At 61.1% G+C, this 57,671-nt stretch carries 45 protein-coding genes and 1 pseudogene (1 of these 46 only partly in view); 28 read left to right on the forward strand and 18 right to left on the reverse strand.

The genetic code is table 11. The annotated features are described in order from the left end of the window. Window positions 1-63 precede the first annotated feature (63 nt). Window positions 64-1,641 carry a glutamine-hydrolyzing GMP synthase gene (guaA, locus tag OSC50_RS03815; RefSeq protein WP_181078636.1) on the forward strand — a complete coding sequence of 526 codons (1,578 nt, stop codon included), beginning with the start codon at window positions 64-66 and terminating at the stop codon, window positions 1,639-1,641. Window positions 1,642-1,989: 348 nt separating this feature from the next. After that, the gene (locus OSC50_RS03820) at window positions 1,990-3,765 is read left to right on the forward strand and encodes an AAA family ATPase (protein ID WP_266246636.1); all 1,776 of its coding nucleotides are present in this window, start codon (window positions 1,990-1,992) and stop codon (window positions 3,763-3,765) included. A 436-nt stretch (window positions 3,766-4,201) separates the two neighbouring features. Here the strand turns inward: OSC50_RS03820 and treR are convergent, their stop codons facing one another. Further along, the gene (gene treR / locus OSC50_RS03825; protein WP_181078634.1) at window positions 4,202-4,906 is read right to left on the reverse strand and encodes a trehalose operon repressor; all 705 of its coding nucleotides are present in this window, start codon (window positions 4,904-4,906) and stop codon (window positions 4,202-4,204) included. A 252-nt stretch (window positions 4,907-5,158) separates the two neighbouring features. On the opposite strand from treR, the gene treP reads away from it, so the two are divergent. The 6 genes and pseudogenes from treP to OSC50_RS03855 form a co-directional block, all read left to right on the forward strand. Then, on the forward strand, window positions 5,159-6,601 hold the full coding sequence (gene treP, locus OSC50_RS03830; protein WP_266246635.1) for a PTS system trehalose-specific EIIBC component: 1,443 nt from the start codon (window positions 5,159-5,161) through the stop codon (window positions 6,599-6,601). 56 nt (window positions 6,602-6,657) lie between these two features. Continuing rightward, window positions 6,658-8,304: an alpha,alpha-phosphotrehalase gene (gene treC, locus OSC50_RS03835; protein WP_266246633.1), complete on the forward strand. Its 1,647-nt coding sequence runs from the start codon at window positions 6,658-6,660 to the stop codon at window positions 8,302-8,304. Window positions 8,305-8,371: 67 nt separating this feature from the next. Further along, window positions 8,372-9,592, forward strand: a complete 1,221-nt coding sequence (locus OSC50_RS03840) for a maltoporin (RefSeq protein ID WP_181078628.1) — start codon at window positions 8,372-8,374, stop codon at window positions 9,590-9,592. A gap of 62 nt (window positions 9,593-9,654) precedes the next feature. Further along, the gene (gene ptsP / locus OSC50_RS03845) at window positions 9,655-12,180 is read left to right on the forward strand and encodes a phosphoenolpyruvate--protein phosphotransferase (protein WP_266246630.1); all 2,526 of its coding nucleotides are present in this window, start codon (window positions 9,655-9,657) and stop codon (window positions 12,178-12,180) included. Window positions 12,181-12,182: 2 nt separating this feature from the next. After that, the gene (locus tag OSC50_RS03850; RefSeq protein WP_253509254.1) at window positions 12,183-12,461 is read left to right on the forward strand and encodes a PTS sugar transporter subunit IIB; all 279 of its coding nucleotides are present in this window, start codon (window positions 12,183-12,185) and stop codon (window positions 12,459-12,461) included. 169 nt (window positions 12,462-12,630) lie between these two features. After that, window positions 12,631-12,750, forward strand: a pseudogene (locus OSC50_RS03855) (PTS sugar transporter subunit IIB); the annotation flags it as partial. Between the two features lie 443 nt (window positions 12,751-13,193). On the opposite strand, the gene mltF reads toward OSC50_RS03855, so the two are convergent. Then, on the reverse strand, window positions 13,194-14,654 hold the full coding sequence (gene mltF, locus OSC50_RS03865) for a membrane-bound lytic murein transglycosylase MltF (protein WP_181078870.1): 1,461 nt from the start codon (window positions 14,652-14,654) through the stop codon (window positions 13,194-13,196). A 286-nt stretch (window positions 14,655-14,940) separates the two neighbouring features. Between mltF and purL the strand changes: the two genes are divergently transcribed. Both purL and OSC50_RS03875 read left to right on the forward strand, forming a co-directional pair. After that, window positions 14,941-18,837: a phosphoribosylformylglycinamidine synthase gene (purL, locus tag OSC50_RS03870; RefSeq protein WP_181078872.1), complete on the forward strand. Its 3,897-nt coding sequence runs from the start codon at window positions 14,941-14,943 to the stop codon at window positions 18,835-18,837. 4 nt (window positions 18,838-18,841) lie between these two features. After that, window positions 18,842-19,153, forward strand: coding sequence for a YqfO family protein (locus OSC50_RS03875; RefSeq protein WP_181078874.1), 312 nt, complete (start codon window positions 18,842-18,844; stop codon window positions 19,151-19,153). Window positions 19,154-19,220: 67 nt separating this feature from the next. Here the strand turns inward: OSC50_RS03875 and OSC50_RS03880 are convergent, their stop codons facing one another. Both OSC50_RS03880 and OSC50_RS03885 read right to left on the reverse strand, forming a co-directional pair. Continuing rightward, window positions 19,221-22,892 carry a membrane-targeted effector domain-containing toxin gene (locus OSC50_RS03880; RefSeq protein ID WP_266246626.1) on the reverse strand — a complete coding sequence of 1,224 codons (3,672 nt, stop codon included), beginning with the start codon at window positions 22,890-22,892 and terminating at the stop codon, window positions 19,221-19,223. A gap of 66 nt (window positions 22,893-22,958) precedes the next feature. Further along, window positions 22,959-24,968, reverse strand: a complete 2,010-nt coding sequence (locus OSC50_RS03885) for a dermonecrotic toxin domain-containing protein (RefSeq protein ID WP_266246624.1) — start codon at window positions 24,966-24,968, stop codon at window positions 22,959-22,961. A gap of 681 nt (window positions 24,969-25,649) precedes the next feature. On the opposite strand from OSC50_RS03885, the gene OSC50_RS03890 reads away from it, so the two are divergent. Further along, window positions 25,650-25,928, forward strand: a complete 279-nt coding sequence (locus OSC50_RS03890; protein WP_266246622.1) for a DUF6124 family protein — start codon at window positions 25,650-25,652, stop codon at window positions 25,926-25,928. Window positions 25,929-26,029: 101 nt separating this feature from the next. Here OSC50_RS03890 and nagE read toward each other — a convergent pair whose 3' ends face one another. The 7 genes from nagE to OSC50_RS03925 form a co-directional block, all read right to left on the reverse strand. Continuing rightward, on the reverse strand, window positions 26,030-27,736 hold the full coding sequence (nagE, locus tag OSC50_RS03895; protein WP_266246620.1) for an N-acetylglucosamine-specific PTS transporter subunit IIBC: 1,707 nt from the start codon (window positions 27,734-27,736) through the stop codon (window positions 26,030-26,032). Window positions 27,737-27,763: 27 nt separating this feature from the next. After that, window positions 27,764-30,274, reverse strand: coding sequence for a phosphoenolpyruvate--protein phosphotransferase (gene ptsP / locus OSC50_RS03900; RefSeq protein WP_266246619.1), 2,511 nt, complete (start codon window positions 30,272-30,274; stop codon window positions 27,764-27,766). A 36-nt stretch (window positions 30,275-30,310) separates the two neighbouring features. After that, the gene (locus OSC50_RS03905; protein WP_181078884.1) at window positions 30,311-31,333 is read right to left on the reverse strand and encodes an SIS domain-containing protein; all 1,023 of its coding nucleotides are present in this window, start codon (window positions 31,331-31,333) and stop codon (window positions 30,311-30,313) included. Then, window positions 31,314-32,420, reverse strand: coding sequence for an N-acetylglucosamine-6-phosphate deacetylase (nagA, locus tag OSC50_RS03910; RefSeq protein WP_253509239.1), 1,107 nt, complete (start codon window positions 32,418-32,420; stop codon window positions 31,314-31,316). Before nagA ends, OSC50_RS03905 begins: the two co-directional genes overlap by 20 nt. 9 nt (window positions 32,421-32,429) lie before the next feature. Further along, window positions 32,430-33,188, reverse strand: a complete 759-nt coding sequence (locus tag OSC50_RS03915; protein ID WP_253509238.1) for a GntR family transcriptional regulator — start codon at window positions 33,186-33,188, stop codon at window positions 32,430-32,432. 260 nt (window positions 33,189-33,448) lie between these two features. Further along, a complete protein-coding gene (locus OSC50_RS03920; protein ID WP_181078890.1) occupies window positions 33,449-33,952 on the reverse strand; it encodes a L,D-transpeptidase family protein in 504 nt (167 codons plus the stop codon). A gap of 37 nt (window positions 33,953-33,989) precedes the next feature. Then, a complete protein-coding gene (locus OSC50_RS03925; RefSeq protein WP_181078891.1) occupies window positions 33,990-34,538 on the reverse strand; it encodes an NUDIX hydrolase in 549 nt (182 codons plus the stop codon). Between the two features lie 146 nt (window positions 34,539-34,684). On the opposite strand from OSC50_RS03925, the gene OSC50_RS03930 reads away from it, so the two are divergent. The 5 genes from OSC50_RS03930 (at window position 34,685) to purT (ending at window position 37,864) form a co-directional block, all read left to right on the forward strand. Then, window positions 34,685-35,287 carry a CoA pyrophosphatase gene (locus OSC50_RS03930; protein ID WP_181078893.1) on the forward strand — a complete coding sequence of 201 codons (603 nt, stop codon included), beginning with the start codon at window positions 34,685-34,687 and terminating at the stop codon, window positions 35,285-35,287. A gap of 35 nt (window positions 35,288-35,322) precedes the next feature. Further along, on the forward strand, window positions 35,323-35,847 hold the full coding sequence (locus OSC50_RS03935) for a gamma carbonic anhydrase family protein (RefSeq protein WP_266246616.1): 525 nt from the start codon (window positions 35,323-35,325) through the stop codon (window positions 35,845-35,847). Further along, entirely contained in the window at window positions 35,844-36,059 is a 216-nt protein-coding gene (locus tag OSC50_RS03940; RefSeq protein ID WP_181078897.1) for a DUF1289 domain-containing protein, read from the forward strand. The genes OSC50_RS03935 and OSC50_RS03940 overlap by 4 nt, the downstream gene beginning before the upstream one ends. A gap of 86 nt (window positions 36,060-36,145) precedes the next feature. Then, complete coding sequence (locus tag OSC50_RS03945) at window positions 36,146-36,613, forward strand: VUT family protein (RefSeq protein ID WP_266246615.1); 468 nt, start codon at window positions 36,146-36,148, stop codon at window positions 36,611-36,613. A 69-nt stretch (window positions 36,614-36,682) separates the two neighbouring features. Beyond that, window positions 36,683-37,864 carry a formate-dependent phosphoribosylglycinamide formyltransferase gene (gene purT, locus OSC50_RS03950; RefSeq protein ID WP_181078901.1) on the forward strand — a complete coding sequence of 394 codons (1,182 nt, stop codon included), beginning with the start codon at window positions 36,683-36,685 and terminating at the stop codon, window positions 37,862-37,864. 211 nt (window positions 37,865-38,075) lie between these two features. Here the strand turns inward: purT and OSC50_RS03955 are convergent, their stop codons facing one another. From OSC50_RS03955 to OSC50_RS03965, 3 genes are all read right to left on the reverse strand, one after another. Then, entirely contained in the window at window positions 38,076-39,386 is a 1,311-nt protein-coding gene (locus tag OSC50_RS03955; RefSeq protein ID WP_181078903.1) for an MFS transporter, read from the reverse strand. A gap of 214 nt (window positions 39,387-39,600) precedes the next feature. Further along, window positions 39,601-40,839: a transporter associated domain-containing protein gene (locus tag OSC50_RS03960; RefSeq protein ID WP_266246613.1), complete on the reverse strand. Its 1,239-nt coding sequence runs from the start codon at window positions 40,837-40,839 to the stop codon at window positions 39,601-39,603. A 12-nt stretch (window positions 40,840-40,851) separates the two neighbouring features. After that, window positions 40,852-41,664: a cytochrome C assembly family protein gene (locus tag OSC50_RS03965; protein WP_266246612.1), complete on the reverse strand. Its 813-nt coding sequence runs from the start codon at window positions 41,662-41,664 to the stop codon at window positions 40,852-40,854. A 233-nt stretch (window positions 41,665-41,897) separates the two neighbouring features. Here OSC50_RS03965 and ffh point away from each other — a divergent pair, with 233 nt between their 5' ends. From ffh to thrC, 9 genes are all read left to right on the forward strand, one after another. Then, window positions 41,898-43,274 carry a signal recognition particle protein gene (gene ffh, locus OSC50_RS03970; RefSeq protein WP_003175900.1) on the forward strand — a complete coding sequence of 459 codons (1,377 nt, stop codon included), beginning with the start codon at window positions 41,898-41,900 and terminating at the stop codon, window positions 43,272-43,274. Between the two features lie 250 nt (window positions 43,275-43,524). Continuing rightward, complete coding sequence (gene rpsP / locus OSC50_RS03975) at window positions 43,525-43,776, forward strand: 30S ribosomal protein S16 (RefSeq protein WP_003238923.1); 252 nt, start codon at window positions 43,525-43,527, stop codon at window positions 43,774-43,776. A gap of 5 nt (window positions 43,777-43,781) precedes the next feature. Beyond that, the gene (gene rimM / locus OSC50_RS03980) at window positions 43,782-44,318 is read left to right on the forward strand and encodes a ribosome maturation factor RimM (RefSeq protein ID WP_003175898.1); all 537 of its coding nucleotides are present in this window, start codon (window positions 43,782-43,784) and stop codon (window positions 44,316-44,318) included. Continuing rightward, on the forward strand, window positions 44,300-45,073 hold the full coding sequence (trmD, locus tag OSC50_RS03985) for a tRNA (guanosine(37)-N1)-methyltransferase TrmD (RefSeq protein WP_253509226.1): 774 nt from the start codon (window positions 44,300-44,302) through the stop codon (window positions 45,071-45,073). Before rimM ends, trmD begins: the two co-directional genes overlap by 19 nt. Window positions 45,074-45,118: 45 nt before the next feature. Beyond that, the gene (gene rplS / locus OSC50_RS03990) at window positions 45,119-45,469 is read left to right on the forward strand and encodes a 50S ribosomal protein L19 (protein ID WP_003175895.1); all 351 of its coding nucleotides are present in this window, start codon (window positions 45,119-45,121) and stop codon (window positions 45,467-45,469) included. A 109-nt stretch (window positions 45,470-45,578) separates the two neighbouring features. Beyond that, window positions 45,579-46,475: a site-specific tyrosine recombinase XerD gene (gene xerD / locus OSC50_RS03995; protein ID WP_181078911.1), complete on the forward strand. Its 897-nt coding sequence runs from the start codon at window positions 45,579-45,581 to the stop codon at window positions 46,473-46,475. Window positions 46,476-46,615: 140 nt separating this feature from the next. Next, the gene (locus tag OSC50_RS04000) at window positions 46,616-47,347 is read left to right on the forward strand and encodes a thioredoxin fold domain-containing protein (protein ID WP_181078913.1); all 732 of its coding nucleotides are present in this window, start codon (window positions 46,616-46,618) and stop codon (window positions 47,345-47,347) included. A 129-nt stretch (window positions 47,348-47,476) separates the two neighbouring features. Beyond that, on the forward strand, window positions 47,477-48,781 hold the full coding sequence (locus tag OSC50_RS04005) for a homoserine dehydrogenase (RefSeq protein WP_181078915.1): 1,305 nt from the start codon (window positions 47,477-47,479) through the stop codon (window positions 48,779-48,781). 103 nt (window positions 48,782-48,884) lie between these two features. After that, complete coding sequence (gene thrC / locus OSC50_RS04010) at window positions 48,885-50,294, forward strand: threonine synthase (RefSeq protein WP_181078917.1); 1,410 nt, start codon at window positions 48,885-48,887, stop codon at window positions 50,292-50,294. Between the two features lie 80 nt (window positions 50,295-50,374). Here thrC and OSC50_RS04015 read toward each other — a convergent pair whose 3' ends face one another. Next, entirely contained in the window at window positions 50,375-50,617 is a 243-nt protein-coding gene (locus tag OSC50_RS04015) for a hypothetical protein (protein WP_266246608.1), read from the reverse strand. A gap of 312 nt (window positions 50,618-50,929) precedes the next feature. Between OSC50_RS04015 and OSC50_RS04020 the strand changes: the two genes are divergently transcribed. After that, window positions 50,930-51,214, forward strand: a complete 285-nt coding sequence (locus OSC50_RS04020) for a DUF3509 domain-containing protein (protein WP_181078919.1) — start codon at window positions 50,930-50,932, stop codon at window positions 51,212-51,214. A gap of 258 nt (window positions 51,215-51,472) precedes the next feature. Here the strand turns inward: OSC50_RS04020 and OSC50_RS04025 are convergent, their stop codons facing one another. Continuing rightward, window positions 51,473-52,672 (reverse strand): CaiB/BaiF CoA transferase family protein, encoded by a 1,200-nt coding sequence (locus OSC50_RS04025; RefSeq protein WP_253509222.1) that lies wholly within the window; start codon window positions 52,670-52,672, stop codon window positions 51,473-51,475. A 147-nt stretch (window positions 52,673-52,819) separates the two neighbouring features. Between OSC50_RS04025 and OSC50_RS04030 the strand changes: the two genes are divergently transcribed. Together OSC50_RS04030 and recJ are read left to right on the forward strand one after the other, a co-directional pair. Continuing rightward, window positions 52,820-53,362: a YaeQ family protein gene (locus tag OSC50_RS04030; protein WP_253509220.1), complete on the forward strand. Its 543-nt coding sequence runs from the start codon at window positions 52,820-52,822 to the stop codon at window positions 53,360-53,362. 62 nt (window positions 53,363-53,424) lie between these two features. Continuing rightward, entirely contained in the window at window positions 53,425-55,134 is a 1,710-nt protein-coding gene (recJ, locus tag OSC50_RS04035) for a single-stranded-DNA-specific exonuclease RecJ (protein WP_253509218.1), read from the forward strand. Window positions 55,135-55,194: 60 nt separating this feature from the next. On the opposite strand, the gene OSC50_RS04040 is transcribed toward recJ, so the two are convergent. Both OSC50_RS04040 and mprF read right to left on the reverse strand, forming a co-directional pair. Further along, window positions 55,195-56,475, reverse strand: a complete 1,281-nt coding sequence (locus OSC50_RS04040) for a virulence factor family protein (protein WP_181078927.1) — start codon at window positions 56,473-56,475, stop codon at window positions 55,195-55,197. Then, on the reverse strand, window positions 56,475-57,671 hold the 3' portion of the coding sequence (mprF, locus tag OSC50_RS04045; RefSeq protein ID WP_181078929.1) for a bifunctional lysylphosphatidylglycerol flippase/synthetase MprF. Its footprint extends 1,446 nt past the window's final position; only the last 1,197 of its 2,643 coding nucleotides appear in the window; the start codon falls outside the window, past its right edge; it ends in the stop codon at window positions 56,475-56,477. Before mprF ends, OSC50_RS04040 begins: the two co-directional genes overlap by 1 nt.

Raw genomic sequence — 57,671 nt, forward strand, 5'->3', positions numbered from 1 at the left:
GCGGCTTCCGATTACTTGCAGCTTGCAGCTTGAAGCTTGCAACTGCTCTTCAGAGTTTCTCTCATGGCCCTCGACATTCACGCCCACCGCATCCTGATCCTCGACTTCGGTTCCCAGTACACCCAACTGATCGCCCGCCGCGTGCGTGAAATCGGTGTGTATTGCGAACTGCACCCGTTCGACATGGACGACGAAGCGATCCGCGAATTCGCCCCTAAAGGCGTCATCCTCGCCGGCGGCCCCGAGTCCGTGCACGAAGCCAACAGCCCGCGTTGCCCGCAGGCGGTATTCGACCTGGGCGTGCCGGTCTTTGGTATCTGCTACGGCATGCAGACCATGGCCGAGCAACTGGGCGGCAAGGTTGAAGGTTCCGAGCTGCGTGAATTCGGTTATGCCCGTGTCGACGTGGTCGGCAAGAGCCGCCTGCTGGACGGCATCGAAGACCACATCGACGCCGACGGCCTGTTCGGCCTCGACGTGTGGATGAGCCACGGTGACAAAGTCACCAAGATGCCGGAAGACTTCCACATCCTGGCCAGCACCCCGAGCTGCCCTATCGCCGGCATGTTCAGCGACGAGCGTCGTTACTACGGCGTGCAGTTCCACCCGGAAGTGACCCACACCAAGCAAGGCGGGCGCATCCTGTCGCGCTTCATCCTCGACATCTGCGAGTGTGAAGCCCTGTGGACCCCGTCGAAGATCGCTGAAGACGCCATCGCCCAAGTACGCGCCCAGGTCGGCACCGACAACGTGCTGCTCGGCCTGTCCGGCGGCGTTGACTCCTCCGTGGTTGCTGCGTTGCTGCACAAGGCCATCGGCGACCAACTGACCTGCGTGTTCGTCGACAACGGTCTGCTGCGCCTGCACGAAGGCGAGCAAGTGATGGCCATGTTCGCCGAGAACATGGGTGTCAAAGTGATCCGCGCCAACGCCGAGGAGCAGTTCCTCAACAACCTGGCCGGCGAGTCCGACCCGGAGAAGAAGCGCAAGATCATCGGTCGCACCTTCATCGACGTGTTTGATGCCCAGTCGAGCAAACTGGACAACATCAAGTACCTCGCCCAGGGCACCATTTATCCCGACGTGATCGAGTCGGCCGGCGCCAAGAGCGGCAAGGCCCACGTGATCAAATCCCACCACAACGTGGGTGGCCTGCCGGAGGAAATGAACCTTAAGCTGGTCGAGCCGTTGCGCGAACTGTTCAAGGACGAAGTCCGTCGTCTGGGCCTGGAATTGGGCCTGCCATACGACATGGTCTACCGCCACCCCTTCCCAGGCCCGGGCCTGGGCGTGCGCATCCTCGGTGAAGTGAAGAAGGAATACGCCGACCTGCTGCGTCGCGCCGATCACATCTTCATCGAGGAACTGCGCAAGGCCGACTGGTACCACAAAGTCAGCCAGGCCTTCGTGGTGTTCCAACCGGTGAAATCGGTTGGCGTGGTCGGCGATGGCCGTCGTTACGCCTGGGTTGTGGCCCTGCGTGCGGTGGAAACCATCGACTTCATGACTGCTCGTTGGGCGCATCTGCCGTACGAACTGCTGGAGACTGTCAGCGGCCGTATCATCAATGAGATCGAAGGTATTTCGCGCGTTACTTATGACGTGTCGAGCAAGCCGCCGGCGACGATTGAGTGGGAATGATCGGGCGTTTGTTAGATTGCTTCCCTGAGTCAAAAAGTAAAAAAGCCCGTGTAATTGCGGGCTTTTTTACTTTCAGGTATGCCAATATCACTGCTTTAAGAACCACTAGGTCACCCTCGGAGTGGCATGGTCGGCTGTGTAGCTATACGAGAGTTGTCACAGTTTAAGCGACATATTTTTTCAGTCTGGCTGCGATGAGCTTTTTGTTAATTGAAACTTAAGCAGTTATTTGGTTGTGTACTGTATGAAAGGATTCGGAAAATGTTGATAGAGAGGATTCATATTCCAGCAGTAGAGTTTCAATCGCTTGGTCTTAAAGATATTCATATGCGGCGCCTTGGATGATTAGTGGCGTTAGCAGGAAAAAATGGTTCAGGTAAGTCTCGTTTATTGGCTGCAGTCGATGCTGTAATCAATATGCGTTGGCGAGCTCGATCAGGTGTGGATAAGTTAATTTCTGAAAAAAATAATTACGATAGGAGTATTGAAGGTAATCCTGATGGTAGTTCTACGAAAGTGTGGCGTGAGCATTCTGATACTCTAAGATTAGCAATTTTAGCTACCAATGAATGGATCAGTACTGCGGGAAATGATTTTTTTAATAGCTTGTACTTTGTTCCAAAACAATTAAATTTGACAGGTCCACGTAAAGAAATGCGAGGAGAAGTAGAGAATCGAGCGGATGCCGCTATGTCTTGGGGGGCATCTGATTACCATGATCTCAGTCTATTCTACTTGCATCATGTTTTAGAAAAGTGGTTCGCCGTGACGCATTCCAGTCATTCTTTTGATCTTGAGGCAAGAGCAGAAGTCGAGGCGAGTTATTGTCGGCTTCAGGCTCTAATTCAGAGGATGTTGGGAGAGAGGCTGGAGAGGAACTTCTCAGGAGACCCAATGCTTTTCGGAAAGCCAATTGCTGATGCTCGGCTTTCGGATGGCCAGAAGGTTTTGCTCCAGCTATGTGTTGCGTTACACGCTCAGGGTAAAAATCTAGATAATACGGTATTGCTTCTTGATGAGCCGGAAAATCACTTGCATCCCTCGGCGGTGATAGAAATTGTCAAAGCTTTACATGATGCTACAACAACTTCCCAGATCTTTATCGCCACGCATTCTGTCCCGCTGCTAGCCTATATGACCAGCATTGATCCTATGTGTCTATGGTATGTGAGCAATGGCGGTGTGGAGCATGCGGGGAGGCGCCCTGAGATTGTGCTCGACAGCCTGTTGGGTGGAGAGGAAGGGGTTGCTCAATTGAACGCGTTCTCTGGCTTGCCCGCCGTGCTGGCCGCCGTTAACTATGCGACTGAAAGCCTATATCCCCCGACCGTAATTGCGGCGAGCGGTCCTGATCCGCAGGTCTCGCAAATCCAGTCGATTCTCCTTCGTGCGCGCAACGAAAAATCCCTGCTGAGAGTTTTAGATTTCGGGGCAGGTAAGGGGCGACTTCTTGAAGGTCTTGCGACATCTATGCACGAGGATGGAGTGAAGGTTTCCGATGTTATCGATTACCACGCTTATGAACCGTTTCCGGATGACCGAGCTATTTGTGAGGGGGTGTTGGCAACGTACTACCCTGATAGTCAGAACCGCTATTTCAGCACACCTGATCAGCTGTTCGAGAAAAAAGACGAAGGCTCTTTCGCGTTAGTTGTATTGCGTAATGTTTTCCACGAAATTCCACCGGAGCTATGGATTGAAACAATCGGTAGGTATGGAGTAGTTTCTAGAGCATTAAGCGATAACGGTTTCGTTTTAATAGTTGAGGATCAACGAATTCCAGTGGGCGAAAAAGCACACAAAAATGGATTTCTGGTTCTGGATAGTGCTCACCTCAAGGCTTTATTCGATATTAGAGAGGTGGATGTTGCCAATGCACTATTTGTGTCGCACGATGCGCGAGCGGATGGTCGGCTTAAGGCGCATCTGGTTGGAAAGTCTTTGTTGAGTAGGATAACTGGAAAATCCGTCAATAAGGCAATAGGCCTTTTGCGTGAAACCTCTCGTCGAGAAATTCGTTCTCTAAGAGAAAAAGTACCCAGTTATGCGAATGGTCAGCTAAATGGTTTTTGGACTCAACAGTTTGCCAATGCTTCACTTTACCTTTCGTCTGAACAGGAGTGAACCAGGAGATTTTTATTCGGATAACAGCGCTATTTCATTAGGTTGTTGACAAGAACCTAGAGGTGGCTTCTTTTAGCTGCTGTCTCATCAGTGGTGGGAGCTTCGAAGGTCTCCATACCTCAGGAGGCTCTACACTTCTTTCCATCTCTGCCGGAGCAAATGTTTACTTAGTAAATTTTCAGCTCCGGTGATGGTTTGTCAGTTATCACTGCCGCCCTTGATACCTACGGCAGGGCTATGCTCGTGACTCGCTCAGTCCTTTGTCGCCACACACGACTTTCGATCAACTAAAGCTGAACGGAAAAGTTGATCTATGTGTCTGCGCTGAGTGAAAGACCAAGACGCCTGACAAGGACATCTTGGGTGCTTATTTATGCGATTTTATCGCGTTGCGGCTTGCCCTGAGTGCCCGGAAGCCACTGTCCCTAGGCTCATATCACCGCCGCGCAATATCCGAAAAGTAAAACTTATCCAGCGTATGCCGCGACTCGGTGTACTCGAACTGCCGCCCATCCTGCAAAAACGTCTGGTTGCTCACCACGATCACATGGCTTTGTCCGTCGAGGTCAAGGTGCGTCTGGTCGTCCTTGCTGCGCGGCAGCGCTTCGATGGTGCGTTGGGCGTAGCTTATCTGCAGCTGCAGAGTCTGTTCGATGAACGCGTAGATCGACTGCTCGGCGATTGTCGGGTCCAGGCCCGGGATCAGGTCGGCGACGAAGTGGTTGATGTCGAGAATCACCCGTTTGCCGCCGATGCGTCGCACGCGTTTGATGCGGGTGATCAGGGTGCCGGGCTCGGCCTCGATGTGTTGCAGCAGCGCACCTTCGAGTGGGAGTTGGGTGAACTCGACCACTTCGGTATGTACGTCATCGCCCAGGTCGGCGTGGGTTTCATGGAAGCTGACGATGCCGCCCAGTTGGAACTCGATCGGGTTGGGCGATAGCACGAAGGTGCCCTTGCCATGGATCTTTTGCGCAAACCCGCGCTCCTGAAGCTGCTCGATCGCCCGGCGCACGGTGCCGCGGCTGGCCTGGTAGCTGTCCATCAATTCGGTTTCGGAAGGGAGGCGCGTGCCGCGTTGCAGGCGTTCGGTGGTGATGCTGGCAAGCAGATCGGTATAGATCTGGTTGTATTTGCTCATGGAGAGGGCTCTGTGCGCGGCTTGAGTAAGGTGAACGGCGCGTTCAAGGCAGGAACCTTAGTGGCAGAGGTGGGGTTTGTCCATTGAGCGCGCGCGTAAGAAGCGAAATGTCTGACCTCTGAATCAGAAAAGAAAACAATTTGTAACTCGTACAGACGAGTTGTTGCTTTAACTCGTCTGTACGAGTACTTTTGCTTTCGGCGTGCTGCCAATGACTGCCCTCCAATAAAAAAATCAAAGTGGAAACCAAGCATGAGCCACGACTATTCGACGATTGCCCGCGAGATTCTCGAGCACCTCGGGGGCAGCGATAACCTCGAGCAAGCTGCCCACTGCGTAACCCGCCTGCGCCTGGCGCTCAAGGACCCGAGCCTGGTCAATAACAGCGCGTTGAACCAGGTCGACCTGGTCAAGGGCTCGTTCTTTACCGGCGGCCTGTTTCAGGTGGTGATCGGCCCCGGTGAAGTCGAGAAGGTCTACGCCGCCCTGCGCGAAATCACCGGCCTGGCCGCCGCCACCATCGCCGACGTGAAGAAGAAGGGCGCCGACAAGACCAACGCCCTGCAGCGTCTGGTGCGGGTGTTCTCCGATGTGTTCATGCCGATCCTGCCCGCACTGATCATTGCCGGCCTGCTCATGGGCATCAACAACCTGATGGGCGCCAAGGGCATGTTCATCGAGGGCAAGACGCTGCTGGAGGCCTACCCGAATCTGGATGGCCTGTGGAGCCTGATCAACCTGATGGCCAACACCTCGTTCGTATTCCTGCCGGCGCTGGTGGGCTGGTCGGCGGCCAAGCGTTTTGGCGGCAGCGAAATCCTTGGCATTGTGCTTGGCCTGATGCTGGTGCACCCGGACCTGCTGAATGCCTGGAACTACGGCAAGGCAGTCGCCGGCCTCGATGGCCAGAGCCTGCCGTACTTCGATATTTTCGGTTGGTTCCAGATCGAAAAAGTCGGCTATCAGGGGCAGATCCTGCCGATCCTGATGGCCGCGTACGTGATGAGCGTGATCGAGAAGTGGCTGCGCGCGCGCGTGCCCAATGCAATTCAACTGCTGGTCGTACCGATCACCACCATCGTCGTCACCGGCGTGCTTGCCCTGGCGATCATCGGCCCGGTCACGCGCCACATCGGCATCCTGATCACTGAGGGCATGGTCACCCTGTTTGACCTGGCGCCCATGCTCGGTGGCGCGATTTTCGGTCTTCTGTATGCCCCGCTGGTGATCACCGGCATGCACCACATGTTCCTGGCCGTGGACCTGCAACTGATCTCCACACAGGGCGGCACCTTTATCTGGCCGATGATCGTGATGTCCAACCTGGCCCAGGGCAGCGCGGCGCTGGCGGTGTTCTACACCACCCGCAATGCGCGGGATAAAAGCATGGCTTCGACTTCAGCGATTTCCGCCTACTTCGGCATCACGGAACCGGCGATGTTCGGGGTGAACCTGCGCTTCAAGTTTCCGTTTTACGCGGCCCTGGTGGGCTCGGCGCTGGGCAGCATTTTCCTGTCGCTGAACAAGGTGCAGGCCTCGGCCATCGGCGTCGGTGGTTTACCTGGATTTATCTCCATCGTGCCGCAATCCATTGCGATGTTTGTGATCGGGATGGTCATCGCGATGGTCGTGCCGTTTGTACTGACCTATGCGTTGAGCATGAAGATCGTTCGGCCCGGATTCAGGGTTGCCTGATCTACCGCCCGAGGCGGCCCCAAAGCCAGCACACCATTAATTGAAGGAACCCCACCATGCAAACCTGGCAGCACTCGGTGATCTACCAGATCTACCCCAAAAGCTTCCATAGCCACGCGGGTAACGCCACCGGTGACCTGCTGGGCATCGTGGACAAACTCGACTACCTGCAATGGCTGGGCGTGGACTGCCTGTGGATCACGCCGTTCCTGCGCTCGCCGCAGCGCGACAATGGCTACGACATCAGCGACTACTACGCCATCGACCCCAGCTACGGGACCATGGCCGACTGTGAGCGGTTGATCAGCGAAGCGGCCAGGCGCGGCATCAAGCTGATGCTCGACATCGTGGTCAACCACACCTCCATCGAGCATGAATGGTTCCAACAGGCACGCAGCAGCCTCGACAACCCCTACCGCGACTTCTACATCTGGCGTGACCAGCCGAACAACTGGGAGTCCAAGTTCGGCGGCTCGGCCTGGGAATACGAGGCGCAAACCGGGCAGTACTTCCTGCACCTGTTCGACCACACCCAGGCCGACCTCAATTGGGACAATCCTCAGGTCCGCGCCGAGGTGTTCAAGATGATGCGCTTCTGGCGCGACAAAGGCGTCGGCGGGTTTCGCCTGGACGTGATCAACCTGATCTCCAAGCCCGCCGATTTCCCCGAAGACAACAGTGACGGTCGACGCTTCTACACCGACGGTCCGAATGTGCATGCATACCTGCAGGAAATGCACCGCGAGGTCTTCGAAGGGTATGACCTGATCAACGTCGGCGAAATGTCGTCCACCAGCCTTGAGCACTGCATCCGCTATTCCAATCCGGCCTCGAAAGAGCTGTCGATGACCTTCAATTTCCATCACCTGAAAGTCGATTACCCCAATCTGCAAAAGTGGGTGAAGGCCGACTTCGATTTTCTGCAGCTCAAACGGATTTTTTCCGACTGGCAACAAGGCATGCAGGCCGGTGGCGGCTGGAACGCGCTGTTCTGGTGTAACCACGACCAGCCGCGGGTGGTCTCCCGGTTTGGCAACGACGGTGAGTACCGCGAGGTTTCGGCCAAGATGCTCGCCACGGCGCTGCATTTTTTGCAGGGCACGCCGTTTGTGTACCAGGGCGAAGAATTGGGCATGACCAATCCGGACTTCGATCGAATCGAGCAGTACCGCGATGTAGAGACACTCAACATCTTCCGCCTCAAGCGGGATGCGGGAGAGCCCGAAGCGTCGAGCATGGCGGCGATCATGCAGAAATCCCGCGATAACGGGCGCACTCCGATGCAGTGGAATTCACAACCCAATGCCGGTTTCAGCACTGGCGAACCGTGGATCGGGCTGCCGGCCAATGCCGCGCAGATCAACGTCGAATGCCAGCGGCAAGATCCGGATTCCGTGCTGCATCACTATCGAGCACTGATCGCCTTGCGTCGTAGCGAACCGCTGATCCAGCACGGCGTTTATCGCCAGCTGCTGGCGGACCACCGTCAGGTCTGGGCGTATCTGCGTGAGGGCCAGGGCGAGCGCCTGCTGGTGCTGAACAACTTCTATGGCTGGCCCTGCGAAATCCAATTGCCCGACGACGTGCTCCACGCGGCGGGCAAGCAACGCCTGCTGATCAGTAACTACCCCGACTGCCCGCCACGTACCGCAACGGTTGCGTTGCGCCCCTACGAATCGTTTGTGCTGCACCTGATCGACTGAAACTCCCCGCCAGCGAACCGCGTTGTGCAACAGAAGCAATACAACAATAAAAATAGAAGGAGCGTTCATGAAAACCACAATAAAGCTGGGCGTCGTCGCGTCTTGCCTGAGCCTGCCGTTGGGTGCCCAGGCTCTGGAATTTGCCGGTTACCTGCGCAGTGGTGCCGGCACATCCACCGGCAGCGGTCCCCAGCAGTGTTTCCAATTGCCGGGGGCGCAGACCAAATACCGGCTGGGTAACGAATGCGAGCAATACGCCGAGCTGGAATTGCGCCAGGACCTGCTGACCTTCGATGACGGCTCGGTGCTCAGCGTCGATGCCATGGCCTCGCTCTATAACAAGTACGACCGTGAGCTGAAATTCCAGGGCGAAAACAACGGCACCGCGCGCATGCCGCAGATGTATGCGCAGTGGTCCAACCTGCCCAGCCTCAACGGTGGTTCGCTGTGGGCCGGTCGCCGTTACTACAAGCGTAATGACATCCATATCTCCGACTTCTACTACTGGAACCAGAGTGCCACCGGCGGCGGCATCGAGGACGTGCGGATCGGCGACCTCAAGTACAGCTACGCCATTTCGCGCAAAGACAATCTCTACCAGAAGGAATATGCCACCCGTCACGACTTCAACGTTGCGGGCTTCAAGACCAACCCTGGTGGCGAGCTGGAGCTGGGCTTGAGCTACATCGAGAAGGCCGGCGGGCGTGACACCCACAGCGGCTGGGCACTCACCGCGCAGCATGTGCAAACGCCTTTTCTCGGTGGCAAGAACAAATTCGCCTTGCAGTACGGCGAAGGCCCCGGCACCGGCCTGGGCTACACCGGCAACACTTTCCTGGATGACAGCAGCAAAAGTTATCGCGCCGTGGAGTTCTTCGATTGGCAGGTAACGCCGCGCTTTGGTGGGCAGATCGAAGCGGTGTACCAGAAGGACATTCGCCCCGGCAGCCAGGACCAGACCTGGATGTCCCTTGGCGTGCGCCCGGCGTATGCCATCAGTGAACAATTCAAACTGGTTACCGAGCTTGGTCATGATCAGGTCGACGCCAGCGGCGGTACGCGCAAGCTGAGCAAATTTACCTTCGCGCCCACGTGGTCGCCCAAAGGCCCGGATTTCTGGGCGCGGCCGGAAGTGCGTGTGTACTACACCTATGCGACCTGGAACGAAGCGGCCAAACGCGCCGCGAATGAACTGGCGGCGGGCTCGGCGTTGTCCGACACCGGTTCCTACGGCACCGCGCGGCATGGGTCGAATGTGGGCGTGCAAGTCGAATACTGGTGGAAATAACCGCCATCCGTGGGATGTGCATCCACCCAATGATTTTTACAGAACAAAAAGCAGGTGAAGTCATGACCGCAATTGAACCCCTGGAACTGCTGGCGCCCTTAGCGGGTGTCCTGCTGTCACTGGACGAGGTGCCGGACCCGGTGTTCGCCAGCCGCATGATCGGCGACGGCCTGTGCATTGATCCCACCTCGCAGACTCTGTGCGCGCCGCTGGCCGGCGTAATCAGCACTATCCAGGACAGCGGGCATGCGGTCAGCATCACCGCCGACAGCGGCGTGCAGGTGCTGATGCATATTGGCCTGGACACCGTGAACCTGGCAGGCAAAGGCTTCACCCGCCTGGTTGAGGAGGGTCAGCGGGTGGAGGCGGGGCAGCCGTTGATCGAGTTCGATGCCGACTACGTGGCGCTCCACGCCCGCAGTTTGCTGACCCTGATGCTGGTGGTCAGTGGCGAGCCGTTCAGCCTGCTGGCGAGCGGGCTGGTGGAGGCGGGCCAGCCGCTGATGGAGGTATCGCCTGTCGACACAGCTGAGGCCGCAATCGACGCGCAGGGCGATGCGTTGTTTTCGAAGCCATTGACGCTGCCCAACGCCAACGGCCTGCATGCGCGCCCGGCGGCGGTGTTGGCCCAGGCGGCTAAAGGCTTCAATGCGAGTATTTATCTGCACAAGCAGACCCAGAGCGCGAATGCCAAGTCGCTGGTGGCGATCATGGCATTGCAGACGGTGCAGGGCGATACGCTGCAGGTGAGCGCGGCAGGTGAAGAGGCCGCGGCGGCGATCCAGGCGTTGGTGGCGCTGTTGGCTGAAGGCTGTGGAGAACAGGTTGCCACTGTGGCCGCTGGGATTGAGCCGGTCGCATCCTTACCGTCAGCCGGCGTGCTGCAGGGCGTCTGCGCGTCGCCTGGCTCGGCGTTCGGCCAAGTGGTGCAAGTGGCCGAGCCGGAGCTGGACATTGTTGAACACGGCACCGGTCAAGTGGCCGAACGCGCGATGTTGGAACAAGGCCTGCGGGCGGCCACCGAGGCCTTGCAAACGCTGCAAGCCAAGGCCGCCAACGCTGCGGAGGCGGAAATTTTCCGGGCCCATCAGGAACTGCTTGAAGACCCGACCCTGCTGGAGCAAGCCTACGGGCTACTGGCCGAAGGCAAGAGTGCCGCATTCGCCTGGAAGCGCGCCACGCTCGCCACCGCCGAGTTGTTCCTGGGCCTGGGCAATGCCCTGCTGGCCGAGCGTGCAGCCGACCTGGCCGATGTCGGCCAGCGGGTGCTCAAACTGATCCTCGGTATCCAGGATCGCGCCTGGGAGCTGCCGGAACGCGCGATTCTGATCGCCGAACAACTGACCCCCTCGCAGACCGCCAGCCTCGACACCCACAAGGTGCTCGGCTTCGTCACCGTCGGCGGTGGCGCCACCAGCCACGTTGCGATCCTGGCGCGTGCCCTTGGCCTGCCGGCGATCTGCGGCGTGCCTGCGCAGGTGCTGGCGCTGCCCGATGGCCAACAGGTTTTGCTCGACGCAGACAAAGGCGAGTTGCATCTGCAGCCGAACCTGGCCGACATCGAACAACTGGAAGCGGCGCGCCAACGGCAGATTCAACGGCGCGAGCGTGAAATGGCACAGGCTGCGCTACCCAGCATTACCCGAGACGGCCATCACTTTGAAGTCACGGCCAACGTCGCCTCGTTGCAGGAAGTCGAGCAGGCCCTGACCTTGGGCGGCGACGGCGTGGGGTTGCTGCGCTCGGAATTTCTCTACCTGGACCGTAACCGTGCGCCCAGCCCGCAGGAGCAAGCCGGCACCTACACGGCCATCGCGCGCGCTCTGGGCAGCGAGCGCAACCTGGTCGTGCGAACTCTGGATGTCGGTGGCGACAAACCGTTGGCCTACGTGCCAATGGCGGCCGAGACCAACCCCTTTCTGGGTTTGCGCGGCATTCGCCTGTGCCTGGAACGTCCGCAGCTGCTGCGCGAACAGATGCGCGCGATCCTCGCCTGCGCCGGTTTCGCACGCCTGCACATCATGTTGCCGATGGTCAGCCTGCTGTCGGAGTTGCACCTGGCCCGTCAAATCCTTGAGGAGGAAGCGCTGGCCCTCGGGCTTGAAGAACTGCCGAAACTGGGAATCATGGTCGAGGTGCCGTCTGCCGCCCTGATGGCCGATGTGTTCGCGCCCTACGTGGACTTTTTCTCCATCGGCACCAATGACTTGACCCAATACACCCTGGCCATGGACCGCGATCATCCGCGCCTGGCCGGCCAGGCCGACAGTTTTCACCCGGCGGTGCTGCGCCTGATCGCTACCACGGTGAAGGCCGCCCACGCCCATGGCAAGTGGGTCGGCGTGTGCGGCGCCCTGGCCTCCGAAGCGTTGGCGGTGCCGGTGCTGGTCGGGCTGGGGGTGGATGAGCTGTCGGTCAGTGTGCCGCTGATTCCCACCATCAAGGCCGCGGTGCGCGACCTTGATCTGCATGGCTGCCAAACCCTTGCAACCCACGTGCTGGGCCTGGAGGGTGCCAGTCAGGTGCGCGAGGCGCTGCGCCTGTATCAGGCAACCGCCGTTGAAACCTCACCTGTCATGGAGCACTGAACATGTTCGAGAAATTGCAGCGGGCGTTCTGGAAAGCCCTGACCCCGGATCTGGTCGCCGAAACGGTGGCGACACCGACGCAGGGGCTCTTGTCGGCCGATGTGCTGAGTGCGTTGGGCGGTGCCAATAACCTCAAATCGCAACAGCGTGTGGCGCTGACGCGGGTGAGGGTGCACTTGCAGGATGCGGGACGGTTGGATGAGGCGGCATTGAAAGCGTCGGGTGTGCAGGGTGTGATGGTGTTGGCGGGAGGAGTGGTCCACCTGATCACCGGCCTCTGATCCAAGGAGAGATCACAATGTGGGAGAGGGCTTGCCCTGGATGATCGTTCCCACGCTCCGCGTGGGAACGCCGCCCTGGACGCTCTGCGTCGGCTCTTAAAGTCGTGACGCAGAGCGTCACCGGATGCATTCCCACGCGGAGCGTGGGGAACGATCAGAATCGCAACAGCGGGTGAGGGTGCACTTGCAGGATGCGGGCCGGTTGGATGAGGCGGCATTGAAAGCGACGGGTGTGCAGGGTGTGATGGTGTTGGCGGGAGGAGTGGTCCACCTGATCACCGGCCTCTGATCCAAGGAGAGATCACAATGTGGGAGAGGGCTTGCCCTCGATGATCGTTCCCACGCTTCGCGTGCGAACGCCGCTCTGGACGCTATGCGTCCGCTCTTAAAGTCGTGACGCAGAGCGTCACCGGATGCATTCCCACGCGGAGCGTGGGGAACGATCAGAATCGCAACAGCGGGTGAGGGGGCACTTGCAGGATGCGGGACGGTTGGATGAGGCGGCATTGAAAGCGTCGGGTGTGCAGGGTGTGATGGTGTTGGCGGGAGGAGTGGTAAACCTGCTCACCGGCCTCTGATCCAAGGAGAGATCACAATGTGGGAGAGGGCTTGCCCTCGATGATCGTTCCCACGCTCCGCGTGGGAACGCCGCCCTGGACGCTCTGCGTCCGCTCTTAAAGTCGTGACGCAGAGCGTCACCGGATGCATTCCCACGCGGAGCGTGGGGAACGATCATAACGGCGGGGTTTCTTCCGGCGGCTTGGTCTTGTCCACACCCGGCACATGCAAATTGCCTTCGACCACCTGGTTGCCTTCCAGCTGCGGCTGGGTCACCCAGGTGAGGATGTCGTAGTAACGCCGGATGTTCGCCACGAAGTGCACCGGTTCACCGCCGCGTGCGTAGCCGTAGCGGGTTTTGCTGTACCACTGCTTCTGCGACAGGCGCGGCAGCATTTTTTTCACGTCCAGCCACTTGTTCGGGTTCAAGCCTTCTTTTTTTGCCAGCAGCCGCGCGTCGTCCAGGTGGCCGGTGCCCACGTTGTAGGCCGCGAGGGCGAACCAGGTGCGATCCGGCTCAGCGATGCTGTCGTCCAGTTCGTTTTTGATCCTGGCCAGGTACTTGGCGCCGCCCATGATGCTTTGCTTGGCGTCCAGCCGGTTGGACACGCCCATTGCCTGGGCGGTGTTCTGGGTCAGCATCATCAGGCCGCGCACGCCGGTCTTGGAGGTGACCGCCGGCTGCCAGAGTGACTCCTGGTAGCCGATGGCGGCCAATAGGCGCCAGTCGACCTTTTCTTCCTTGGCGTAGGCCCGGAAGTGCTTTTCGTACTTGGGCAGGCGCTGCTGCAAATGCTGGGCAAAGGTGTAGGCGCCGACGTAGCCGAGCACATCGACATGCCCGTAGTAGCGGTCTTTGAGCCGTTGCAGGGTGCCATTCTTTTGCACCTTGTCGAGGTAACCGTTGATTTCGTTGAGCAGGCTGTTGTCGTCACCGGCGGCCACGGCCCAGCTCTGGTTGCTGGCATCGCCCAGGTCGAACGCGACGCGCACATTGGGAAAGTACACCTGGTTCATCGCCACTTCGTTGGAGTCCACCAGGGTCAGGTCGATTTGCCCTTCGTCGACCATGCGCAGCAGGTCGACCACCTCGACGGCGTCGGATTCTTCGTATTCGATGGCGGGATTCTGCTTTTTAAGCTCGGCCAGTTGTTCGGCGTGGGTGCTGCCCTTGAGCACCATGATCTTCTTGCCCACCAAGTCCGCCGCATTGGTCGGGCGCGACTGGCCGTTACGGTAGATAACCTGCGGGGTCACTTCCAGGTACGGGTGGGAGAAACGTACCTGCTGCTGGCGCTCCTGGCTGCTGACCAGGCCGGCGGCGGCGAGCACCGGGCCGTTGGGTTTGCCCAACTGGCCGAACAGGTCGTCAAGGTTGTCGGCGGTCTCGATTTCCAGCTTCACCCCCAGGTCATCGGCAAAACGCTTGACCAGTTCGTATTCGAAACCGGTTTCACCGTTGCGGTCCTGGAAATAAGTCGCCGGGCTGTTTCGGGTAATCACCCGCAATACGCCATCCTCCTTGATTCGCTCGAGCGTGCTGGGCTTATCAACACAGGCGCTGAGCATCAGGAAGAGTCCGGTTGCGATGAGCCATCTGGCGCATCGCGGGCGCAAAGCAGTTGGGGAGAACATCTGCGCAGTATACGCAAACGGCCCACGGCGCCATATCTCGACAGCGGCGGACTTGTCTGCTAGCGCCGCTGAAACTGTGCTGCAGCCCGCAGAAATGGGCATTGGCGGGCGATTGTGACGGTTAAAATAACTGCGCCCAATAGCGGCGATAACGCGTCGGCGGCCTGCAATGTTGGCCAACTGACGTTCGGCAGCGGCCAGCGGTGCCGTTTCGGGTGCCGTTGGCGGCGGTTTACGCTAGAATGCACGGCCTCAAAGCACACCCCTTCCCGAGGCTGTCCCGAAGATGTTGATCCTGCGCGGCGCTCCTGCCCTTTCTGCCTTTCGCCACAGCAAACTCCTTGAGCAACTGAGCCAGAAGGTTCCAGCTGTTACAGGCCTGTATGCTGAATTTGCTCACTTCGCCGACGTAACCGGCGTCTTGACCGCCGACGAACAGCAAGTGCTGGCACGCCTTCTGAAGTACGGTCCCAGCGTTCCCGTTCAAGAGCCCACCGGCCGCTTGTTCCTGGTTCTGCCACGGTTCGGCACCATCTCGCCCTGGTCGAGCAAGGCCAGCGATATCGCCCGTAACTGTGGCCTGTCGAGCATCCAGCGCCTGGAACGCGGTATCGCCTTCTACGTCGCCGGGCAGTTCAGCGACGCCGAAGCCGAGCTGATCGCCAGCAGCCTGCACGACCGCATGACCCAGATCATCGTCGGCCAGCTGGAACAGGCCGCCGGCCTGTTCAGCCACGCCGAGCCCAAGCCGCTGACCGCGATCGACGTGCTCGGCGGTGGCCGCGCCGCCCTCGAGAAGGCCAACACCGAACTGGGCCTGGCCCTGGCCGAAGACGAGATCGACTACCTGGTCAACGCCTTCAACGGCCTCAAGCGCAACCCGCACGACATCGAACTGATGATGTTCGCCCAGGCCAACTCCGAGCATTGCCGTCACAAGATCTTCAACGCCAGTTGGGACATCGACGGCGAAAGCCAGGAAAAAAGCCTGTTCGGCATGATCAAGAACACCTACGTGATGCACAGCGAAGGCGTTCTGTCGGCTTATAAGGACAACGCCTCGGTGATCGTCGGCAGCGTCGCCGGCCGTTTCTTCCCGGACCCGGAAACCCGCCAGTACGGCGCGGTGCAGGAGCCGGTGCACATCCTGATGAAGGTCGAGACCCACAACCACCCGACCGCGATTGCCCCGTTCCCGGGTGCTGCCACCGGTTCCGGCGGCGAGATCCGCGACGAAGGTGCCACCGGCCGTGGCGCCAAGCCAAAGGCCGGCCTCACCGGTTTCACCGTGTCCAACCTGCAGATCCCGGGTTTCGAACAGCCTTGGGAAGTGCCGTACGGCAAGCCTGAGCGCATCGTCACCGCGCTGGACATCATGATCGAAGGCCCGCTCGGCGGCGCGGCGTTCAACAACGAGTTCGGGCGTCCGGCGCTCACCGGTTACTTCCGTACCTTCGAACAGTCCATCACCACCCCGCGTGGCGACGAGGTGCGCGGCTACCACAAGCCGATCATGTTGGCCGGCGGCATGGGCAACATCCGTGAAGAACACGTCAAGAAAGGCGAGATTCTGGTCGGCTCCAAGCTGATCGTGCTCGGCGGCCCGGCAATGCTGATCGGCCTGGGCGGCGGCGCGGCTTCCTCCATGGCCACCGGCACCAGCTCGGCGGACCTGGACTTCGCTTCGGTACAGCGCGAAAACCCTGAGATGGAGCGCCGCTGCCAGGAAGTCATCGACCGTTGCTGGCAGTTGGGTGACAAGAACCCGATCAGCTTCATCCACGACGTCGGCGCGGGCGGTCTGTCCAACGCCTTCCCGGAACTGGTCAACGACGGCGACCGCGGTGGCCGCTTCGAACTGCGCAACATTCCAAACGACGAGCCGGGCATGGCCCCGCACGAAATCTGGAGCAACGAATCCCAGGAACGCTACGTACTGGCGGTCGGCCCTGACGACTTTGCGCGCTTCCAGGCCATCTGCGAGCGCGAGCGCTGCCCGTTTGCCGTGGTCGGCGAAGCCACTGCCGAGCCGCAACTGACCGTCACCGACAGCCACTTCGGCAACAGCCCGGTGGACATGCCGCTCGAAGTGCTGCTGGGCAAAGCCCCGCGCATGCACCGTTCGGCGGTACGTGAAACCGAGTTGGGCGATGATTTCGACCCAAGCGCCCTGGACCTGGCCGACAGTATCGAACGCGTGCTGCATCACCCGGCCGTGGCGAGCAAAAGCTTTCTGATCACCATCGGCGACCGCACCATCACCGGCCTGGTGGCCCGTGACCAAATGGTCGGCCCGTGGCAGGTGCCAGTGGCCGACGTGGCCGTCACCGCCACCAGTTTCGACGTCTACACCGGTGAAGCCATGGCCATGGGCGAACGTACCCCGCTGGCCCTGCTGGACGCTCCGGCGTCGGGCCGCATGGCCATCGGTGAAACCCTCACCAACATCGCCGCGTCGCGCATCGGCAAGCTGTCCGACATCAAATTGTCGGCCAACTGGATGTCCGCCGCCGGTCACCCCGGTGAAGACGCGCGCCTGTACGACACCGTAAAAGCGGTCGGCATGGAGCTGTGCCCGGAGCTGGGCATCACCATTCCGGTGGGCAAGGACTCGATGTCCATGGCCACCCGCTGGAACGAAGACGGCACCGACAAGAGCGTCACCTCGCCGCTGTCGCTGATCGTCACCGGTTTCGCGCCGGTCACCGATATCCGCCAGACCCTGACCCCGCAACTGCGCATGGACAAGGGCACCACCGACCTGGTGCTGATCGACCTGGGCCGTGGCCAGAACCGCATGGGCGCCTCGATCCTGGCGCAGACCCACGGCAAACTCGGCAAGCAGGCTCCGGACGTCGACGACGCCGAAGACCTGAAAGCCTTCTTCGCCGTGATCCAGGGCCTCAACGCCGACGGCCACCTGTTGGCCTACCATGACCGTTCCGACGGCGGCCTGCTGACCAGTGTGGTCGAGATGGCCTTCGCCGGTCACTGCGGCCTGAACATCGTGCTCGACAGCGTTGCCGAGGATGCGTCCGAGATCAACGGCATCCTGTTCAACGAAGAGTTGGGTGCGGTGATCCAGGTACGCCAGGACGCGACCCCGGATGTGCTGGCTCAGTTCAGCGCCGCCGGCCTGGCCGATTGCGTGGCGGTGATCGGTCAGCCGATCAACAACGGCGAAATCAACATCTCGTTCAACGGCGACACCGTGTTCACCGGCCAGCGCCGTCTGCTGCAACGCCAGTGGGCCGAGACCAGCTACCAGATCCAACGCCTGCGCGACAACGCCGACTGCGCCGAGCAGGAATTCGACGTGATCCTGGAAGAAGACAATCCGGGCCTGAGCACCAAGCTCAGCTTCGACGTCAACCAGGACATCGCCGCGCCGTACATCAAGAAGGGAATTCGCCCACAGGTGGCCGTGCTGCGTGAGCAGGGCGTCAACGGTCAGGTGGAAATGGCGGCTGCGTTCGACCGCGCCGGTTTCAATGCGATCGACGTGCACATGAGCGATATCCTCGCCGGTCGCGTCGACCTCAACGAGTTCAAGGGACTGGTGGCCTGCGGTGGTTTCTCCTACGGCGACGTGCTGGGTGCCGGCGAAGGCTGGGCCAAGTCGGCGCTGTTCAACAGCCGTGCCCGCGATGCGTTCCAGGGGTTCTTCGAGCGCAACGACAGCTTCACCCTGGGTGTGTGCAACGGTTGCCAGATGATGTCCAACCTCAGCGAACTGATCCCGGGCAGCGAGTTCTGGCCGCACTTTGTGCGCAACCGCTCCGAGCAGTTCGAAGCCCGCGTGGCCATGGTGCAGGTGCAGGAGTCCAACTCGATCTTCCTGCAAGGCATGGCCGGTTCGCGCATGCCGATCGCCATCGCCCACGGCGAAGGCCATGCCGAGTTCGCCAGCGAAGAAGCGTTGCTCGAAGCCGACCTGTCCGGCACCGTGGCTCTGCGATTCGTCGACAACCACGGTAAAGTCACCGAGACCTACCCGGCCAACCCTAACGGCTCGCCGCGCGGGATCACCGGCCTCACCAGCCGCGACGGTCGCGTGACCATCATGATGCCGCACCCGGAGCGTGTGTTCCGTGCCGTGCAGAACTCGTGGCGCCCGGAAGAGTGGGACGAAGACGGCGCCTGGATGCGCATGTTCCGCAACGCGCGCGTGTGGGTGAACTAAGGCGGTGTACAAGCTCAGCTTCTTCGTGCCCGACAGCCATGTGGAGACGGTGAAAGCCGCCGTCTTCGAAGCCGGCGGCGGGCGCATCGGCGACTACGACAGCTGCGCCTGGCAAGTGCTGGGCCAGGGCCAGTTTCGCGCGTTGGACGGCAGCCAGCCGTTTATCGGGCAAGTGGGCCGGGTTGAAGTGGTCGAGGAATGGAAAGTTGAGCTGGTGGTGGCGGATGAACTGATCGGAGCGGTGGTGGCCGCGCTCAAACTCAGCCACCCGTACGAAACGCCGGCGTATGAGGTATGGCAGCTGGCGGACTTTTGAGCCGCCCGCTGAAACCACGGGAAACCCGCTGGGCCGTCTGGCCAGCGGGTTTTTTGTTGACTGCGTTTCAGGGCGCGGGTGTCAGGTGCACCTCGGCCTTGAGCGTTTCGATCAGAATCTCTTGGTCTTCAAAGCGCCGTGCATCGAAGCCCCAGCGGTTGATGAAAAACAGCCCGTTATCGTCCACCTGGATGGGTGTGGAAATAATCTCTCCCGTGTTGGAGTGATGCAGCAAATGGGTCTCGGCGGCCGAAGGGCGCTCGATCAGGAAGTGACCGGGTTGGTTCAGGCGTGACCGGTCAACCGGGACAAAAGGCGCAGGCGCCTCCCTGGTGGCGACCTCGACCTCCAGCTTGAAGTCGCTGCGCACCGCCTTCCAGCGTCCGGGCATGCCTTCTTGCTTGGCCTCCCAGAAACCAGGATGAATGCGTTTGCCCAAGCCAGATGCGGTGTCTTGCACATGCAGGCTGACTGCATCCTGCAGTTGCACCAGGCCGGGAACGCTCTGGTAAGTATTGGTATGCGAGCTGCCGACGAAGGCCACCCACTTATGAGGACCGTGGCGGGCCTGGTCGTCTTGAATAACTCGCGAGGCGAAGTAGTTGAACATCTGTGTCCGGGATTTGCCATTGCCGCGCAAGCCGCGCAGGTGATAGCTGGCGGTGCAGTCCAGTGCCCGTACGCGAATACCGTGCTTGGCCGCAGCCTGGATGGTGTTCGAGTAGGTATCAAGGCCCCTATACCTAGGCATATGGCCGCCGTCTTGAGCTTTCAAATAAGACTTGAGACGTTCCGGAAAGCGTTGAGTGCGATGGAATATGTCCAGCTCGGCCTGGTGCAAATCCGTCAGCAGGTGTTCGACGTAGAGTGTCTGGAAGCCTGCTTCCTTGATGCTTTTCATATGGGTCCTGAGCAGCGCTTTGCTTGACTGTGCATTGTGCGCTTCACCGATCACCAACCCGGAGAAAGGCCCGTCCGCCACTTGCTTGAGAAACGATTCCAGCGTTACCTCGGCCGGTACCGTCGGCAATATGGGGCGCGGTGCGGGCGCATAGTCGGTGAAGAAGTGCTCGGCGGCTTCCTTCAGGCGTGAGCGGGTTTTCTGGAAGGCATTGAACGCCTCGACGTGAAGTGGGCTGGAGGGCCCGTAGCGGGTGTCCAGGCCGCGGGGGTGCATCGACAACTCGGCCAGGGTTGCATGATGCTCGGCTACTGAATCGAACTCACTGAAATGCTGCGTCGCCGCACGAGGGCTAGCAGCGGAGGCGGGCGGCGCTTCGGCGGCCTTGTAGGCGGTCTGCAGCGTGAGCTTATAGTCGCCCTTGGCCAAGGCATCCCCCGGTATGGCTCCGGCGGCGTCCGCCCAGATACCCACCGGTTGGCCGGCGGAGACGTCTTGAATGCGCAACGCGATGGTTTTATGCAGGTCCGCAAGCCCGGGCACCTGTTCGAACGTGCTCATGCGGGTCTGATCCACCAGGGCCACCCAGCGTTCATCGGGCGCGGCGGCGACGTCGGCTTCGAGCAGGCGATGCGAGTAGAAATTGCGCAAGTTGTTGCTGCGCGGGGTGGTGGGCGCGGTCTCACCCAATTGCAGGGCGTCTTCCAATTGGTATGACGTCGAGGCATCCAGCGGCAATAGCTTCACCCCTTTTTCACGCGCCTTGCGCGCCAGGGCCAGGTACGAGTATTGAGCGCCCTGGCTGAAACCCAAGGCCTTGTCGACGGCCGCCAAGTGTTTTTCGATATGTCGCCAGGATTTACCGGCGTTGAACTTATCCAGCTTGAGGCGGAACACATCGGCCGGCAGGTATTCCACGTACAGGCGCTTGAGGCCTTGTCGGACCAGCGCATCCATGTTGTCGATCAGGAACTGCTTACTGGCGATGGACGCGGCAACCTGGCCGATGATCCAGCCTGAACGTTCTTTGAACAACTGCTGGATGATGTGTTCGGCGCTGGCACTGGCCTCGAACAGGAGCACGTCGACACGCGGGACAATCGGCTCCAGCGCATCGAAAAAAGCCTTGGCATCGCGGGTCAGCCGTTCAACCTGCTGCAGGTAGAGCGTGCGGATCGGGCGCAGTTCGTCGATGACTGTCGGCAGAGCGTGCAACGGGCTATTGGTCGCCCACTCGCTTTGTGCCATCAGGTCGGCCTTGAGCTGCGGGTCCATTACCCGTTCAAGATCACGCCAGTGTTTGGCAGGCATTTCATAAGGCTTGAGTGTCTCGGGCGAGTTCGGGAGTTTTTCAAACTTGGGCGCGCCGCCCGACACGCCACTGCGCACCCATCCACCGTCGGCGGTCGGCGTTGCCAGGCGGGTGGTCGACCGCAGTTGCCCGCTGGTCGGGTCCAGTCGGTACAACAGGTAACGCCCCAATACATCCGGTGTTTTGGGCGCCCAATGTGGCTGGCCGTAGAAGAGCACCGGCTGCATGTTCGAGAGCGCCGGCCGGGCGCGTTCCAGGGTCTGCAGGCGGTTCATGGCCCGGGCATGTTCGGGGCTGGCGGCCGGTAGGCGCGACGGACGGCTAAATCGTGGCAGTGCGCGCAACGCCGGGCGCAGGTCGGTCAGCAGGCCGCCGGCGCTGTTGAACAAGTAGCCCATGAAGTGCTCAAAGGCGCCAGCGTTGTCGCCCTGGTGATAAGCGTGCAGGGCGAGCATGGCGTCCTTGAAGGCCAGCAACAGGCCGGTAGCCAGACTCACGAGCGGGAAGGGGGCGGTGGCAACGGCCGCTATCCACTCCACACAGCTCCAGACGATCGCGCCGATCATCTGCGTGCGGTCCGATGTCGAACCTCGGACGTCATCGATCCGGCGCTGCAATTTCATGTTGTACAAGGCTTGGCGCAGGTCGAGCAGTGGGGTTACGCGACGGGTGGAGTCGTAGCGCGCAGGGCTGATATCGGTTTTATTCAGGTGTTCAGGCAGCGCTTTGCGTGCGTTTTCCAGGAAGCTTCGCATACGAACCTGGGACTGTCGGGCCATGCGACTGCAAAGGTACTCGATCATGCCTGGCTGCTTTTTCAACAGGTAATTGAACTGCCGCGCTTCGCGAAACTGAATGCCATCCGGAGCCTGGGGCGTGTAAAGCAGGACGGGGTTGTCGGCATGGCTGAACAACAGGGTATCGATTACCCATTCACCGTCCACCATCAGGCGGTGGATGGCGTAGTTGCCACGGGTGCGGGCCGATGTATCGCCCAGGCTGGCGATGCTTTTTTCCAACCAGTCCAAGTCCACTGCGGCGATGTGCCCTTGCAATCGCGATTCCAGCGCGGCGCTGTGCATGTGCAGCTGGGTGATCGCCAGGGTTGCGTTGCGCCGGTAGGCATAACCCTGGCTGTCTGGGCTCAGTAGTTCAGCGCGGACTTTGTCGATATACCGTTGGCCGATCCATACCCCCGTGACCGAGCGCGCTACTGTTTGCGCGGTCAAGGTGCTCAAGTCGATGCCTTCGGGTCCCTTGAACGTCGCCGAGCGCGAGAATTTTTCATCGAGAAAACCGATGCCATCGGCATAGCCATCGCGGAACAACTGGGTGTATGTCAAGGGTGGCGGCGTCCAGGTGCCCACCAGCGAAGGTGGCGAGTAGGCCCATACCGTATCCGGATCGACATCGTTACCGGAACGCCCCAGCAACTGGTTCAGTTGCCGCTTGGCCTGTTCGTGCAGGTACGTGGTGAAGCTGGGAAACGTCGACAGGGACAACGGTTCGTCGGTGTAGGCGCGCAAGGCGCCCTCGGCATCCTCGGCCAGCGTCAGGAGTTTTCGCCTGATAGCCTCGGTGGTTGAGCGATATCAGGCCGGTGTGCCGAAGTCGTAGTCATCCGTGCGCGTGGTGAGCACGTGTTCGGCCATGGATGTCAGGCACTGGCGCTGGCTGTCGGCCGGGCTGAAGGTGATTTCGGCGTATTCCTGTGCATGGGGCTTGAAGCTCAGGCCGGTGAGCACTTGCTTCATGGCTTTTTGAAAGCGCAAGGGCACTCGGCTGATCAGGTAGTCGGTCAGCGTACCGGGCGCGGCCTTCACGCCATTGTCCATGGCCCACCCCAGGATGTGCTGCTGGCAGGCCCTGTCGGAATCAAACACCTGGAACTGTTGCTCGCGAGGCGCGCCTGGCGTGCACAACAGCACGCGGGTGACGTGGCCCTGCGGATTTTTCTGGCGCAGTGCCCACATGTCTTGAAGCTGGGCGCCGTGGAGTGAGAGCGTGTTGGCGCTGAGCACCGTGGTGCTCTCCGGGGTGTCGGGACCTTGGCGCAGGCGCTGGATCAGTTGGAAATCATCTTCACCGAGGTGGCCTTGCAGCACGGCGATGTAGGCAAGGGCGTTGATCCGCTGTTCGAGCAGACGTTCGATAGCGTGCCGCACTTCTTCCCGGTGATGCAGCTCGTGCTGTACAGGGGCGAAGGCGACACGCGGGTGCAGGGTTTTCAACTGGTCGACGAGCCATGTCGGGGTCAGGTCAGCGTAGCGCTCGGGCAATGGCGCGTCATTGCAGGTGAGCGTGGTCTGGCTGAGGAAGTCCGAGCCGAACTGTTCGTCGCCGTTATGCAGGCCGCGCAATGCCAGCTCAGTCAACGTATGGGTCTGCTCGTAATGCCCCACGCCTGTAACGAAACGGCGCGTGCTGACTTGCAGGTGTTCCGGCTCCAGGTCGTGGATAGCCAAATCATCGCTCAAACGCTCAAGCCACTCATGGCGTGCCAGGGTGTGCGGGGTGGCGGCGGGGCCGAGCAGGCTCAACAGGGTGTGGCGCGCCTGGTCGTACTCGGCCAGGTGCTGCGCCAACGTCGCACGACGTGCCTCGCTGGCGCTGCGGTACCAGGCCGGGGCGCTGTAGCGCAGGCAGCGTTCGAGCAAGGCCTGGGCGCGCAGCTCCAGGCGCGCATCGAGGTCGGGCAGGGCGGCGGCGATGGCGCGGTCCAAGTCGTCGATCAGTTGCGCAGCGTCCTGCGTGGGGTTGTCGGCCAGGCTCAGGGCTCGCTCGACATCCGCGCTGCGCTTGTCGACCAGCGCCTGGAACGTGTGTTCGAACAGCGGTTTATCGACGATGGGCGACAGCATCAACGGCCAGATGCCGGCGGCCGTCAGCGCCTGGTAACGGGCCGGCAGCAGGTTCATGAACTCCTCGCGGCCGCTGCGGTGGTCGAGACTCTTGAGTAAATGCTTATTCAGGTCGGCCAGCGAGTCGAATGACTCGATCCCGCGCAGCGGTGTGAACAGCATCACCTGGCCCACGCCTTGCGTCGTGGTCAGCGCAGTCACTACGGGGCTGTTGAGCTGCGTGACGACGAACGCGCCGGCCAGCTCCACCGTTGCCTGCTGGTAGGTGAACTGCAACGCGTACAGCCCGGGGCGCAGGGTCGGGCCCAGCGGCACTTTGCCGAGGATTTCACCTTCCTGCGGGTGCAGCAGACGATCCTGCACGCCGAGCCTGGCTTCATTACCCAGTGCAGTAAAACCCGCCTCAAAGACCATGAAAGACTTGCGTGGCTTGCCATCGACCTGCTCCCGCAGGTCCATTTCCAGCAGTTGCTTATTCAACGTGGCCTTGAGCTCGGCAAGCAGGGTTTGCCCGCCGGCGCTTTGCAGGTCGAGGTTGTGCAAGGCTTGGTAGTGGCTGCGACCCTTGGCGATGAACTCCTGGTGATAGGGCTTGAGGATACTGTTCAGGCGCTCCAGGTAACGCAGCTCCTGCGACGGCTCGGTCTGCGGCAGCAACGGTGCCTGACCCTTGAGCAAATGATGGCCGATCTGGTTGAGGTAGCCTTTGATGTCGTCAAAGGACGGGCTGGTCGTGCTCACGGGTACGCGCTCCATGCGAGGGGTAGAGCCCTCAGCATGGAGAACCGTGGTGGGCGGCAGGCCGTAAATAAGTAGCGGGATCAGGCGCAGGGGCGCATGGGAACTGTCAGGTCGGCGGGCTTGCCGGTGACGGCCATGGGGTATCTACACAGCTTCGGTGAACATAAGCTGAGAAATGAGGTTCTTGTGGTAAGCAGGCTTGCCCTGCGCTGGGCTGCGAAGCGGCCCCACTCCAGACAATGTGGTTTTATCTGGTACACCGAGGCGCTTGATTTGGGGGCTGCTTCGCAGCCCAGCGCAGGGCAAGCCTGCTCACCACAGAGTTATGTGTCAGCCTTCAAAATTTGCGGATACCTATGCTGTGACTGCGTTGGAATAGTCGCTTCGGATATTTCCGACAAGTCTTTCAGGTTGTCCCTCGGAACTCGCATAACTAACCTCCCCCAGTCGCTGCCAATTCAGCGACCGGGACTGCAAGCCCGCCGAAACCTCACCAGTCAGTCATAAGCGCCTTTATAATCGCGGCGCTTTTTCATGGTCGCCATTTATGGCGGCTGTGTGCGGGAGACCTTCGGGTCTACCGAGGTTTTCTGGTGACTCGGTCTTGCAGGCCCGCACACGGCTGCCACCCATCATCTGCAAGTGATGCTGGTAGCTCTTACTTCACACCAGAGGTTTACCATGATCAAAGACAGTCCAAATCCCCCAACTGACTCTCTACCCACCGACCAGCTTTTCAGCGTACGGCTCAGTCTCGATAGCGAAACTTTACTCGCCAATGCCGCCCAGGATATTGCTTCGGTACAGGCGCTGACGGGGCACTTGGCTTTTGAAGTCGACGGCACGCAGCGAAATGTCGTGCTGTGCATTCACCGGATGTTGGAAGGAATCCAGTTAATGGTGGACCGCATGCTGGATTTGAATGAGGTGCCCGAACTCAAATCATCAGGCGCCCGTTAAGCCCATTCGCGAGCAAGCCCGCTCCCACATTTTGAGCTGTTAATACAGTCGAAATGTAGGAGTGGGCTTGCTCGCGAAGAGGCCTTTTCAACGATGAAGCTTTAAGCCCCCGTCCTGATCTGCTGAGCACCGACCAACCGCTCCAACGCCTCGCCCAATCCCGGTGCCTTGTCACCCATCAACAGGTGCCAAACCCCGTTTTCCAGTCGGCTGACACCCTGGCAACCCAGGGCAGTGAGATCAGCTTCGGACAACACCGAATCATCCCTCAGCGCCACCCGCAATCGCGTCATCGCCACGGCTTCCAACTGCTGCACATTCTCTCGGCCACCCAGGGCGCTCAGCCATTTTTCGGCTTCCTGCACATCCACCGTCAGCGGTTTATCCACAGGCGCTGCCGCTGCCGGCGTGCTGCCGCCAAAGGACGGCATAGCGAGGCGTATTTCATCGGCGATGCTGTCGGCCATCGGCCCGACCACGACCTGCAAACTCCCACCATTGCCCGGCCGCACCACGGCCATGGCGCCCAGCGCTTTGAGGTCGGCGTCCACCGCCTTGTTACGGTCGACCATGTCCAGACGCAGGCGCGTGGTGCAGGCGCCGACGCTCAGCAGGTTGTCCGCGCCGCCCAATGCGCGGATGTACGCCGTGGCGCGTTGGTTGTCGCTCATTGTTTCAGCCTGCGCCACCTGGATATCTTCACGGCCCGGCGTCTTCAGGTTGAAGCGGCGGATGCAATAGCTGAACACCGAGTAGTAGATCGCCGCATAGGCCAGCCCCACCGGCACCACCAGCCAGCCGTTGGTGGACTTGCCCCAGCCCAGCACCATGTCGATAAAGCCACCGGAGAAGGTAAAGCCCAGGTGGATGTTCAGCATGTTGGTGATCGCCATCGACAGGCCGGTCAGCACGGCATGGATCAGGTACAAAAACGGCGCCAGAAACATAAAGGCGAATTCGATCGGCTCGGTCACGCCGGTCAAAAATGAGGTCAGCGCCATCGACAGGAAAATCCCGCCCATCACCTTGCGCCGCTCCGGCAAGGCGTTGCGGTACATCGCCAGGCACGCGGCGGGCAGGCCGAACAGCATCACCGGGAACATGCCGGTCATGAACTGGCCGCCCTTGGGGTCGCCGGCAAAATAGCGGGTCAGGTCGCCCGTCACCACCGCGCCGGTGGCCGGGTCGGTAAAGCTGCCGAACACGAACCAGGCCATATTGTTGAGGATGTGGTGCAGGCCGGTGACGATCAGCAGGCGGTTGAACACACCGAACACAAATGCGCCGAGGCTGCCGCTTTCCATCAGCAGCACCCCGAAGCTGTTGATGCCGTGCTGGATCGGCGGCCAGATCAGGCCGAACACCACGCCCAGGCCCACGGCCGAAAACCCGGTGACTATAGGTACAAACCGTCGCCCGCCGAAGAACGCCAGGTATTCCGGCAACTTGATGTCCTTGAAGCGGTTGTACAACGCGCCGGCCATCAAGCCGCTGGCGATACCCGCAAGCATGCCCATATTGATGGTGCTGTCCATCACCTTGAGGGTGGAGATCATCACCAGATAACCGATGGCCCCGGCCAATCCGGCGGTGCCGTTGTTGTCGCGGGCAAAGCCCACGGCGATGCCGATGGCGAAGATCAGCGCCAGGTTGGCGAAGATCGCCTGGCCGGCGTCGTGCATCACCGCGATGTTCAGCAGGTCGGTGTCGCCCAGGCGCAGCAAGAGGCCGGCGATCGGCAGGATTGCGATCGGCAGCATCAGTGCCCGGCCCAGGCGTTGCAGGCCTTCAATGAAGTATTGATACATGGCGTGTCTCCTTTTTTCTTGTTGTTGTCAGCTCAGCGGCCAGTGGTGTTGACAGGCGTGGCGAACGGCCCTGGCGCTGCTCAGGTCGAGCAGCCCTTGGCTCAATTGCCGGCATTGCGCCGCGTCCAGGTGGCGGACGCGGTCCTTGATTTCGCCGATCTGCAGCGGGCTCACCGACAGCTCGCGTACGCCCAGGCCAACCAGTACCGGCGTGGCCAGCGGATCGGAGGCGAGGGCACCGCACACACCGACCCAACGCCCATGCTGGGCGGCGCCGGCGCAGGTCTGGGCGATCAGCCGCAGCAGTGCCGGGTGCAAGGCATCGACCCGCGCGGCGAGGCCGGCGTGGTCGCGGTCCATGGCCAGGGTGTACTGGGACAGGTCATTGGTGCCGATCGAGAGGAAATCCGCATGCTCGGCCAGTTGCTCGGCCATCAGCGCGGCGGCGGGCACTTCGATCATCACCCCGAGTTCAGGGCGCTGGGTCAGTTCCAGCTCCGCGCACAGCTCATCCAGGCGCTGGCGGACCTGCAGCAGCTCGTCCACCTCACTGACCATCGGCAACAGGATCCGACAACGCGCCAACGGGCGTACTTGCAGCAGCGCACGCAGTTGCTGGTCGAGCAGTTCCGGCCGTACCTGGGCCATGCGAATGCCGCGCAGGCCCAGCACCGGGTTGGCCTCGACGGGCAGCGGCAGGTAGTCGAGCTGCTTGTCGCCACCCACGTCGATGGTGCGGATGATCACCGACTTGTCGCCCATGGCATCCAGTACCGCTTGATAGGCTTGGCGCTGCTCCTGTTCATCCGGCGCGGTGCGGCGGTCGACGAACAGGAACTCGGTGCGCAGCAGGCCGACGCCATCGGCACCGTTTTCAAACGCCACCTGGGTTTCGGCACTGGAGGCCACATTGGCGGCCACCTCAATGCTCACATCGTCGAGGGTGCGCGCGGGCTGTCGAGCCTGGGCCTGTTGCTGTTGACGCCGCAGTTGCTGCGCGTCGCGAATCTGGTGCACTTGGGCGTGGCGCGCCTCGCTGGGCGCCAGCTCCAGGCGGCCGTTGGCGGCGTCGAGCACCACGCGCTGGCCCTGGGGCACGTCGAGCACGTCGGCGCCCAGCGCGACCACACAGGGAAGGCCTTTAGCGCGCGCCAGGATCGCGACATGGGACGTGGCCCCGCCTGCTGCCATGCAGATGCCGACCGCTTGCTGCGCGCTCAGCTGCAGCAGGTCCGAAGGCGTCAACTCGTGCGCGCTGACAATCGAACCGGCCGGCAATTCGACGTGCCAGGCCTCGCCCAGCAATGCGCGCAGCACGCGTTGCTGCAGGTCGCGCAGGTCGTTGGCACGTTCGGCAAACAAGGGTTTACCCAATGCGAGCAACACCGTGCATTGGGCCTGGATGGCATCGCGCCAGGCATGGGTGGCGGCGCTGCCGTGTTCGATGGCGGCGGTGGCGGCTTCGACCAGGGCAGGGTCTTCCAGCAGGGCGAGGTGGGCGGCGAAGATCTCTTCTTCCTCGACATGCTGGCGCTGGCGAGCGTGGGCCAGGGTGGTGCGGATTTCACTGCGCACTTGCTCCAGGGCGGTGTCCAGGCATTGCCGTTGGTCGTCGACCGCGTGTGTGCCGATATCCGCCGGCAGTTCGATGCCGGCGAGGCGGAACAACGGTCCGCACACCAGGCCGGGCGCCGCGCACACGCCCTGCAGCACGTTGGCTTCGTTGCTGGCCCGGCGTGGTGTCGCCGCTACAGGTGCGACGTGTTGTGCTGTGACCGGAACTGACAAGGCGGCAATCAATGCCTGCAACGCCGCTTCGCCGTCCGTACCACGGCAGCTGACCCGCACTTCATCACCCTCGCCGATCCCCAATGCCATCAAGCCGACCAGGCTGTCGCACGGCGCCGATTTATCGCCGTAATGCAAGCGTGCCTGGCTGCTGAAACCCAGTGCGGTTTTGCGGATCAGCGCCGCAGGGCGCGCATGCAGACCGCCCCGATGGGTGATACGCACGCTGGCGCTGGCTTCAGCGCTCACGTTATCCACAGCGGTTTCATCACCGACGGTCGAGCGAGCGAGTACCCGCATCAGCGGCTCGCCGACCTTGACCGTTTTACGCGCCAGAGGCTGCAGCTCGAACTGTTCGCCATTGGTCAGGATGATCAGGCTGACCAAACTTTTGCACCGGCGCGCAAGGCGATCCAGATCAAACTGCACCAGCGCCTGGCCGTTTGTCACTCGCGCGCCGTCCTTGACCAGCAACGCAAAGCCTTCGCCGTTCAGTTCCACGGTATCGATGCCCACATGCATGAGCAGTTCGGCACCGTTGTCGGCGCGGATCGTCAGCGCGTGGCCGGTGCGCGCGACATGAATGATCACCCCGTCACAGGGGGCATGCAGGCAGTCGTTCAACGGGTCGATGGCAATGCCGTCGCCCATGGCGTGGCTCGCGAACACCTCGTCGGGGACCTGGCCCAGGGTCAGCACGGGGCCGCTCAGGGGCGCGCTGAGTGTGAGTTCTTTATTGTTGTTGGACATGGGCACGGTACTCATCAGGAAAACACGGCAATCGACTCAGTGAGTGCGAGTGACTTTGCTCAGGTGGCGCGGCTGGTCCGGGTCCATGCCGCGCGCCACGGCCAGGCCGGCGGCCATCACGTAGAAGCTCTGGATCGCCAGGATCGGGTCCAGGCTCGGGTGTTCGGCGCGGCTCAGGGTCAGGTCGCGTTCGGCGATATCGTCCGGCGCGGCCAGCAATACACGGGCGCCGCGTTGGCGCATGTCGGCGGCCAGCGTCAGCAGGCCGGCCTGTTCGGCGCCGCGCGGGGCGAACACCAGCAATGGGTAATTTTCGTCGATCAACGCCATCGGCCCGTGGCGCACTTCGGCGCTGCTGAAGGCTTCGGCCTGGATTGCCGAGGTTTCCTTGAGCTTGAGCGCGGCTTCCTGGGCGACGGCAAAACCGGCGCCACGGCCGATCACCATCAAGCGCTGACTGTCGCGCAGGGCCTCGACGGCTTGGTGCCAATCCTGTCCGGCGGCGTCGCGCAGGCCCTCAGGCAGCGCCTGGCAGGCTTGCAACAAGTCTGCTTCCTGGTTCCAGTGCCCCACCAATAGGGCGCTGGCACTGAGGGTGGCGATAAAGCTTTTGGTGGCGGCCACGCTCAGCTCCGGCCCGGCGCACAGCGGTACGTGGCATTCGCACGCGGCTTGCAGCGGTGACGCTTCAGCGTTGACCAACGAGATGCTCAACGCACCGCGCTTGCGCAGCAGGCGCAGGCTGTCCACCAGGTCCGGACTTTGGCCGGACTGCGAGAACCCGAACGCTACCTGGCCGCTGACCTTCAACGGCGCTTGCAGCAACGTGACCACCGACATCGGTAACGACGCCACCGGAATCCCCACATGCTGCATGGCCAGGTAGGCGAAGTAGCTGGCGGCGTGGTCCGAACTGCCACGGGCGATGGTCATCGCCACCTGCGGCGGCTGGCGGCGCAAGCGGCCGGCGATTTCTTCCAGCGGCGGGCCCAGGCGTTGCAGTTGCGCGGCGACCGCGTCAGCGGAGGCGAGGGCCTCTTCAAGCATTTTTGAAGTCAACGGTGTCTCCTTCGACCATTACGTCAGTGAGGTGCAGGGAGCGGTCCAGGCGCACGCAGTCGGCATAGCTGCCGGGTTGCAGGCGGCCGCGTTCTTCCAGGCCCAGGTAGTCCGCCGGAAATTGCGACAGGCGTTGAGAGGCTTCGCTGATGGGCAGGCCGATCTTCACCAGGTTGCGCAGCGCCTGGTCCATGGTCAGCGTGCTGCCCGCCAGGGTGCCGTCGGCCAGGCGCACGCCGCCCAGGCATTTGGTCACGGTGTGGCTGCCCAGCTTGTATTCGCCGTCGGGCATGCCGGCGGCGGCGGTGGAGTCGGTGACGCAGTACAGGCATGGGATCGAGCGCAACGCCACGCGGATGGCGCCTGGGTGCACATGAAGCAGGTCCGGGATCAGCTCGGCGTACTTGGCATGGGCCAGTGCGGCGCCGACGATCCCGGGCTCGCGGTGATGCAGCGGGCTCATGGCGTTGTACAAGTGGGTGAAACTGGTGGCACCGGCGGCGAGGGCGGCGACGCCTTCTTCATAGCTGCCCAGGGTATGACCGATCTGCATGCGTACGCCGCGTTCGCTGAGGACGCGGATCAACGCATCGTGGCCGGCGATTTCCGGTGCGATGGTGATCACTCGGATCGGCGCCAGGCGCAGATAGGCCTCGACTTCCTCCATCAAGGCGGTGTGGGCGAAATTAGGTTGGGCGCCGAGTTTTCCCGGATTGATGTAGGGCCCTTCCAGGTGCACGCCGAGTACACGGGCGCAGCCGGCGGGGCGCTGCTCGCAGAAAGTGCCGAGCTGGCCCAGTACGCGGGAGATCTCGTCCACCGGCGCGGTCATGGTGGTGGCCAGCAGCGACGTGGTGCCGAAGCGCACATGGGTGCGGGTGATCGTCTGGAAGGCGGAGGTGCCTTGCATGATGTCCTTGCCGCCACCGCCGTGCACATGCAGGTCGATAAAGCCCGGTAGCAGGTAGGGCAAATCGTTGTCGGCCGGGTCGCAGGGCGTGCCTTCAATGGCGGTCACCTTGCCATGTGCATGCGCCAGGCGGCCACGAATCCAACCGTCGGGCGTGAGGATATTGTCTTCGGACATGGCAGTTCTCTAAGGCCGCAGCTCGGCGGCAAAGTCGTATCTGCGCAGCTCCGCTACGAAGTCGTAGTAGTCGTTGCGGCAGTAGGTGTCGGTGATTTCTATCGGTGTGTTGTCGGCGGTGTAGCCCACGCGGGTCATCAACAACATGGCGGTGCCTGGAGCGATGCCCACCAGCGCGGCGAATTCGTCCGAGGCGTTGATCGCCTGAATGTGCTGCAGCGCGCGCATGATGGGTTTGCCGATGCTTTCCAGGTACTCGTAGAGCGAGTTGCCGATGGCTTGCGGCTGTGGAAGAACCGAGGCAGGCATTGTGGTCATTTCAATTGCCATCACCGTGTCGTCAGCCTTGCGCAGCCGCTTGAGGCGCGCCACTTTGTCGGTGGGCGACAAGGCCAGGCGGATCAGCTCTTCGTGGGTTGGCTGGGTGATGTCGCGCTCCAGCCATTGGGAGCTGGGCACAAAGCCCTTGAGACGCAACATCTCGCTGAACCCCGAGAGGCGCGACAGCGGCTGTTCCAGGCGTGGCGTGATAAAGGTCCCGGAGCCTTGGCTGCGGCGGATCAGGCCTTGGGCAAACAGCACCTCGAGTGCCTTGCGGGCCGTGACCCGCGAGATGTTCAACTGCTCACTGAGTGCCCGTTCCGAGGGCAACGCCTGTTCGGATTTCCACTCGCCGGCATGGATCGCGGCTTCCAGCTTACGCGCCAATTGCAGATACAGCGGCGTGGATTGTTTGTCGTCGGGGCGCAGGGCCAGGATGGGATTCATCTGTCAGGTTTCCGATGCGTTATTGGAGTGTTGTCGCCCGGTAATGGCCGAAAACTAATACCACTTAAATACCATGTCAATGCCACCAGAACAGTGCGTACAGGGCTGTCAGGGCTCTGTTCAGGTGCCTGGTTTCAAGTGGTATTAGAGAGGTCTTCCGCGCGTGCATAACGGCGTAGCCGGCGCGGTGAACTGGTATTCACCGGCGGGCATTGTCGGGGGAGGTTTTTTTTTCGAATTATTTTACGAGTGGTCGACGATTACGGCCGGATCTCGATCAGCGTGCCATCCTTGACCAGGTTCCAGACTTCGCGCATGTCCACATTGCGCATACCGATGCAGCCGTCGGTCCAGTCCAGGGTGTGGAACCACTGTTCCGGGTAGTCCTCGGTGTCGGGGGTGCCGTGGATCATGATCATGCTGCCGGGCTTGACGCCTTCGCGGCGTGCGCGTGCGGCATCGCTGATATTAGGGTAGGAGATGTGCATGGCCAGGTTGAAGCGCTCACTGGTCTTGCGCCAGTCGATCCAATACAGGCCTTCGGGTGTGCGGCGATCGCCTTCGATCAGCTTGGGGCCTTTGGGGTTCTTGCCCAGGGAGATGCGATAGGTCTTGAGCGGCTTGCCGTCGTTGATCAGTTGCAACTGATGGGCGGACTTGAGTACCAGGACTTTCTCGACCGGCTTGCCGCCCAGGGTTTCCAGGGTGGAGGCTGACGACAACGCGGCGAACGACAGGCAGAGCAAAGCAAGCAACCAACGCATTGAAACGATTTCCCTTTGAAGGCCGTCTGCCGGTTTGTTATTGGGCGGGCTTGGCGAGTGGCGGCACCGATTCGCTGCGTACCGGGTAGGCCTGTTGCCTGCGGTCAGCGAAGAAGCATTCTAAGGTACGCCCGACCGTGCGGAAAGCCAGCTCGGACCAAGGGATGTCGGCTTCGGCGAACAGCTTCACTTCCAGGCTCTCGGCACCTGCGGCGAAGTCGAGGTCGATCAGCTCGGCGCGGTAGAAAATATGCACCTGGCTGATGTGGGGCACGTTGATCAACGTGTAGAGGCTCAAGTTGCGCACGCGGGCACAGGCTTCTTCCAGGGTTTCGCGCATGGCGGCCTGTTCCACCGTTTCGCCGTTTTCCATGAAGCCGGCCGGCAGGGTCCAGTAACCCAGGCGCGGCTCGATGGCGCGGCGGCACAACAGCACGTGGTCGCCCCACACCGGCACGGTGCCGGCGACGATATTGGGGTTCTGATAATGAATGGTCGAGCAGTGATCGCACACATAGCGAAGGCGCGCGTCGCCATCGGGAATGCGTTGGGTCACCGGTTTACCGCACTGGCTGCAGAATTTCATGCTGGGGTTCCTGGAGAGTGCGTCCATCTTGGCTTGGGGCCAGGCGTTCCTGCAAGTTGTCGTTTAGCGACACCGCTCCGGTTTGGGCTTGGGCGCCCGCGCGCTTTGGTGCATGATGCCAGGTAGCCAACAGATCGAGATGACTCATGCTGGACGAGCTACTTCGCCGGGTAAGCAATCACACGCCGCATACGCTGGAGACTGACGGGCGTTTCCCTGAAGCGGCGGTGCTGGTGCCGATCACCCGCAGTGACGAACCTGAGCTGATCCTGACCCTGCGCGCCAGCGGCCTGTCGACCCACGGTGGCGAAGTGGCCTTTCCCGGTGGGCGCCGTGACCCCGAAGACCCGGACCTGATCTTCACCGCCCTGCGCGAAGCTGAGGAAGAAATCGGCCTGGCACCGGGCCTGGTGGAAATTATCGGCCCCCTGAGTCCACTGATCTCACTGCATGGCATTCGTGTCACGCCTTATGTCGGTGTCATCCCCGACTACGTCGAGTACCTGGCCAACGATGCCGAGATTGCCGCTGTCTTCAGCGTACCCTTGGATTTTTTCCGACAGGACCCGCGCGAACATACCCACAGGATCGACTACCAAGGCCGTAGTTGGTATGTGCCCAGCTATCGTTATGGCGAGTACAAAATCTGGGGGTTGACGGCAATCATGATCGTCGAGCTGATCAACGTGCTCTATGACGACGCGCAGATCAGCCTGCACAATCCACCCAAGAGCTTTATTAATCGCTAAGCCATCGAACGAATGGCCCGCCGTGAGGAATAACCATGAAATACCGCCTGGGCGACGCCCACGTCGAGACGCATCCCAGCAGTTGGGTCGCGCCCAATGCCACGCTGGTGGGCAAGGTCAAGCTGGAGGAGGGCGCCAACGTCTGGTTCAACGCGGTATTGCGCGGCGACAACGAACTGATCCTGATCGGCAGGAACAGCAACGTGCAGGACGGCAGCGTGATGCACACCGACATGGGCTACCCGCTGACCCTGGGTACCGGCGTGACCATTGGCCATAACGCGATGTTGCATGGCTGCACCGTAGGCGATTACAGCCTGATCGGCATCAATGCCGTGGTGCTCAACGGCGCGAAGATCGGCAAGCATTGCATTATCGGCGCCAATTCGCTGATTGGCGAAGGCAAGGAGATCCCCGATGGTTCACTGGTGATGGGCTCGCCGGGCAAAGTGGTGCGTGAATTGACCGAGGCGCAGAAGAGGATGCTCGAGGCCAGTGCCGCGCACTATGTACACAATTCGCAGCGTTATGCCCGTGATCTGGCTGAGCAGGAAGAATGAGTGCAGTTGAACGACCTGTTGCATCGCCCTGCGTGAGCATTTGCGCGCTGGATGATGATGACATCTGTACCGGCTGCCAGCGCACCGTGGATGAAATCACACGCTGGAGTCGCATGGATAATGCCGAGCGTCGGGTAGTGTTGGGGTTGTGCCATGAGCGGGCCTTGGCGAGTGGGTGGGTGTTTATGGCTTCTGGTAAATCCGGCGCCTGAACCATTGCCCCCGATAAGGCCCCCCAGACGACATATGTCTTAATGTGAAGTACCCTGTGCCCCTTATACACAGGGCCCATCCCGCCATGCTCTTCCTGATCGCCTACATCAGCAGCGTCGTGCTGATCAACTTCGCCTTCTCCACCGCCCCGCACCTGGATGTGATCTGGTCCGCCTGGGGTGGCCTGGTGTTTATCCTGCGCGACATGGTGCAAACCCGCTTCGGCCACGGTGCGATCATTGCCATGCTGGCGGCGCTGGTGCTGTCGTATATCACCTCCGACCCGTCCATCGCCCTGGCCAGCGCCACGGCGTTCGCGGTGTCCGAGTGCATCGACTGGCTGGTGTTCAGCATCACCAAGCGCCCGTTGCACGACCGCCTGTGGATAAGTTCGGCGCTGAGCATTCCCCTCGATACGTTTATCTTCTTCGGCCTGATCGGCGCGCTGACCCCGATGGTGGCAGGCACCGCGCTCGTGTCGAAATTCGCCGGGGTCACGGCGGTGTGGCTGATCATGGCCTGGCGCCTGCGCAAACGGGTGGTCGCCAACTGAGGCCAATTTTTACAGTTCATGTAAAATGCCGGCCTTTCTCCCCATGATCCGCTCCCCTGAGGACCTGAGATGACCCGAATCGGAACTCCATTGTCGCCGACCGCGACCCGCGTTTTGCTGTGTGGCTGCGGTGAACTGGGCAAGGAAGTGGTAATCGAACTGCAACGCCTGGGCGTTGAAGTGATTGCCGTGGATCGTTACGCCAATGCGCCGGCCATGCAGGTGGCCCATCGCAGCCATGTGATCAACATGCTCGACGGCGCCGCCCTGCGTGCGGTGATCGAAGCGGAAAAACCGCACTTCATCGTGCCGGAAATCGAAGCCATCGCCACCGCCACCCTGGTGGAACTGGAGGCCGAAGGCTTCACCGTGATCCCGACCGCGCGCGCCACATCGCTGACCATGAACCGTGAAGGCATCCGTCGCCTGGCCGCGGAAGAACTGGACCTGCCGACCTCGCCGTACCACTTCGCCGACACCTTCGAAGACTACAGCAAGGCCGTCCATGACCTGGGCTTCCCGTGCGTGGTCAAGCCGGTGATGAGTTCGTCGGGCAAGGGCCAGAGCCTGCTGCGCAGCGCCGACGACGTGCAGAAGGCCTGGGACTACGCTCAGGAGGGCGGGCGTGCCGGCAAGGGCCGGGTGATCATTGAGGGCTTTATCGATTTCGACTATGAAATCACCCTGCTGACCGTGCGCCACATCGGCGGCACCACGTTCTGCGCGCCGGTCGGCCATCGCCAGGAAAAGGGCGACTATCAGGAATCCTGGCAGCCACAGGCCATGAGCCCGATTGCCCTGGCCGAATCCGAGCGCGTGGCCAAGGCCGTGACCGAGGCCTTGGGCGGGCGTGGCCTGTTCGGCGTGGAGCTGTTCATCAAAGGCGATCAGGTGTGGTTCAGCGAAGTGTCGCCGCGCCCGCATGACACCGGCCTGGTGACCCTGATTTCCCAGGACCTGTCGCAGTTCGCCCTGCATGCACGCGCGATTCTCGGGCTGCCGATCCCGCTGATCCGCCAGTTCGGGCCTTCGGCGTCGGCGGTGATCCTGGTGGAAGGGCAGTCGACCCAGACCGCGTTCGCCAACCTCGGCGCCGCGTTGAGCGAGCCGGACACGGCGTTGCGTCTGTTTGGTAAGCCTGAAGTGAACGGCCAGCGCCGCATGGGCGTGGCGTTGGCGCGGGATGAGTCGATTGAAGCGGCTCGGGCCAAGGCTACCCGTGCTTCTAAAGCGGTTGTCGTAGAGCTCTAAAAGCATCGGGGGCAAGCCCCCTCCCACATTTGACTGTATTCACAAATTAAAGTGGGAGGGGGCTTGCCCCCGATAGCGGCCCATCACGCCACCTTGACGCACATCGTTCCCACGCTCTGCGTGGGAATGCCTCTTGTGACGCTCTGCGTCACGCTGGGACGCGGAGCGTCCTGGGCTGCATTCCCACGCGGAGCGCGGGAGCGATCAGGTTTCAGGCAACCCTGTTCAAATCGTTATCCCGCGTCTCCTTCAGGCACAGCACGGCGATCAAGCTGAGCAACGCTGCCGCCGACACATACCCACCCACATAACTCAGACCGCCCATCGCCACCAGCTTGGTCGCGAAGAATGGCGCGGCCGATGCGCCAACGATGCCGCCCAGGTTATACGCCGCCGAAGCTCCGGTATAACGCACGCGGGTCGGGAACAGCTCCGGCAACAGCGCACCCATCGGGGCGAAGGTCACGCCCATCAGGAACAGTTCCAGCGCCAGGAACAGCGCCACGGCCCAGGTGGAACCATGGGTCAGCAGCGGCTCCATGGTGAAACCGGACAGAATCGCCAGGATCGCACCGACGATCAGCACGGGTTTACGCCCGTAACGGTCGCTGGCCAATGCGGCGATGGGCGTGGCCAATCCCATGAACAGCACCGCAAAGCACAGCAGGCCAAGGAAGGTTTCGCGGCTGTAGCCCAAGGTTGAAACGCCGTAGCTCAGGGAAAACGCCGTGGTAATATAGAACAGTGCATAACACACCACCATCGACGCGGCGCCCAGCAACACCGGCAGCCAATGCTGGCTGAACAGTTCTACCAGCGGCACCTTCACCGGTGCTTCCTTGGCCACCGCCTTGGCGAACACCGGGGTTTCATGCAGCTTCAGACGCGCATACAGGCCGATCATCACCAGCGCGGCGCTGAGGATGAACGGAATGCGCCAGCCCCAACTGCGGAACTGTTCGTCGTTCAGGCTCATGGCCAGGATCAGGAACAAGCCATTGGCCGCCAGAAAACCGATCGAAGGCCCCAGTTGCGGGAACATGCCGAACCAGGCCCGTTTGCCCTTGGGCGCATTCTCGGTCGCCAGCAGCGCCGCGCCACCCCATTCCCCGCCAAGGCCCAGGCCCTGGCCGAAACGCAGCACACACAACAGGATCGGCGCCCAGGCGCCAATGCTGTCGTAGCCGGGCAGCAAACCAATCAGCGTGGTACAGACGCCCATCAGCAACAACGACGCCACCAGTGTCGACTTGCGGCCGATGCGGTCGCCGAAATGGCCAAACAGCGCAGAGCCCAGCGGGCGGGCGATAAAGGCGATACCGAAGGTCAGGAACGACGCCAGCATCTGCGCGGTGCCGGAGCTCTGCGGGAAGAACACCGGGCCGATCACCAATGCCGCGGCGGTGGCGTAGATATAGAAATCGTAGAACTCGATGGCGGTGCCGACGATGCTCGCGGTCGCAACCCGCGCGGTCGAGTTGCTCGGGGCGGCGGTTGCGGCCTCGTTATAGGTGGTGCTCATGGTGGTATCCCTGACGGTCGTTGCGCGTTTTGGACGCGGATTATTATTGGTCGAACACCCATGGATCAGGGTTGCACGCGGTCGGGCGAAGCTTGGATAAACCGCAGGGATTATAGGAAGGGGTCTGGAATTACAACAAGAGCCGACACACCGCAAATCTAAATGTGGGAGGTGGCAAGGTCCTCCCACATCGCAGCTGTTTGCTGTCAGGTGCTTACGCGGCGACCGGTACCCGGCTGGTATGCCAGATCAGCACCTTGGCCACCCGGTTATCCTCGGTCTCGAGGATTTCCAGACGATAGCGGCCGATTTTCAGGCATACCGCGCAGTCAGGAATGGTTTCCAGCGCCTCGGTCACCAGACCGTTGAGGGTCTTGGGGCCGTCGCTGGGCAAGTGCCAGCTCAGGCTCTTGTTCAGTTCACGAATAGAAGCGGCGCCGTCGATGATATAGCGACCGTCCGGCTGGGCCTGGATGTGCGGGTTGTCCATGCCTTGCTCGCTTTCGAATTCGCCGACGATTTCTTCGAGAATATCTTCCAGCGTGACAATCCCCAGCACTTCACCGTATTCGTCCACCACCATGCCCAGGCGGCGCTGTTGCTTGTGGAAGTTCAGCAGCTGCAATTGCAGCGGCGTGCTTTCCGGCACGAAGTAGGGTTCGTGGCAGGCCGCGAGCAAGGCTTCCTTGGTCAGGCTGGCGTCGGGCAGCAGGTGCTGGATCTGGCGCGTGTTCAATACAGCCTGCACTTGGTTGATATCGCTGTGGAACACCGGCAGGCGCGTGCGCTTGGATGTACGCAGTTGTTCGATGATCTCTTCGACGGTGTCATCCAGGTTAATGCCGTCGACCTCGCTGCGCGGCACGAGGATGTCATTGACCGTGATGTTGTCCAGCGCGTGTATGCCGGGCATGCCGTGGGAGCGGCCTTCGTCCGCCTCAGGCGCGGGTTCGTCGTCGTGATCGGGCAACGGCTCATCGCTGTTTTTCACCGTGCCGGTCTTGCGCGCGAAAGGGCGCAGCAGCAGCAGGCTGATGCCATTGAGCAGCCAGGCCAACGGATAAACGATTTTCAGGGGCACGCCCAACAGCGTATTGCCAAAGCCGAGTACAGCCTGGGGATAGCGGGTGGCCAGGGCGCGGGGCAGGTAGTCGGCCAGCACCAGCAGGGTCGCGCAGGACACCAGCCAGCCCAGCCAGGGGCCGTTTTCCGCCCAGGCATGGATCGCCGGCAAGGTGCACAGGATCACCACCACGCCACGGCTCAGCGTATTGCAGAGGATCAGACTGTTGCGCGGGAAATTCAGTCGGGCAGCGGCCTTGTCGCCCTGGCGCGTGCCGGGGCGCAGCGCCAGCAAGTGCTGCTGGGCGGCTTCAATGGCGGTAAACAGCCCGGCCCATAACACCAGCAGGGCGATTACCGCGAGCATCGGCCCCAGGGGCAAATTGTCCATGATCGCTGCCCGTCAGATATGCAGGATGTATTCGCGAACCAGCTTGCTGCCGAAATAGGCCAGCATCAGCAGGCAGAAGCCGGCCAGGGTCCAGCGGATCGCCTTGTGTCCGCGCCAGCCGAGGCGGTTACGGCCCCACAGCAGTACGCTGAACACCACCCACGCCAAGCATGCCAGCAGGGTTTTGTGCACCAGATGCTGGGCGAACAGGTTCTCGACGAATACCCAGCCGGATATCAACGACAGCGACAGCAGGGTCCAGCCGGCCCACAGGAAGCCGAACAGCAGGCTCTCCATGGTCTGCAGCGGCGGGAAGTTCTTGATCAGGCCCAGCGGGTGTTTGTGCTTGAGCTGGTGGTCCTGCAGCAGCAGGAGCAGGGACTGGAATACCGCGATGGTAAACATGCCGTACGCGAGGATCGACAGCAGGATGTGGGCGAGCATGCCCGGCTCTTCGTCGATGACCTGCACGGTGCCGGTAGGGGCGAACTGTGCCAGCAGTACGGTGAGCATGCCCAGCGGGAATAACAGGACCAGCAGGTTTTCCACCGGGATGCGGGAGCAGGCGAGCAGCGTCAGGGCAATCACCGCGGCGGCGATCAGGCTGGCGGCGCTGAAAAAATCCAGGGCCAGGCCGACCGGCGTCATCAGGTGGGTGAACAGGCTCGCGGCGTGTGCCAGCAGGGCGAGGACGCCCAGGCCGACCAGCAGGCGCTTGTTGGCCTTGGCGCATTGAGCCAGGCGAGTGCCCTGGTAGAGGGTCGCAGCGGCGTACAGCAGGGCGGCGGCGAGACTGGGTAGCAAACTGGGTGGCAAAGGGAGCATAAATCCTGATAGGCAAGCCCGAAAGGCGCTGAGTTTGGCACACACCTGCGCTCCACGAAAGACTCCCGGGCCAGACAGCGGGTGTGCATGGACGCAGTCTTCGCTATAATCCGCGACCTGCCCACGCCGCAGGCTCGCCGAGCGCTGTTTTTAACAGCGATTTACCACAGCCTGGGCCGCCATTACCTCGGTCTACAACGCACTTCGTTGAATAGGGCCTGAAAGGATCGCGCATGTTTGAAAACTTGACTGACCGTCTCTCGCAGACGCTGCGCCACGTTACCGGCAAGGCCAAGCTGACCGAGGACAATATTAAAGACACCCTGCGCGAAGTGCGCATGGCGCTGCTGGAAGCCGACGTTGCTTTGCCTGTGGTCAAGGACTTCGTCAACTCGGTCAAGGAGCGAGCGGTCGGCACTGAAGTGTCCCGCAGCCTGACGCCGGGCCAGGCATTCGTGAAGATCGTCCAGGCCGAACTCGAAAGCCTGATGGGCGCGGCAAACGAAGACCTGAACCTCAGCGCCGTGCCACCGGCCGTCGTGCTGATGGCCGGTCTGCAGGGTGCGGGCAAGACCACCACCGCCGGCAAGCTGGCGCGCTTCCTCAAAGAGCGCAAGAAGAAATCGGTAATGGTCGTGTCGGCCGACGTCTACCGTCCGGCGGCCATCAAGCAGTTGGAAATGCTTGCCGGCGAAGTGGGGGTGACCTTTTTTCCGTCGGACCTGAGCCAGAAGCCGGTCGACATCGCCAACGCGGCTATTAAAGAAGCACGCCTGAAATTCATCGACGTGGTCATCGTCGATACCGCCGGTCGCCTGCACATCGATGAAGAGATGATGGGCGAGATCAAGGCGCTGCATGCCGCGATCAATCCGGTTGAGACCCTGTTCGTGGTCGATGCCATGACCGGCCAGGATGCGGCCAACACCGCCAAGGCCTTCGGCGACGCGCTGCCGCTGACCGGTGTGATCCTGACCAAGGTCGACGGTGACGCCCGTGGCGGTGCCGCGCTGTCCGTGCGCGCCATCACCGGCAAGCCGATCAAGTTCATCGGTATGGGCGAAAAGAGCGAAGCGCTCGAACCGTTCCACCCTGAGCGTATCGCCTCGCGCATCCTCGGCATGGGCGACGTACTCAGCTTGATCGAGCAGGCCGAAGCCACTCTCGACAAGGACAAGGCCGACAAGCTCGCCAAGAAGCTGAAGAAGGGCAAGGGCTTCGATCTCGAAGACTTCCGCGACCAGCTGCAGCAAATGAAGAACATGGGCGGCCTCGGCGGCCTGATGGACAAGCTGCCGAACATCGGCGGTGTGAACCTGGCCCAAATGGGCAACGCCCAGGGCGCGGCCGAAAAGCAATTCAAGCAGATGGAAGCCATCATCAATTCCATGACCCCGGCCGAGCGCCGTGACCCTGAGCTGATCAGCGGTTCGCGCAAACGTCGGATCGCCATGGGTTCCGGCACCCAGGTGCAGGACATCGGCCGCTTGATCAAGCAACACAAGCAGATGCAGAAAATGATGAAGAAATTCTCCGCCAAGGGTGGAATGGCCAAGATGATGCGCGGCATGGGCGGTATGTTGCCCGGCGGCGGCATGCCCAAGATGTAAAGAATTCGAGCAAGGGCTTGCTCTTGCTCCGACCCACAGGGATGTGGGATCTCCAGCAAACCCGCCGTTGGCGGGCGCTGACCTGCCGTTTTAAGCGACGGCTCTCCAGCAGATCTGAGTGTCACGGCCATAGGCGCCGGAAAAAGACATTTGCAAAAGTCGGGATATTCCTTAGAATATGCGGCCTTTCGGGCACCTATGCCCGCTGTGCATTTAGATTTGCAGCACCGACTACAGGAACGATGTTCACATGCTAACAATCCGTCTTGCCCTTGGCGGCTCCAAAAAGCGCCCGTTTTACCACTTGACCGTAACTGACAGCCGCAACCCACGTGACGGCTCTCACAAGGAACAAGTTGGCTTCTTCAACCCGATCGCTCGTGGTCAAGAAGTCCGCCTGTCCGTGAACCAAGAGCGCGTAGCCTACTGGCTGAGCGTTGGTGCACAGCCTTCTGAGCGTGTTGCCAAGTTGTTGAAGGACTCGGCTAAGGCCGCAGCCTGAGCAATATGAACGCGACGCCAGCGGTTGCTGATGATTTGATCGTTATCGGCAAGATCTACTCTGTTCATGGCGTTCGCGGCGAAGTGAAGGTGTATTCCTTTACTGATCCGACTGAAAACCTGTTGCAGTACAAAACCTGGACGCTCAAGCGCGAAGGCAGCGTGAAACAGGTCGAGCTGGTCAGTGGACGCGGGAGCGATAAGTTCCTGGTCGCAAAGCTCAAGGGTCTTGATGATCGTGAAGAAGCTCGTCTTCTGGCCGGTTATGAGATCTGCGTGCCGCGCAACCTGTTCCCTGAATTGACCGACGGCGAGTACTACTGGTACCAGCTGGAAGGTCTGAAGGTTATTGATCAACTGGGGCAACTGCTCGGGAAAATCGATCATCTTCTGGAAACCGGCGCCAATGATGTAATGGTGGTCAAGCCTTGCGCTGGCAGCCTGGATGATCGCGAACGCCTGTTGCCCTATACCGAGCAATGCGTGTTGGCCGTCGACCTGGCAGCGGGCGAGATGAAGGTGGAATGGGACGCGGACTTCTAAGCGTGGCTAATTTGCGCATTGAAGTGATCAGTTTGTTTCCCGAGATGTTTTCTGCCATCAGCGAGTACGGCATCACCAGTCGGGCGGTGAAACAGGGGCTGCTGCAGCTCACCTGTTGGAACCCGCGAGACTACACGACGGATCGACATCACACTGTGGACGATCGCCCATTTGGCGGTGGCCCGGGCATGGTGATGAAGATCAAGCCCCTGGAAGATGCGTTGGTTCAGGCCAAGGCAGCCGCCGGGGAGAAGGCGAAGGTGATTTACCTGTCCCCTCAAGGCCGTCAGCTGAAACAGGCGGCGGTACGCGAACTGGCGAATGAGGACGCACTGATCCTGATTGCCGGTCGCTATGAAGGCATTGACGAGCGTTTTATTGAAGCTCATGTCGATGAAGAGTGGTCGATTGGGGACTATGTCCTGTCTGGCGGCGAGCTGCCGGCGATGGTCCTGATAGATGCGGTTACACGACTGCTGCCTGGAGCTTTAGGGCATGCGGACTCTGCGGAGGAAGATTCCTTCACGGATGGTTTGCTGGATTGCCCGCACTACACCCGTCCGGAGGTGTATGCGGATCAGCGTGTTCCCGACGTATTGCTAAGTGGCAATCACGCACACATCCGGCGTTGGCGTTTACAGCAGTCCCTTGGTCGGACCTATGAACGACGCGCCGATCTTCTGGAAAGCCGCTCGCTTTCTGGAGAAGAGAAGAAGCTGCTCGAGGAATACATCCTCGCGCGGGACGATAGTTAACAACGTATCGATGGTAGGTCCAATGACTTACCTTAGGAGCACAGCATGACTAACAAAATCATCCTTGCACTCGAAGCAGAGCAGATGACCAAAGAGATCCCTACCTTTGCCCCGGGCGACACCATTGTCGTTCAGGTGAAAGTGAAGGAAGGCGACCGTTCGCGTCTGCAAGCGTTCGAAGGCGTGGTAATCGCCAAGCGTAACCGTGGTGTGAACAGTGCTTTCACTGTTCGTAAAATCTCCAACGGTGTTGGCGTAGAGCGTACTTTCCAGACCTACAGCCCGCAGATCGACAGCATGGCCGTTAAGCGTCGCGGTGACGTACGTAAAGCCAAGCTGTACTACCTGCGTGACCTGTCCGGTAAAGCAGCTCGCATCAAGGAAAAACTGGCTTAAGCCCAGCTTCCGATGCAGAAAAAAGCAGCCTACGGGCTGCTTTTTTGTGCCCGCGATTTAAGGTCCGCGCTAGGATCTACCCTTCCGCTATTTACCTGTTCGAGCTCCCATGCCTGCCATTGACCACCCTTTGATCGACCGCTTCCTCGACGCCCTTTGGCTGGAGAAAGGCTTGTCGGATAACACGCGCCAGGCCTATCGCAGCGACCTGGCCCTGTTCAACGGCTGGTTGCAGGATAAAAACCTCGAACTGATTAATGCGGGTCGTGAGCTGATCCTCGATCATCTGGCCTGGCGCCTGGAGCAAAACTACAAACCCCGTTCCACTGCCCGATTCCTCTCGGGTGTGCGTGGCTTTTATCGCTATCTGCTACGCGAAAAACTCATCAGCCTCGACCCGACGCTGCAAATCGAGATGCCACAGTTGGGCCGGCCGCTGCCTAAATCCCTGTCGGAAGCCGACGTCGACGCTTTGCTCAATGCCCCCGACCTCAGCGAAGCCATCGGCCAGCGCGATCGCGCCATGCTGGAAGTGCTGTACGCCTGCGGCCTGCGGGTGACCGAACTGATCAGCCTGACCCTGGAGCAGGTCAACCTGCGCCAGGGCGTACTGCGGGTAATGGGCAAGGGCAGCAAGGAGCGGCTGGTGCCGATGGGCGAGGAGGCGATTGTGTGGGTTGAGCGCTATATGCGCGATGGTCGCAGCGAATTGCTCGGTGGGCGCCCCAGCGATGTGCTGTTCCCCAGCCAGCGCGGCGAGCAGATGACGCGCCAGACCTTCTGGCATCGCATCAAGCATCAGGCCAAGGTCGCCGGGATCGGCAAGACCCTGTCGCCGCACACGTTGCGTCATGCTTTCGCCACCCATTTGCTCAATCATGGCGCGGATTTGCGCGTGGTGCAGATGCTGCTCGGACACAGCGACTTATCCACAACCCAGATCTATACCCATGTGGCGCGCGCACGGTTGCAGGATCTGCACGCCAAGCACCATCCGCGTGGGTGAAAACCGCCAATTTGTCCCGCCACGCGCTGCCCTGCGGCCCAACTGTGGTAGGCTTTGCCGGTTAGCAAAGGGGACGGCACAGGCCCGTGTTTCCAGACCGGCGCTCCTTCCCGTCCCTGCGTCTGCCTTCAGGAGTTTCCATGCGCTTGACCCAGATTATTGCCGCCGCAGCGATTGCGTTGGTTTCCACCTTTGTCGTCGCGGATGACGCGGCCGAACAGACCATTCGCAAGAGCCTGGCCAACCTGCAGCTCGACACCCCGATCGAAAGCATCAGCGCCAGCCCCATGGCCGGCCTGTATGAGGTCAAGCTCAAGGGCAGCCGCGTGCTGTATGCCAGTGCCGACGGTCAGTACATCGTCCAGGGCTACCTGTTCCAGCTCAAGGACGGCAAGCCGGTCAATCTGACCGAGAAGGCCGAGCGCCTGGGTGTGTCCAAGCTGATCAATGGCATTCCTGTGGCTGAAACCGTGGTGTACCCGGCGGTTGGCGAAACCAAGACCCACATCACCGTGTTCACCGACACCACCTGCCCGTATTGCCACAAGCTGCACGCCGAAGTGCCTGCGCTGAACAAGCTGGGCGTGGAAGTGCGCTATGTAGCGTTCCCGCGCCAGGGCCTGGGTTCTCCGGGTGACGAGCAGTTGCAGGCTGTATGGTGTTCGGCCGACAAGAAGGCCGCCATGGACAAGATGGTCGACGGCAAGGAAATCAAGGCCGCTAAATGCGCCAATCCAGTTTCCAAACAGTTCGCCCTCGGCCAGTCCATCGGTGTGAACGGTACGCCGGCCATCGTATTGGCAGACGGCCAAGTGATTCCGGGCTACCAGCCGGCGCCACAAGTTGCCAAACTGGCGCTGAGTGCCAAATAAACCAGCATCGTCGAACCTTTGACGATCATGGCCCGCGGATAAGCCGGCGGGCCATTAATTGAAAGCCGCGGTTGTGCGGCTGTTTTCCACGGCCGACCTAGCGTCGGCCGTTTCATGGGGAGTTCTTCAGTGAAACCGGTCAAAGTAGGCATCTGTGGGTTAGGGACCGTCGGTGGCGGTACCTTCAACGTTCTTCAGCGTAACGCTGAAGAAATTTCGCGCCGTGCAGGGCGTGGAATTGAAGTGGCACAAATTGCCACGCGTTCGCCAAAGCCTCAGTTCCAAACGACCGGTATTGCGATTACCCACGATGTCTTCGCCGTGGCCACCAACCCCGAGATCGATATCGTCATCGAACTGGTGGGTGGCTACACCGTGGCCCGCGAACTGGTGCTCAAGGCCATCGAGAACGGCAAGCATGTGGTCACCGCCAACAAGGCGCTGATTGCCGTGCATGGCAACGAGATCTTTGCCAAAGCCCGCGAGAAGGGCGTGATCGTGGCGTTCGAAGCCGCGGTAGCCGGCGGTATCCCGGTGATCAAGGCGATCCGTGAAGGCCTGTCCGCCAACCGTATCAACTGGGTGGCCGGTATCATCAACGGCACCGGTAACTTTATCCTCACCGAAATGCGCGAGAAGGGCCGCACCTTCGAAGACGTGCTGGCCGAGGCCCAGGCTCTGGGCTACGCCGAAGCCGACCCGACGTTTGACGTGGAAGGCATCGACGCGGCGCACAAGCTGACCATCCTGGCGTCCATCGCCTTTGGTATCCCGCTGCAATTCGACAAGGCCTACACCGAAGGCATCACCAAGCTGACCACCGCCGACGTGAATTACGCCGAAGCCCTGGGCTATCGCATCAAGCACCTGGGCGTGGCTCGCAGCACGCCGGCGGGTATCGAGTTGCGTGTGCACCCGACGCTGATCCCGGCCGACCGTCTGATCGCCAACGTCAATGGCGTGATGAACGCTGTGATGGTCAACGGCGACGCCGCCGGCTCGACCCTGTTCTACGGCGCCGGCGCCGGCATGGAGCCGACTGCGTCGTCGGTGATCGCCGACTTGGTGGACGTGGTGCGCGCCATGACCAGCGACCCGGAAAACCGCGTACCGCACCTGGCCTTCCAGCCGGACTCCCTCTCGGCCCATCCGATCCTGCCGATCGAAGCCTGCGAAAGTGCCTACTACCTGCGCATCCAGGCTCAGGATCACCCTGGCGTATTGGCTCAGGTGGCCAGCATTCTGTCGGAGCGCGGCATCAACATCGAATCGATCATGCAGAAGGAAGTCGAGGAGCAAAATGGCCAGGTGCCAATGATCCTGCTGACCCACCGTGTGCTGGAACAACACATCAACGATGCCATCCAGGCTCTTGAAGCTCTCCAGGGCGTAGTTGGGCCGGTAGTCCGGATTCGCGTCGAACATTTGAATTAATTCAGCTGCAAGCGCCAAGCTGCAAGCTTCAAGTAGAAGCAGATCTGCTCTAACTTGAAGCTTGTCACTTGAAGCTTGAAGCCCAAACCGAAGGTTTGCCCCTATGCGCTACATCAGCACCCGCGGCCAGGCACCGGCCCTGAATTTCGAAGACGTCCTGCTGGCGGGGCTCGCCACCGACGGCGGCCTGTACGTGCCGGAAAACCTGCCGCGCTTTACCCAGGAAGACATTGCTTCGTGGGCCGGCCTGCCGTACCACGAGCTGGCGTTTCGGGTGATGCGCCCGTTCGTCACCGGCAGCATTCCGGATGCGGACTTCAAGAAGATTCTGGAAGAGACCTACGGCGTGTTTTCCCACAGCGCCATCGCACCGTTGCGTCAGTTGAACGGCAACGAATGGGTGCTGGAGCTGTTCCACGGCCCGACCCTGGCATTCAAGGACTTTGCTCTGCAATTGCTGGGTCGCCTGTTGGACTACGTGCTGGCCAAGCGTGGCGAGCGTGTGGTGATCATCGGCGCCACGTCCGGTGATACCGGCTCGGCGGCGATCGAAGGCTGCAAGCACTGCGAAAACGTCGACATCTTCATCCTGCATCCACACCAGCGCGTGTCGGAAGTGCAGCGTCGCCAGATGACGACTATCTTCGGCGAAAATATCCACAACATCGCCATCGAAGGCAACTTCGATGACTGCCAGGAAATGGTCAAGAACAGCTTCGCCGACCAGAGCTTCCTCAAGGGCACGCGTCTGGTGGCGGTGAACTCGATCAACTGGGCGCGGATCATGGCCCAGATCGTCTACTACTTCCACGCCGCCCTGCAGCTGGGTGGCCCGGCGCGTTCGGTGTCGTTCTCGGTGCCGACCGGCAACTTCGGCGACATCTTCGCCGGCTACCTGGCGCGTAACATGGGCCTGCCGATCAACCAGTTGATCGTCGCCACCAACCGCAACGACATCCTGCACCGCTTCATGAGCGGCAACCAGTATGTCAAGGAAACCCTGCATGCCACATTGTCGCCGTCCATGGACATCATGGTGTCGTCGAACTTCGAGCGTCTGCTGTTCGACATGCATGGTCGCAACGGTGCGGCCATTGCCGGCTTGATGGACACATTCAAGAGTGGCGGTGGTTTCAGCGTTGATGAAGAGCGTTGGACCGAAACCCGCAAGCTCTTCGATTCCCTGGCCGTGGACGACGCGCAGACCTGCGAAACCATCGCCGAAGTCTACGCCCACACCGGCGAGTTGCTCGACCCGCACACCGCCATCGGTGTAAAGGCCGCCCGCGAATGCCGTCGCAGCCTGGATATCCCGATGGTGATCCTCGGCACCGCCCACCCGGTCAAATTTCCGGAAGCGGTGGAGCAGGCCGGGGTCGGCAAGGCTCTTGAACTGCCGGCGCATCTCACAAACCTGTTCGAGCGCGAAGAGCGCTGCACGGTGTTGGCCAATGACCTGAAGGTTGTGCAGGCGTTTGTGAGCCAGCATGGCAATCGGGGTAAGCCTTTGTAAGGCCCATCGCGAATGCAAAAACGCCGCTTTCCCTTCCTTGGGTCAGCGGCGTTTTAGTTTGTGGCAGGCCCGGTCTCGCGTTACGAGAGTAGTTTCTGCGCGACCACGATGACTGTGCCCACAGCGGCATAGAAGCCTGTCGCGATAGCCACCGGGTACCAGAACGTCTCACAGGTTATCTTCAACGATTCTGCGTGAAGTTTGTTTTGCTCTGCATTCATGCGTGATATCTCGGCATTCATCCGTGACACCTCGGCAAAAATACGAGACACCTCTGCGTGCATTCTGTCTGTCGACGTCTGCGGTTCATTGTGTTCCGCCATCGCTATTTATCCTTCGCAATATGGGCCTTTTGACATGCGCTTGTGTCCGCATCGCAGCGCGGCCAGCGCTTATCGAGTATAGGATTCAGCCTCAGCCTTGGCCCGGCAAACCCCAAAACAGCAGCCCATTGCGTAAGCATTTATGTGCCGCCGTTTTTTGCCTGTCATGTTGCAAGCGCATGCTGGAGACGTCATCCCCCGGCGACCCCGCATAAACAAAAAAGCGAACTTTCCTACGTCGCAACCAGTCACTAAGGAAAGATGCAGCTCCCGTTTACAAGAATGTTTGCGAACTATTGAGTGGTGATCGAGATGGAAATTATCAGCCTATTGCTCGAAGAAGCACTGAGCCCTTATCAGGTGACGTTGACCACCGCAGGTATGCAGGATGAGTGCTTGGTGACTGTCAGGAATCCTGCTGACGCGATCGTGGTCGAGCGTGAATTCGATCGCGCACAGTTGATGGACAAGCGCGGGCTGGTGGATGTGGTGGATTGCCTGTTGCGCGATATCAAAATCGCCGAAGGGCGGCTGGAACCGTCGGTGATCGCAGCGCTGCGCAATGCCGCCCAGACTCGCGGCGCCGTGCGCGCATGAAGAATTGTTTATTTATGGAAACTTCCTACAGCGTGCCCGGTCAGATTTCGTAACAGCAAGAGCAAACATTGTGCTCCGGTGTTTGTGGCTTGTTGTACTGGTCTTGTTGTAGGCCACGTTTAACCCCGAAGTGTCTCCCCACTCTTCGGGGTTTCTTTTTGCCTGCGATTTGTCAGGGCGGGGGCGACGCTACGCACCCGCCAGCCTTCTGTGCGCCCAGGCCGAACCGAGCAAGCCTTCGCCTGTGCCGATGGCGTATCAGATCGCGCCTTCCTCACGCAGGCGCGCAATCGCCGCCGTGTCGTACCCCAGCTCGCCCAGCACTGCGCCGTTGTGCTCGCCCAGCTGCGGGCCGACCCACTCGCAGCTGCCGGGCGTGTCCGACAGCTTGGGCACTATGCCAGGCATTTTGAAATCCTTGCCGCCGGGCAGTTGTGCCTTGAGGAACATTTCCCGGGCCAGAAACTGCGGGTCTCCCAGCATGTCCTCGGCGCTGTAGATGCGACTGGCAGGCACCTCGGCCTGGTTCAGTTGCGCTATGACCTGATCCAGCGGCAGGGCGTTGACCCAGCGGTCGATCACGCCGTATAGCTCATCGCGGCGACTGTCGCGACCGTCGTTGCTGGCCAGTTGGGGATCGTTGGCCAGGTCGTCACGACCGATGGTCGCCATGAAACGCTTGAAGATTGCGTCGCCATTGGCGCCGATCTGTACATGCTTGCCGTCCGCGCTGGTGTGGATCGAGGAGGGCGTGATGCCGGGCATGATGTTGCCGGTGCGTTCGCGGATGAAGCCGAACACGTCGAACTCGGGAATCATGCTTTCCATCATGGCGAAAATGGCTTCATACAGCGCCACATCGACCATCTGGCCCTGGCCGCCGTTGACCTCGCGATGCCGCAGCGCCATCAGCGCGCCGATTACCGCCCACAACGCCGCGATAGAGTCGCCGATGGAAATCCCGGTGCGTACCGGCGGGCGGTCTTCGAAGCCCGTGATATAACGCAGCCCGCCCATGGATTCGCCCACCGCGCCGAACCCTGGCTGGTCCTTCATCGGCCCGGTCTGGCCAAAACCCGACAGCCGCACCATCACCAGTTTCGGGTTGAGCGCGTGCAAGGTCTCCCAGCTCAGGCCCAGTTTTTCCAACACGCCGGGACGGAAGTTTTCGATCAGAATGTCGGCATCCGCCAGCAGTTGCTTGAGAATGGCCAGGCCATCCGGGTGTTTGAGGTTCAACGTCAGGGATTTCTTATTGCGCGCCTGCACGAACCACCAAAGCGATGTGCCTTCATACAGCTTGCGCCATTTGCGCAGCGGATCGCCGCCGTCCGGGGATTCGACCTTGATCACCTCGGCGCCGAATTCCGCGCAGATACGTGAGGCGAACGGGCCCGCGATCAGGGTGCCGAGTTCGATGACTTTCAGGCCGGCAAGCGGTTTGGCATTAAACGACATGGGGATCCTTGGCTGCGCAGAACAGGTGTGTGATGCCTTTTAACATAGGCGAGGGCCCAGGGATAAGGCGGATGCAGCGCAGTATTCGTGGATTGGCGTCGCCATCGGTTAGACTGGCCGCCTTTCCTTGTCTCTAGAAGCCCGTTCATGGCCCAGCCGTCCACGACCTACAAATTCGAACTTAACCTCACCGACCTCGATCGCTCGGTGTACGAGAGTGTCAAACAGACCATCGCTCGCCATCCGTCGGAGACTGAAGAACGCATGACCGTGCGGCTCCTGGCCTACGCGCTTTGGTACAACGAGCAGTTGTCGTTTGGCCGTGGCCTGTCAGATGTAGACGAACCGGCCTTGTGGGAGAAAAGCCTGGATGACCGTGTATTGCACTGGATCGAAGTCGGCCAGCCCGATGCCGACCGCCTGACCTGGTGCTCGCGTCGCACCGAGCGCACCAGCCTGCTGGCGTACGGTAGCCTGCGCGTGTGGGAAGGCAAGGTGGTGCCGGTGGCCAACAACCTGAAGAATGTGCACATCGCAGCCGTACCGCAGGAGGTCCTCGAGACCCTGGCCAAGGACATGCCCCGCGTGATCAAGTGGGACGTGATGATCAGCGAAGGTACGATCTTCGTCACCGACGACCGCGGCCAGCATGAAGTGCAACTGCAATGGCTGGTCGGCGAACGCGATTGAGTTCAGTTGATTTCAGCCTTGCTGTTTAACCGTTGTATTAGAAGAGAAGCGCCCGTCACCCCATGCGTATCGATCCCCGCCCATTGCCCGCCGTCCTGCCGTTTCTCGGTGAACTGCCCCCGCTGTTGACCCGCCTCTACGCCGCGCGCGGGGTGCAGTCCGAGGCCGAGCTGGACAAGAGTTTGGCGCGGTTGATTCCCTATCAGCAGCTCAAGGGCATCGACGCGGCGGTGGATCTGCTGGTGACGGCGCTGGAGCAGCGCCAGCGCATCCTGATCGTGGGCGACTTCGACGCCGATGGCGCCACGGCCAGCGCCGTCGGCACCCTGGGCCTGCGGCTGCTGGGCGCTGCCCATGTCGACTACCTGGTGCCCAATCGCTTCGAATACGGCTACGGCCTGACGCCGGAAATCGTCGCCGTGGCCCTGCAGCGCGAGCCGCAATTGCTGATCACCGTGGACAACGGTATCTCCAGCGTCGAAGGCGTGGCCGCGGCCAAGGCGGCCGGGCTGAAGGTATTGGTGACCGATCACCACTTGCCGGGGGAAGAGTTGCCGGCGGCGGATGCTATCGTCAACCCGAACCAGCCGGGGTGCACCTTCCCCAGTAAAGCCTTGGCCGGTGTCGGCGTGATCTTCTACGTATTGATGGCCCTGCGCGCGCGCCTGCGCGAGTTGGGCCGATACGCGAACACACCGCAGCCCAATATTGGTGATCTGCTCGATCTGGTTGCCCTGGGCAGCGTCGCGGACGTGGTGCCCCTGGACGCCAACAACCGCATCCTGGTGCATCAAGGGCTGGAGCGCATCCGCGCCGGACGGGCGCGGCCGGGGATCAAGGCGATCCTGGAGGTGGCCAAGCGCGATGCGGCGCGAATTACCTCCACCGACCTCGGCTTTATTCTCGGGCCACGGCTCAATGCCGCCGGGCGCCTGGATGATATGAGCCTGGGCATCGAATGCCTGCTCACCCGAGATGTTGCCGCAGCGCGCGAGATGGCCGCACAACTGGACGGCATGAACCAGGACCGCAAATCCATCGAGCAAGGCATGCAGCGCGAAGCCCTGGCCCAGCTCAAGGACTTGCCGGTGGACTCCATGCCCTATGGCCTGTGCCTGTTCGACCCGCAGTGGCACCAAGGAGTAATCGGTATCCTGGCGTCGCGCATGAAAGAGCGCTACTTCCGGCCGACCATCGCCTTTGCCGACGCCGGGGACGGCCTGCTCAAAGGCTCAGGGCGCTCTGTGCCGGGTTTTCACATCCGCGACGCCCTGGCCGTGGTTGCCAGCCAGCATCCCACGCTGATCGCGAAATACGGCGGGCACGCGATGGCGGCGGGGCTGACATTGCCTGAGGAAAACTTCCCACTGTTCGCGCAAGCCTTCGATGCCGAAGTGCGTCGCCAATTGCGCGAAGAAGACCTCACGGGCCGCCTGCTGTCCGACGGCACTCTGGCGGTGGAGGAATTCCACCTGGAACTGGCCCGCGCTCTGCGACATGCCGGCCCATGGGGGCAGCACTTTCCCGAGCCGTTATTTCACGGCGTGTTCCAGTTGGTGGAGCAACGTGTGGTGGGGGAGCGCCACCTGAAAGTGGTGCTCAAGAGTGAGTGCGGTTCGGTGAAGCTCGATGGCATCGCGTTCGGGGTGGATCGGGAGGTCTGGCCGAACCCGACGGTGCGTTGGGTTGAACTGGCCTACAAGCTGGATGTGAACGAGTTCCGTGGCAATGAAACCGTGCAACTGATGATCGCGCATATCGAGCCGCGCTGACCAAACAAAGGTGGGAGGGGGCAAGCCTCCTCCCACATTTTGATTCCTGTAAGGCCGATTTTATTCGGTTTTGGCCTGGTGCTTGACGATGATATCCACCAACCGTTTGGCCAGCGCCGGATAATTTTCGTCGAAGTGATGCCCGCCCGGCAGCTTCAAGGCTTCACCCACGGCGGTCTTGTCGGTGCAGCCGCTCTCGTCGACTTCTTCGGCACCGTAGATGCACACCACCTTGTCTGCCGGCAGCTTGGCCATTTCGGGTCCGGTGGCGGCTTCTTTACCGGCGTTACCCAGCCAGCCTTCCACTTCGATTTCAAAGCTACCGGTACGGGCGAAGGCCAGCAGGATGATTGCATCGACCCGCTGTTGCTCGTTCTCCGGCAGGCGATTGTAAATGGCCGGCAGGACGTCGGCGCCGAAGGAGTAGCCGGTCAGCACGAAGCGCTTGGTGCCCCACTTTTGCCGGTAGTGCTGCATCAATTCGGTGAGGTCTTTGGCGCTTTGTTCCGGCGTCTTGTGCTGCCAGTAGTAGCGCAGTGTGTCGATGCCGACCACCGGGTAGCCGATCTTGGCCATCTCACTGGCTACGTCGCGGTCCAGGTCGCGCCAGCCGCCATCACCGGAGAGGAACAGCGTTACCGTGTCCTTGGCCTGGCCGGCCGGCACTTCGACCACCGGAATCGCCAGCCCGCCGTTGTCCGAACCGACCAATTGCTTGCGCAGTTCGTTGTTCAGCACTTGCGGGTAATGAATGTCGTAGTCGCTGATGCTGGTGGTGGCGCGCGGCGTATCACGTACGAAGCTGGCGCTTTCATCGTCAGGGTTGTCATTCCATGCCACCAGCCAGTTGCCGTGGGCGGCGGTTTTCGGCAACGGATCCTTGCACCCTTCCTGCACAAGCGCAAAGCCGACCGAGATGGCGTTGGCCTTGTCGTCGTTCTGTGTGGCCAGCCAGCGCCAGGCCAGTGCTGCGCCAGGGCCGATGCCGCTGACCAGGGTGGCCGGGCCCTTGAGCTGCGCCAGGGCCTCTTGCAGGGCTTGTTCCTGCAGTTTGCAGTCATCCTTGGGCAGCACCACTTGCACGATCTGCGCCTTGCCGCCCTGGCTCAGGGCCAGCAGTTGGCTGTCGGCCAGCACGTCGTCGGCCAGCACGGCCACGATCACGCGGGCTTTGGCGGCGCCGGCCGGGGTCACACGGGTCAGCGCCGCGCCATCGGCCTGGGGCAATTGCTCCAGAGTGGGCTGCGGGGCAGGGCGGTTCCAGTACCAAAAGCCGCCACCCAGGATCAGGGCGAGCAGCACTACTAAGGCCAATACATACCGCCAGGAGCGTCGAATCATCAGCGTTTCACCAATCCAGTCAAGCCGCCCGCGATGAGGGCGGCGGTATCGGCCAGTGCCACCAGCGGATCGAGTCCTGCGGGCACGGCCATATAGCGAGGTTCCCAGTCAGGCTGGAATTTGTCTTTGAAGCGGCGCAAACCTTGAAAGTTATACAGTTGCTCGCCGCGACGGAACACCATCGAGCCCAGGCGTTGGGTCAATGGGGCGCCGCGTCGTGGCTGCAGGCCCGACAACGGCACCATGCCGAGGCTGAAGCGGGCGTAGCCATGGTTCTTATAGTGTTGAATCAGGCCGACCATCATGAACTCCATGGTCAGCTTGGGCGCGTCCGGGTGCGCACGCATCAGGTCCAGACTGGCCAGGTCATGGTTGTAGGTTTCGAGCAGGTTGGCGAAGGCCACCGGGCGCCCTTCGAAGCGAATGATCGCGATGCGAAAGTGCTTGAGGTAGTCATCACTGAAGCGCCCCAGGGAAAAGCCTTTTTCGCGCACATTCTTACCGGTAAGCCAGGCGTCCGAGATAACTTTTAATTCATCCATCGGCGCCGTGCCCGGCTCGCAGATCTCCAGGGACAGGCCATCCCGGGTGCCACGGTTCCAGGTGTAGCGCAAATCCTTCATCTCTTTGCCCTTGGCTTCCAGGTCAAAGCGCTTGAGGTCCACGCGGGCTTCCTCGCCCAGCTTGATCGCGGTCAGGCCGATGTCCATGTAGTACGGCAGATTCTCCGCCCGCACCTGGTAGAACACCGGGCGCGCATGGTGGATGTCGCACAGGTCGCGGAACTGCCAGATCATCTCGGCGCGTTGTTGGGTCGGCCCGATCGGGTCGTACAGCGCCACCAGGCTGCGCCCACGGCGGGCGTACATCAGGAACGCTTCGTCATTGGGATGGAAGAGCAGGGCTTTGTCTCCCGTCAACGCCAGGCCACCGTCGGGCTGGGACGAGGCCATCAGGATCCTGGTGGCGCGCTCCAGTTCTTCCGGCGTGGGCAGATGGATCACGGGGCGCGCAGTACGCAGCAGCCAGGTCAGCGACACGATCACCAACAGCACGGCGGCGCCGAGCAAGGAGCGCAGGCCACGCGGGGCGTTGGCGTCGAGCGTGAACTGCCACCAGAGTTGGTGGCTGTAGGGGACGTCCTGGTAGGCAAACAACAGCAGCCAGATCGAGGCGCCCAGCACGCATACGCTGGC

It is taken from the genome of Pseudomonas quebecensis (assembly GCF_026410085.1).
GTDB classification, from domain to species: domain Bacteria; phylum Pseudomonadota; class Gammaproteobacteria; order Pseudomonadales; family Pseudomonadaceae; genus Aquipseudomonas; species Aquipseudomonas quebecensis.

Coding starts and splice junctions, on each gene's coding strand:
- OSC50_RS04020 (WP_181078919.1), top strand. CDS start 50,930: ATGGAAATTATCAGCCTATTGCTCGAAGAAGCACTGAGCCCTTATCAG.
- OSC50_RS03840 (WP_181078628.1), top strand. CDS start 8,372: ATGAAAACCACAATAAAGCTGGGCGTCGTCGCGTCTTGCCTGAGCCTG.
- OSC50_RS04040 (WP_181078927.1), bottom strand. CDS start 56,475: ATGATTCGACGCTCCTGGCGGTATGTATTGGCCTTAGTAGTGCTGCTC.
- recJ (WP_253509218.1), top strand. CDS start 53,425: ATGCGTATCGATCCCCGCCCATTGCCCGCCGTCCTGCCGTTTCTCGGT.
- OSC50_RS03935 (WP_266246616.1), top strand. CDS start 35,323: ATGAAATACCGCCTGGGCGACGCCCACGTCGAGACGCATCCCAGCAGT.
- treC (WP_266246633.1), top strand. CDS start 6,658: ATGCAAACCTGGCAGCACTCGGTGATCTACCAGATCTACCCCAAAAGC.
- OSC50_RS03890 (WP_266246622.1), top strand. CDS start 25,650: ATGATCAAAGACAGTCCAAATCCCCCAACTGACTCTCTACCCACCGAC.
- OSC50_RS03930 (WP_181078893.1), top strand. CDS start 34,685: ATGCTGGACGAGCTACTTCGCCGGGTAAGCAATCACACGCCGCATACG.
- ffh (WP_003175900.1), top strand. CDS start 41,898: ATGTTTGAAAACTTGACTGACCGTCTCTCGCAGACGCTGCGCCACGTT.
- ptsP (WP_266246619.1), bottom strand. CDS start 30,274: ATGTCCAACAACAATAAAGAACTCACACTCAGCGCGCCCCTGAGCGGC.
- nagA (WP_253509239.1), bottom strand. CDS start 32,420: ATGTCCGAAGACAATATCCTCACGCCCGACGGTTGGATTCGTGGCCGC.
- trmD (WP_253509226.1), top strand. CDS start 44,300: ATGGGACGCGGACTTCTAAGCGTGGCTAATTTGCGCATTGAAGTGATC.
- OSC50_RS03920 (WP_181078890.1), bottom strand. CDS start 33,952: ATGCGTTGGTTGCTTGCTTTGCTCTGCCTGTCGTTCGCCGCGTTGTCG.
- thrC (WP_181078917.1), top strand. CDS start 48,885: ATGCGCTACATCAGCACCCGCGGCCAGGCACCGGCCCTGAATTTCGAA.
- OSC50_RS03850 (WP_253509254.1), top strand. CDS start 12,183: ATGTTCGAGAAATTGCAGCGGGCGTTCTGGAAAGCCCTGACCCCGGAT.
- xerD (WP_181078911.1), top strand. CDS start 45,579: ATGCCTGCCATTGACCACCCTTTGATCGACCGCTTCCTCGACGCCCTT.
- nagE (WP_266246620.1), bottom strand. CDS start 27,736: ATGTATCAATACTTCATTGAAGGCCTGCAACGCCTGGGCCGGGCACTG.
- rplS (WP_003175895.1), top strand. CDS start 45,119: ATGACTAACAAAATCATCCTTGCACTCGAAGCAGAGCAGATGACCAAA.
- OSC50_RS03940 (WP_181078897.1), top strand. CDS start 35,844: ATGAGTGCAGTTGAACGACCTGTTGCATCGCCCTGCGTGAGCATTTGC.
- OSC50_RS04015 (WP_266246608.1), bottom strand. CDS start 50,617: ATGGCGGAACACAATGAACCGCAGACGTCGACAGACAGAATGCACGCA.
- OSC50_RS03915 (WP_253509238.1), bottom strand. CDS start 33,188: ATGAATCCCATCCTGGCCCTGCGCCCCGACGACAAACAATCCACGCCG.
- OSC50_RS03945 (WP_266246615.1), top strand. CDS start 36,146: ATGCTCTTCCTGATCGCCTACATCAGCAGCGTCGTGCTGATCAACTTC.
- OSC50_RS03960 (WP_266246613.1), bottom strand. CDS start 40,839: ATGGACAATTTGCCCCTGGGGCCGATGCTCGCGGTAATCGCCCTGCTG.
- OSC50_RS04025 (WP_253509222.1), bottom strand. CDS start 52,672: ATGTCGTTTAATGCCAAACCGCTTGCCGGCCTGAAAGTCATCGAACTC.
- OSC50_RS03955 (WP_181078903.1), bottom strand. CDS start 39,386: ATGAGCACCACCTATAACGAGGCCGCAACCGCCGCCCCGAGCAACTCG.
- OSC50_RS03965 (WP_266246612.1), bottom strand. CDS start 41,664: ATGCTCCCTTTGCCACCCAGTTTGCTACCCAGTCTCGCCGCCGCCCTG.
- purL (WP_181078872.1), top strand. CDS start 14,941: ATGTTGATCCTGCGCGGCGCTCCTGCCCTTTCTGCCTTTCGCCACAGC.
- treP (WP_266246635.1), top strand. CDS start 5,159: ATGAGCCACGACTATTCGACGATTGCCCGCGAGATTCTCGAGCACCTC.
- purT (WP_181078901.1), top strand. CDS start 36,683: ATGACCCGAATCGGAACTCCATTGTCGCCGACCGCGACCCGCGTTTTG.
- treR (WP_181078634.1), bottom strand. CDS start 4,906: ATGAGCAAATACAACCAGATCTATACCGATCTGCTTGCCAGCATCACC.
- OSC50_RS03925 (WP_181078891.1), bottom strand. CDS start 34,538: ATGAAATTCTGCAGCCAGTGCGGTAAACCGGTGACCCAACGCATTCCC.
- mltF (WP_181078870.1), bottom strand. CDS start 14,654: ATGTTCTCCCCAACTGCTTTGCGCCCGCGATGCGCCAGATGGCTCATC.
- OSC50_RS04030 (WP_253509220.1), top strand. CDS start 52,820: ATGGCCCAGCCGTCCACGACCTACAAATTCGAACTTAACCTCACCGAC.
- rimM (WP_003175898.1), top strand. CDS start 43,782: ATGAACGCGACGCCAGCGGTTGCTGATGATTTGATCGTTATCGGCAAG.
- guaA (WP_181078636.1), top strand. CDS start 64: ATGGCCCTCGACATTCACGCCCACCGCATCCTGATCCTCGACTTCGGT.
- OSC50_RS04000 (WP_181078913.1), top strand. CDS start 46,616: ATGCGCTTGACCCAGATTATTGCCGCCGCAGCGATTGCGTTGGTTTCC.
- ptsP (WP_266246630.1), top strand. CDS start 9,655: ATGACCGCAATTGAACCCCTGGAACTGCTGGCGCCCTTAGCGGGTGTC.
- rpsP (WP_003238923.1), top strand. CDS start 43,525: ATGCTAACAATCCGTCTTGCCCTTGGCGGCTCCAAAAAGCGCCCGTTT.